Here is a 57,671-nt window from a genome sequence, read left to right as displayed (position 1 = left end):
ATGGCGAAAATGGAATTGGTGACACCTATACCCATGTTGCCATCGTATATTTCGATGGAGCCTAGATTCACGTCTAAACTAGGTTCTGCCTGCACATCTACCCAGCCTTTCGACACAAAATCCAAAAACCTCGGTACCCGATTTAGACCATGGGAATAGACTCCATCCCGACTGGTCTCGGTGTGCGTTCGGGCGCAAATCTCTGCTTTATCTGCTGGGATTCCTGCTAATAAGAAGGCTTTTTTGATGGTTTGGTACATCTTATCGAAAGTAATTCTGGTCATAGTAGATGGGTTTAGCGTATAAAGATATGGACTTATCTACAAAGAAATAGTTCCGGGGTGTTTGGCGGGGTTTTCTATGTAGAAATAAAATGCCAATTTTACGGTAGCCCAGAGTCAGTCAAAATGGCTTGTCGAATGGCTCAATTTAAATACCACCAACCATGTCACGTATCGAAGTTATAGTCAACATCATAGCCCCCTTAGAAAAGGTATGGGATTGTTGGACCCAAGCCGAGCACGTCAAGCATTGGAACTTTGCCAGCGACGATTGGCATTGTCCAGAGGCGCACAATACTCTAGAAGAAGGCAAAGAGTTTCATTATTTGATGGCTGCCAAAGATGGTTCCTTCAGTTTTGATTTTTGGGGAACATTTACGCAAATAGAACCTTTGAAAAACCTAGAAATCACCTTAGGCGACGGTCGTCAGGTCAGTATACATTTTATACCCGAGGGAGAGGGAGTGTTGATCAAAGAGTCCTTTGAGCCAGAGAATCAAAATCCAACAGAGATGCAGCATATGGGTTGGCAAATGATTTTGAATAATTTCAAAAAATACGTGGAGCAGTTATCGGCATAAAACAAGAAAGGCAACCGATGAGGTTGCCTTTTTGGGGAGTCAATAATTCGACTAAAATAATTTCTCTTGAGGAGGTTTAGCTCCGGCCAAACGGATGTACACGGTGGTTTGACCACGGTGATGCGCTTGGTGTTCCAGGCATTTAGCGAAAGCCGCTTCCTTGGTCATATCAAATCTACCGAACATTTTCACCGATTCAGTTAATTGCGCAGCTGTCATTTTTTTAAGTGAAGCGATCACAAAATCGTAGCCATCCATGACCAATTTAGTCACATTAGCCTTGGAGTTGTCGGTGGCTTTTTCCGAAGCACCCATGCCGACTGGACTTTTCTCCCCAGAAGCCGCCGAAGCAAAACTGTAATTGGCATCTGTCAAGTGCAGCATTTGTTCTGCAAAGGAGCGCATTTCAGGAGTGGGTTTTAGGGCATAACCAGATTCCGGCATGGCATCTAAGTATTCCTTGGTGTAAGCTTTAGATCTTTCCCAATCTTTTACCATAGCATCTACGGACGATTGAGCCACAGCCAATTGGCATAGGCCCAATACAAATAAAAGCGACAAAAATAAACGAGAACGTAGCATGATTTTTTTAGGTTGTTTGAAGCATCAATATTCCAACAAAGAAGTCAAATTTCAAAGGGATTGGGGGGAATATTGTGGGTGAGGTGGGTAAATCGTTTTTTAAATACAGAAATTTCAAAATTGATATTTTATTAAAAAAATTGAATACGATTAATTTTTAGACATCAGTTTTAATTTGATGCTGTATTCAACAATTTTTCTCTGAGTTCTGCAAGTGTTTGGCCACCAATGGTCCTCCAAGAAGTCCAACCGTTAACAGTTTTTCTATCACTTCCAGCATTTTGAATGCCAGCCAATGCTGCATAACTTGGAGCACTAAATGTTTGTCCTAATACTTCTAGGGAGCCGTCCTCTAATATTACTGCTTCGTATTTTTTTTGCTGCCCATTTCTTGGCTTATAAGTCATGTGTAATTTGTCTGAAATATTCAATAATTTCGCCGAAATTAGGTCTATTAGTTCGACTTCGTATTGAGCAATTTCTTTATTTGCTTTAGGAGGTTTACTTTCCTCTTCAGTGTCAAGGGCAGGTTTGAATTCTTCTGGGAATTCATAAATAACATTTGATATATTATTCAACTCAACAAACTTACTTACAATCCATAATTTAACTTTATGTCTTTGTTGTCTGGCCCAATCTTTGAGATCGTTTGGTATGTGATCAATAGGAATACCAATTATTGGATCTTCTTGTAAAATGTCTCTTACAACTTTTCGAACATTTACTGAAGATATATTGAGATTTGTAAACTTATCTTTTGTGTATTCATCATTTTCATACATTTCGGCTGAAATATCTTCGAGTTTCTGCTTAGTGGTTAATTGTAGAGAGGCGACTATTTGTTTTGAAACTTGCTTAGCAATATGATTCCAAACATCATGATGTCCCAATTCTGCTTCAACCACATACCATTTTTTTTGTCCTAAATCTATAGCAAACCCATCAGGAATAGTCCCTGCGCCATCAGAGGTCTTAATTAGAGTCTTTGGTAGGTAGAAAGAGTCGGGTCCGAATAAATATTCATAATTATCGATTACTACTTTTTCGAGTTCAGCTTCGTTGTCGAAAGGGGATTTGATAAATTTTATATCTTTGAATATTAACATATTTAGATTTAATAGTTTCTAAGTATTGATTTTCTAAGCAATAAACATTGCCTAAATAATCATTTCCTAATTCTACTCATATTTCCCCACATCATCAGACAAGGCTTGTCAACTGAAATTCAAAAACCTACCCATTTATCTCTAGAAACCCTTACATTTGACAAAATCCAATCCCATGAAAAAGATACTGTTCTTGATGGGGATCTCCATCCTAGGATTATTGCTGGGTTTTGTCTCTTGGCAAAAGCGGATGGCCGTGGATTGGCCTTCGTATCATGGGGGCAATAACCGAAATCATTTTTCGCCTTTACAACAGATTAATAAGTCCAACGTGGGACAATTATCCCTCGCTTGGGAATACGATGCGGGCGGAGCGGATACCCTCACAAACGGTACGCAAATGCAATGCAATCCCATCATCATCCAAGGGATTTTATACGGGGTTTCTGCCAATACTCAGGCATTTGCGCTGGATGCTAAATCAGGGGTGGAACTGTGGCGGACCGACATCCACATAAAAACCAATAGCACCACCAGTCGGGGACTGAGCTATTGGTCAAACGGTAAAAAATCACGCATCTTTTTTGGTTATGGCTCCTACCTATTTGCTCTAGACGCCAAAACCGGCAAAACCATTTCCAGTTTCGGACAAGGGGGCAAGGTCAATTTATTACAGGGCATCCAACGGGATGGGGCAGATGAATACGTCTCCCTCAATACCCCCGTGACCATTTTTAATAATTTAGTCATCGTGGGCACTCGGGTATCTGAATCGGCCACGGCGCTCTTGGGAGATATCCGTGCTTATGATGCTCTTTCCGGGAAATTGGTATGGACTTTTCAGACCATCCCTAAGCCCGGACAATTCGGATATACTACCTGGGAGAAGGACAATTACAAAAACCTAGGGGGTGCCAACAGCTGGATGGGCATGGCCTTGGATGAAAAGCGCGGAATCGTCTATGCTCCCACGGGCTCCGCTGCCTTTGATTTTTATGGGGGAAACCGAAAGGGAGATAACCTTTTTGCCAATTGCCTGTTGGCTTTAGATGCCAGAACGGGGAAAAGACTTTGGCATTTTCAGACGGTACATCACGACATTTGGGATCGGGATATTCCTGCGCCACCCAATTTGTTTACTATCACCGTGAATGGCGTGAAACGTGACGTAGTTTCTGTGTTGAGCAAACAAGGCTTCATGTTTGTCTTGGATCGAGTGACGGGAAAACCCATTTATCCCATCGTAGAAACACCTTTTCCTGCTTCCGATATTCCGGGTGAATTAGCCGCTAAAACTCAACCTATTCCCACTTGGCCTGAGCCTTTTACCCGACAAGGCTTTTTGGAAAAGGACATTAATCCTTGGGCTTCCCATGTTGAGGATATCAAAAAAGAATTGGCTTTATCTAAATCTGGCCATGCGTATATACCCGTTGGTAAGGAGAAAACCATTTTTTTCCCGGGTACTGACGGTGGTGCGCAGTGGGGCGGGGCCGCCGTAGATGAGCATCAAATCATGTACATCCCTGCCAAAGAGAATCCCGTTTATACTTCTTTGGTACCCAATACCAAGATACAAAAAACGACTAAGGCCAGCGTACTTTATGAACAATTTTGCATGAGTTGTCATGGTCCTAAAAGGCAAGGGAGTGAAGATGGTTCGGTACCATCCTTGCTGCAAGTGAACAAAAAATATAAGCTGAAAAGCTTCGTGCAATTGCTCAATCAAGGAAGAGGGAGAATGCCTTCCTTGCAGTCTATTTCTCAGGAACAAAAAGAAGCCATCTGGTCATTTTTGCAAGGGGATAATGTCGAAGTTAATTCGGCCAATCATTTATCGAGCTCGGACTATTTGATGACGGGCTATAACCGTTGGTATGACTCCAAAGGCTATCCGGTTAGTCGGCCGCCATGGGGCACGCTGACTGCGATGAATATGCAAACGGGGAAGAAAATTTGGCAAGTGCCTTTGGGAGAGTATCCCGAGTTAATGGCACAAGGAATACCTAGAACTGGGACCGATAATTATGGGGGCCCCGCCGTGACGGCCGGAGGATTGGTGTTTATTGCAGCGACCAAAGATGAATATTTCAGGGCTTTCGATCGAACTACGGGAGAGGAATTATGGCGGTATAAATTACCAGCTGCAGGTTATGCTTCTCCATCTGTCTATGCCGTGGATGGTAAACAATTTGTGGTCATCGCCTGTGGAGGAGGCAAGTTGAAAACGAAATCGGGCGACCATTATTTGGCATTCTCTTTAAATTAAATTCATGCAAATTCAAGAAATACCGATAGAGCAAGTTTGGGTGATTCGTCAGGAGGTCATGTGGCCAGATAAAGACCTGGATTTTGTTAAAGTTACTGGCGATGAATCCGCTATACATTTGGGTGTTTTGGATGCGGGGGAAATCAAGTCGGTTATTTCGTTATTTAAAGAAAATCAATCCATTCAATTTAGGAAATTTGCTACGCTCGTTTCGGAGCAAGGCAAAGGTTATGGTACTGTTTTATTGAAGCATGTATTGGAACATTATGCTGGACTAGGTACCGATAAAATTTGGTGTCATGCCAGGCTACAGAAAGCCCCATTTTATGAGAAATTTGGCATGAAAAAAGTAGGGGATACTTTTGTTAAAAATGGTTTGGAATATGTCAACATGGAGAAAAGAATTTCCTTCATTTCTCCAGAATCTTGACCTATTTTTGACTCAATACTTTATCCAATAACATACTAATTTCATGGTTCTCATGGGAATGCCCTAATTGGGATTGTAAGTCCTTCAAAGAAGCCATGGCCTCATCCGTTTTCAGGGCTGCCACTCGCTGGATGGTGTAGTGTAAAAACTTGGGCATTTTTGATTTTTGGCCCAATTGAATGGCTCTTTTTACATCTAAGGTAGCCAAAGGCTCGGCGGCATACCAAAGCATCAATGGTAAATTATGATCGGTTTTATCTTCTGTTTTTTGTACCAAAGCATCTAATACATTCCAACGTTTGATAGGATCTAAACGCAACAAAGCGGACACCAAATACAGTCGAACTTGTGCTGATTTATCCGTACGCGCCAGGCTCTCAAATTGACTTAACATATCAGCAGAAACTTGTTTCTTTTCTGCGGCTAACTGTATCGCCCAACTGCGGATATTTTCATCCGAATGATTTAATAATGCTAGTAAATATTTTTCTGTCAACCCTTCGGTCACATGCAAAGTCCAAAGCGCTCGTAGTTTTCTGGTCACATCCGGGTTTTTGTCGATGATGCTTTTAAGTGCTTCATGCACTTTTGGATTGGCACCTCTTTCTTGTAAAATGGTTCTCGCTTGTCGGACATACCATTCGTTGGCATGAAGTTGATAATTCACCAAGTCCATGTCGGAGGCTTTCGTCAAATCTACCTGAACCCATTGATCATTTTCATGGCTGATTTTAAAAATCCTTCCCATGGTTTTATCATGTACATCTGGATTAGAACTATGGCATTGGTTTTTGTCGTACCAGTCAATCGCGAAAACCGAGCCGCTCGGATCGTACTTAAAATTGAGCCATTGGGACCAGGAGTCGTTCATGACGATAAAGTCCTTTTTGTGGGAGGCGATATATCCTGAGCCTTCTCGGTTCAACTGATCCACATTCATTCTAGACCCATTGATATTATTCATGAAGATGTTATTTCGGAATTCCTTAGGCCACGAATTACCACCTAAATAAATCATGGCTCCTGCATGCGCGTGACCACCTCCGGCGGATGCAGAGCGGAAATTACCCGCATGTGGGCCACGGTCGCCTACATAATGCCGATGGTCAGCTATGGTTTTGATGTCCTCGTAGGTATAAGGGTTGAAATGCTTGCCTGCTTGGCGCTCATAGCGTGCCCCTTGAATGATATGGAACATGTGTGGAATGACACAAACTGTGATAAAGGGATGTCCATAATCGTTGAAATCTATTCCCCATGGGTTACTGGTTCCTTCGGCAAAAACCTCGAATTGATGCGTAGTTGGGTGAAATCTCCAGACTCCTGCATTGATTTTAGTTCTTTCTTGATCCGTAGCACCTGGTTTGCCGACATTGGAATGGGTAAATACTCCATGATTACCATATAGCCAGCCATCGGGTCCCCAACGTAAACTATTTAACACCTCGTGCGTGTCATGCACACCCCAGCCATCCAAGAGTTTTTGGACTGGTCCCGTAGGTTTATCCGTTTGAAAATCGGTAGGAATGAATAATAGGTAAGGGGCAGCCCCTAACCAAACTCCGCCCATACCCACTTCAATGCCACTTACTAAATTTAAGCCTTCCATAAAGACCTTGCGCTTATCCAAGGTGCCATTCCCGTCGGTATCTTCAAAAATGAGAATACGGTCCTTGCCTTGTCCTTCGGGGGCAGGAACAGGATAGGTATGGCCTTCAACCACCCATAAACGTCCTTTGGCATCAATCGTAAAGGCAATGGGACGAACCACATCGGGTTCTGCAGCGGCTAAGTTGATTTTGAAACCCTTAGGCAAAGTCATGGCCTCTGCCGCCTTGACTCCTGAAAGGCCTGCGTTGAGGACGGGGTCCAATGGTGGAAGAATGATGATGTCCTTTTGTTTGAGCTCATTCGGGTAATTGGGCCTTTGGGTATGAAATTGGAAGTTGTCAAAATTGATATGTGCCAATTTATCATGCGCTACATAAGGGATGGGTGTGATACCTGTCTCCTTATCAATGATGCGGATGAAAATATCTTGGTGCAAATAGGGTTTCAGATTGGCTACTACCGGTTGTAAAGTCGCTCGACCTTGTCCAGTAGAGCTAAAAATTACTTTCTTACTTTTGGCTAAGACCAATTCGACGCGGGTATCTTGCAGGGCACCACCAGAAACCCAGAAACTAGCGAAAGGCTGGCTTACTTTAAAGGGTACCGAGCTTAAAGTACCGGTGAAGGCATAGTTTTTAGTTCCGCCACTACTGATAAAATAAGTTCCTTCTTGACCTATTTTCATGGTCTTATCATGCAGGGGCGAAGGGTCTTGGTTGATGATCGGGCTGGCAAAAGCATCTCCTTCTGCTTTCCAATCTTCCAAGTTTCCTGTTTCAAAATTGAGATTTAAAGCTTTACCATTTTTACTAGGACGAACGCCCTTGACTAGCTCAGTCCTAATAGCTCCTTCCACCACTTCAAATTTTCCCACCATACCCGCTGCTCGGTGGCCTGGGATCGAACAGAAATAGGTATCGCTAGACTGAGCGATGAAGGTGATGCTGGTACTGGATCCTTTATCTAAAATGGTAGCGCTTTTGATACCCAATTTTTCCATAGAGATGTCGTGGGTCATTTGTTCCCCATTGACAATCGTAATCCTCACTTTTTTGCCTTTATTGGCCTTCAGCGTAGGATTTCTTGTACCATCTTTGGAAAAATAGCCAAGCATGGTGGCTTCCAAGGTGTAATCGAAGTCTATTTTGGTACTATCTAGATGTACTGAAATCGGGGTAAAAGAATAGCTGGGAATGCTAAGAAAAAGGCTTAGGACTAGACCCAAAAAATAACGGATAGATTTGTTCATAGGTTTATAGAGAATTGGTTACGGAAGTTCTTGCAGATAAATATCTTTTACGGCTACAAGCGCCTTCCCGCCACCATGAATTTGAATGCCAATTAATCCTGATTGCGGTATCGAGGTATCAGGTTCCTCATAATCCACACTCATCTTACCGTTGATGAATAGTTGGATACGTCGACCGACCGCCCTGATTTCATAATCATTCCAGTCGTTAAATTTAATCCAGGTCAACACCTCCCGGTCATCGGGTTTAGCTAAGGTTTTATTTCGTCGGGATTCATCATAGAGACTAGCCCAATAATCCTTACCAAAATCTGCTTGATAGCCAGTCATTTCATAGGCAGGATTTTGTAGTCGCTTGCTTCGAAATTGAATTCCCGAATTGATAAAACCTTGGTCGCCTGTTAGCTTAATTTTGAGCCTTAAAATAAAATTGGCGTAGGTTTTTTGGGTACATAAAAAGTCATTATGTGGGACGGTATTTTCCAAAGATCCACCCATGATCATACCATTTTCAATACGCCAAGTATGTTGCGTATCGCCTTCCCAACCTTGAAAGGTTTTTCCGTCGAACAAAGGTGTGCTTTTCTGTTTTTGGGCGAAAGCCATATGGAGGCAGAAGGTGGATAGGAGGGCTATCCCAATCAATGATTTCATGAGGTTGATGGAATCATCATGCTCCTAGAATTTCATCGAAGAAATGGAGACTCCTAGATTCGTTTTTTAGGTTTAGATTATTTCAATGCTCAATATAATTGAAAAACCATCAGCTTAAACCTGACGCGGCACAATATTGTGCTATTTTTTATTGAATCTGTTTTATTTCTGGATTATAAGATGTTAACCACCACCCTCCGATATCCTCTAAGAGAAGGGGATCCATGATCTTTTCCCTCGATGATTACATGGTAAGTCTCCCCTTTTTGCGCATTTGCTGGAATTTTGACCAAAGCCTTGTTTCCCGTGATTTGGATGTCAGCAGTGCCACTTCCCGCCTCGGTGTAGGGCCAGCCTGTTAGTGTTACCTCATTTTTATCTGGATCGATGGCCAGCAAATTCAAGGTTAGGCTTTGGCCAGGTTGGGCGTATACCTTCATACCTTCCCTCACAGTAATTTGCGGAGCATGATTGGCCTCTTTAAAACTTTTTACACACCAGTCGGCCCGCGCCGCGAAGTCCTCTTGTAGTGCGATCAACCACCGGGTTTGAGAGTAGTTGATATCCAGTTTCCCTACTTCAGGATTGAAGTCAGCAGCCTTCTCGTTGTCCTCATATCGATAGGGATTGTCTTTGGCCGGAGCAAATCGACCGCCCCAGCCACCGTAAGACGGATTGTTCAGATTGTTTAATCCTACATCCACGAGGTGTAAAAATGCGGGAGAATCGCCCTCTGAAATAAAATCATAAGGGACAAAACTACCCCATTGCGCATTTTTCAATTTGCTAGGATCTCCGTGAATATGTTCATCATCTCCTTCCTGCTTTTGGCCATCACCATAGGCATAATACATTTTTAATAATGGGCCATGGTTTAAAATGATGTTTTTGGACATGTAAGGACCCTCAAAATAGGGTTGAGCGACCTTCGGCATGACTCTTTTCCAAGGGTAGGCAAAACTGGCGAATTGACGAGCATTATAGAATACCCGAATCTTTGGCCAATGTTGACCAATGTATTTTTTGTAAGTAGCATCCTGGTCCATGACCGTATAAATGATGGCTTTTCTGGAGATTTTTTCTTGAATGATGGGCCAATCTTTTTGCTTGGAATATGCTTCTTCTATAGATTTTAAGGCACGCGCAATGGTATTGGTTCCTCCCCAAGCTTGTAGGTAAATGGCTTCTGGATTATTGTCCAATAATTTTGCTTTAATCCATTCAGATCCTGGAGTAATTTTTTCCATTTCTCCCTCAAAGTCGATGTTCCCCACTTTGACCAAACTATTCAAGTAGGCTGGGCTTGGGTAATTTTTGGCATGTTGAATCAGGTTGGGATAAACTTCTGCATAAGCTTTTAATAAATCCTGAATCCATTGAACTCCCGGCCAGCGAAGGTCGGTTTTTGCCCCATACATTTTCTTGGTCATTTCCATTTCAGAAGTGAACAAAGTCCCCTTGCCATCACCCTTATAATGCCACATGGAACTGGAGTAAACTAAACCTTCCAAATGAAATTCATTGGAATACAAGAGCATCCGAATGAAGGTATCCACATCATCAATTTCTCCATCAGTGGTAACGATGGTTCTAGGCAAGTTTTCTTTCGCGAAAATGGGGCTTAATAAGCCTACACTTAGGATGATAACAAGGATTTTTTTCATGCCTATAAATTTAATGGTTGGGAATGGGGTTCTGTGTTATGAGCAGGTGCAATTTAGAATTTATTAGGATAATCTACTAGGAAAAGAAAGATTACAATCCCTTTTAATCAATGTTTAGATTCTAAATAGTGCATCTTTAATAGGTCATCTCCAAAATCATTTCCTTTTTCTCGTAAGATAGCATGTATGTGGTTTCCATCATTGCTGAACCCAACATTGTCATATTCTATCAAAAAATCTGGGCCATTGATGATGTAATAATGGGATTTATTATTCTCTAAACTTCCCACCCAAGCAAAGTAGATTTTATCCATGCCAGTGGTTGCAATTTTGTCCATCATTTGGTGTGATTTTTCATGTTCAAAATTGTGGACATATTCTTGGATTAACATTTTCAGTACAGCTTTTTGAGCCTCATTAAATTCCTTTACCGCAATGCCATAATAGGAGTCAATACGCTGTCGGCTATTGGGGGAAGTAATGATGTCTTTTGGTACGGCTTGTGGCAAAATGGCTTTTGCTTTTTGAGCATCCGAAAGCATGTTGACCAACATAAATCCATAGTCTTCTTCTTTGCTAAGTACACGCAATCCTGCATATTTGGAAGACTTTACTTCGGCAGGATCTGTTCCAATGAAATAGGGTGACATACTCATTTTCTTTCCGTCGGAAGTCAAGCTGAGTGCCATGTGATGTCCTCCAAAATTGATACCCCAAGGTGCCGATTCACTTGGTTTACCATAGACGGAGATATAATAATTCCCGTGTGCCCAATTTAACTTTTGCATTTGAGTCAAAAATTCTTTTTTGATTTCCCCTTTATCGTAAGCCTCTTGGTATAAGGTGTTGAGTATATCATCCAACTGCATGATGCTGGTGGTTTTCAAGTAGCCTTGTGAACTTAACATGGAGCTTAATACTCGATGAAAAGCCAGCCTACTTTTATCAGACAATGAACCATATTGTATGCCTGGTCTGGCAACTAATCCTACCGGAAGATTGGTCCATTTTTTTCTGACACTATCCTGAAAAGAGTAGCTGACTTTTTTAATTTCCTCTTGGTTTAAAGTACTTAAAAAGTAGTTGACAGCTTGATGGGGCGATAGGTTATTTTGGGCCAAAAGGCTTAGGGGCAAAACCAATGTGATTAAAAGGTAGATAGAGCGTGTTTTCATAGGAAATAAATTTGCTAAATGTATTCATTTTTTATTAGGATACTCGCTTATTTTCATTGATTTTAGTGCTTGGAATGGATATTCCTATTGTTTTTAAACCTGATTAAACTTAACATGCTGACGGAAGACTTATTAAAATTGTTCTCTAGAGATTTGAATCGATTAAAAATTGAAATTGCTCAATACCAAGATGAAGCTAATTTGTGGAAAGTAGATGGCCGAATTTCTAATTCGGCAGGTAATTTATGTTTACACCTAATTGGTAATTTACAAACCTATTTTGGCTCGGTCTATGGTAACACGGGCTATGTTCGATTTCGAGACAAAGAATTTTCAGATAAGGAAGTGCCTAGGGAGAAATTACTGGAAATGATTGACCAAACCGAATTAATGATGCAACAAGTTTTACCTACCATTAGTCAGGAACAGCTCGAGGAGGATTACCCCATGGAGGTTTTCGATTATTCCATGAAAACAGCCTATTATTTCGTGCATTTGGCGGTACATTTTGGCTATCATCTAGGACAAATAAATTACCATCGAAGGTTGATGGATTGATTATGAGCCAAATTCATATTACTTATTTTGACCCCGCTCATCGTGATGCTATTCGTCGATTAAATTATGAATGGCTGGAGAAGTATTTCCATATTGAAGAAATTGATCGGGAGGTATTGTCCAAGCCAGAGGAGGTCATTTTAGCTCCTGGAGGGCAAATTTTCTATGCTTGGTGTGATGATCAAATCGTAGGGACGGTTTCCTTAATGAAAATTCAAGAAGGTGTTTTTGAATTGACCAAAATGGCGGTCAATGAAGCCTTTCAAGGATTGGGCATCGGTAAATTATTGATGGATCAATGTCTGGATTACGCAAAAAATACGGGGATAAAAGAAATCATTATTTATTCCAATCGGCGACTAGAAAGGGCGGTAGCGATGTACCGAAACTATGGGTTTAAGGAAATAGATCTAGGTCCAGTTTTGTACAGTCGGGCCGATATAAAAATGAAATTGGATGTAGGAGATAATTAACTCTTCTCTAGGGCAATTCTTAAGCTTATCAAGGCCAGCAAAAAAGTGATTGGAGTGAAGACGAACCTTTCTGTGGCATTCAGTGCCTGCATATTTCCTAAGGTATTTAAGAAAAAAAGAAGGGGAATGAGCCAAATCAGGTAGCCAGATAATCTCGCTATTTTAGGAAAAATCCAACGTGCTTTGAGCGTAATTATGAAGGCCATGATGATCAAGATGACCATGGAAACAGATTCCATCTTGATCAAATCATTCGGACTTTGTATTCGGCCACCCCAAACCATGTCAGGCGGAATTAACCCGGCTATCACCCCTATATGGAAAAGAATGGCGAGTAAAATGAATCCCAAAAAGAGCTGAACCGAAAGCTTAAAAGGTATCCATTTTTTCATGGGATTTTATTTGATTTTTTGTGCCTTTACTCCTTCAAAGCTAAGTTTTACCGGTAAAATATCACCTTTTTCATCAAAATACATGGGTTCAATGCAAGTCACTCGGTGATTGCGATCCGTTTCATTCAAGGGTCTACGGTGATAGACAATATACCACTGGTCGGTCTTAGGTACTTGAATAACCGAGTGATGTCCAGCCCCTGTAGCTACTTGTGGATCTTGTTTAAGTATTTTATCCTTTCTTTCAAAAGGCCCAAAAGGGCTATCTGCCACGGCATAGGCTACGGAATAATTAGGGCCAGTCCAGCCACCTTCACTCCACATAAAATAGTATTTATTGTTACGAATAAACATGAAGGGGCCTTCTACATAGCCATTGGGGGTGATTTCTTTGAACATTTTTCCATCCTCAAATGGGATGATGGATGTGAAATCAGTGCTTAGTTTGGCGATATTGCAATGCTTCCAACCTCCATAGATGATGTAGTATTGTCCATCTTTATCTTTAAATACAAATTGATCGATAGGTTGGGCTCCATTCTGAAATTGACCAATCAAAGGCTTCCCAATTAAATCCTTGAACGGTCCTTGTGGTTTATCTGCGACAGCTACTCCAATACCTCCTAGTTCTTGATTACTTTGGATGTCATTGGCCCCGAAAAACAGGTAGTATTTTTTGCCCTTTTGTACGATGGCGGGTGCCCACATGGCTTTTTTGGCCCATTTGACTGATGAGGTATCAATGATTTTAGGATGTTTTTTCCAATTCACCAGATCTTTGGATGAGAAGGCGTCTAAGTGAACCTGTTTCTGGTAGACATCAGAATAAGTGGGGTAAATCCAGTATTGCTTTTTGATAATGATGGCCTCTGGGTCGGCATACCAACCTGGAAATAGGGGATTTCCAGAGGTTTTTTGTTGGGCGTTCAGGCCGTGAGCTAGGATTAAAAATAAACAATAGTATAGTAATTTCATAGAGTTTTTTAATAACTTGTTCTACCAAAGTTAGAATACTCTTTTCATTTACCTAAACTTATTAATCAACCATGTCAAACAATACAGCAAGATTCAGCTTAACCGAAGACTGGACTGTCGTCGTTTTTGGATTTTTAATTATCGTACTCGCCTTAGTAGGAATCAAAATTCCCAGCCCGGTTTTTGCCTGGGAAAACTCAGCAGAATTAGCAGAAAAAGTGCTCAACACCACCAATTTAATCAACGTGGGGAAATTGTTTTTGTGGGTATATGTCATTGCTATTTTAGCGACCAAAGCATTGGGCAAGGAAGTAAATGCCACCATCAAAGGTTTTCCGATTGTCTTTATTTTAACCATCTTGGCGCTGGTCTTAGCAGGCAATTCCTTTTTGAAAAATTGGAATTTAGAAGCGGTTATTTTTAGCTTATCCATAGGATTAGTTATTAGTAATTTTTCGAATGTCCCAGATTGGTTAAAAGAGTCATTGTCCACTGAATTATTTGTGAAAATTGGATTAGTCTTATTAGGAACAAGCATCATTTTTGGAGATATTTTAAAGGCAGGATCACTAGGACTAATTCAGGCGCTGTTGGTCGTGGTTTCTGTGTGGTACTTTGCTTTTTGGATAGCAAAAAAATTGGGTATCGATGAGGAGATGGCCATCATGATTTCTAGTGCGGTTTCTATCTGTGGGGTATCGGCGGCCATTGCTACGGCTGGAGCTATTAAGGGAGATTCCAAGAAGCTTTCCTATGTTATATCCATCGTTCTCATTACCGCTATTCCTATGATCATTTTTATGCCCATTATCGCGAAAGCCTTGGGTTTATCTGAAGCGGTAACGGGTGCTTGGCTGGGGGGGACCATCGATACGACGGGTGCAGTTATTGCTTCTGGGTCACTCATTGGAGAGGAGGCCTTGAAAATAAGTACGATTGTCAAATTTTCACAAAATGTTCTGTTAGGTTTAGCAGCATTTGGGATTTCTATCTATTGGACTTATACCAATAATCAGTCGGAAGTAGCCAAAGAATCCAAGCCAACTTTAGGGATCATTTGGGAGCGTTTTCCCAAATTTGTCATCGGTTTTGTGGCGGCATCTTTGTTGTTTTCATTCTTCATTTCTGGGGATGTCATATCAGAAGTAAAAGGCGGTTTGAAATCCTTACAAGGTCTTTGGTTTGCTTTGGCATTTACAAGCATTGGTTTGGAAACTAAGTTTGCCGATTTGTTCAGTAGCGAAGGTAAAAAACCATTGTATGCCTTCTTGATTGCCCAAGGATTTAATGTGCTCATTACACTTGTAATTGCCTGTTTCTTATTTAATTAATCGAAATGTTTTAGCAAAAGTGTATTCATGAAGTTATTCATTTGCTTGTTCTTATTTGGCCTAGTTTCCCATACTGCTTTGGCACAAAAAAGTGAATCTAAGGCCTTGTATCAACAAATTGCACATCTGGATAGTGTCATGTTTCAGGCCTACAATCAACGAGATATGGCCACTTTTAAACAATTCTTTACATCGGATTTGGAATGGTTTCAAGATAATGGAGGACTTCTTCATTACGATACGGTGATCGCTAATTTTCAAAATATATTTAATAGAGAGTATGTATTAACCAGAAAATTGGTTCCAGGTACTTTGGAGGTTCATCCTATTCAAAATTATGGGGCAATTCACATCGGTCGACATACCTTTTCTCATGTGGAGAATGGGAAGTTGGAAGTGGGGGAATTTAAGTTTTTGATGATTTGGAGAGAGGAACAAGGGAAATGGAAAATATCTCGCGTAGTGAGTTATGATCATTGATGGTATTATTTATTTTAGGGGTTGAGTCATTATTTGGAGCATTTTGAAAATGGTTAGAATCCTAGTATCTATGTATTTCTTAAGATATTGACATCAATGTATTTGCTTGAGCTCATACTAACCAGAGAAATCATGAAAAATTACTACAAAATTTTTGCTTGTAGCCTGCTTCTTTTTGCGACAATTGTTAGTTTCAATCCAAGCAATGCTCTGGCTAAACCTAGTGTTAAATCTAAAGTCATTCGAACATTAATTGTAGACGGACAAAATAACCACGATCAATGGCCTAAAATCACCTTTATGATGAAGGATTTTTTAGAGCAATCGGGAAAATTTAAGGTGGATGTTCAGCGATCACATTATACCTGGAATGCCGCCGATTTGATTCCTAAATACATGTTGCCAGGGCTTGAAAATACCGTTGCCTTGGCTAAACCTAGGGCCGACTCAAGCTTTCATCCCCGTTTTTCAGATTATGATTTAGTGATTTGCAATTTCGGATGGAATGCAGCTCCTTGGCCGGCTGAAACGCAAGCGGATTTTGAGAAATTTATGAAAAAAGGAGGAGGCTTAGTGGTTATTCATGCGGCAGATAATTCATTTCCTCAGTGGCCTGCTTACAATGAAATGATCGGTTTAGGTGGATGGGGTGACCGTACAGAAAAAGACGGTCCTTATGTTTATTATGATTTGGAGGGCAAGTTAGTAAGAGATACACAAGCCGGAAGGGCAGGCTCTCACGGCCCACAAAAGGAATATCAAATTACGGTACGTAATTCGGAGCATCCTATTACCAAAGGCATGCCCTTGACTTGGATGCACACACAAGATGAAATGTATGATCGTCTGCGTGGGCCAGCAATCAATATGGAAATATTGGCCACTGCATTTTCAGCCAAAGAAAATAGAGGCACTGGTCGACATGAACCCATGTTGATTGTTACTCGATTCGGAAAAGGCAGAGTGTTTCATACACCCATGGGCCACGCGGATTATTCCGTTTCCTGCGTAGGATTCATTACTACTTTATTGAGGGGCTCTCAATGGGCAGCTACTGGGAAAGTAGATATACCAATTCCATCTGATTTTCCCAAGGCCGACATTTCCTCAAAGAGGGAATACACCCAATAAGCCTTCTTATGAAAGGATTTATTATTTTCAGTTTTTGTTATTTGCTCTTGGGAAACCTCGCATTTTCCCAAGAACGAATTGCCTTATATTCAGGGAAAGCGCCAGGTTCTGAATCTTGGAATTGGAATGAGGCGGAAAGTGCTTCCAATGGGTTTAATACCCGAGTGGTTTATAATGTGGTGGAACCTAGTATCACTGCTTATTTCCCTGAGAAATCTAAGGCCAATGGGACCTCGGTAATCGTAGCTCCAGGAGGGGCCTTTCATATATTATCCATTGATAGCGAAGGCATCGAGGTGGCTAAATGGTTGAATCAACGAGGTGTTGCCGCGTTTGTGTTAAAATACCGACTGGTGCGTATCATCTCTAATGATCCGGTGAAGGAATTGAGTGCCAAGATGCAGGATTTTAACAAATTGGATGAAATCAATGCTCCTGTGGTGGAATTGGCGACCAAGGACGGTCTAAAAGCCATGGAGTATGTACGTCAACATGCCAATGCATGGGGATTGAATCCTCAAAAAATTGGCTTTATGGGTTTTTCTGCAGGAGGAACCTTAACCATGTCAGTAGTACAAACCGCCACAGACGCAAATCGTCCGAATTTCGTGGCGCCCATTTACCTATACAAAAAAGCGGTATTGGGGAATCAAATACCTAGTCAAAGAATCCCCATTTTCATTGCGGCAGCTAGTGATGATAATTTAGGTTTAGCGCCTCATTCTGTGGAATTATACCAAGATTGGTTGAAGGCCAAACAGCCAGTAGAATTGCACATGTATACTCAGGGGGGACATGGTTTTGGTATGCGTAAAATGAATACGCCATCGGATTTTTGGACCGAGGATTTTGAACATTGGTTACGCTTCCACCAATTTATCCTTTAGGTTTTTTCAAGGAAGATTTCCGAATAATTAATTTCCCTTGGACGAGAATATCTTCCCGTTTGTAGTTTCCTTTTTCAGCAATCACTCGAAATAACATTTGAGCCGCTACCTCACCTACTTTTTGGGGAAATAGATGGAAAACCGTTAGAGCAGGATGCACAATTTCGGCTAGGTATTCATCCCCAAAGCCCACTATCCCCAGTTCATTTGGAATCTGAATTCCCAATTCTTTGGAGTATTGAATGATTTCAACTGCGTTCAAATAATGGATGGCAAATATGGCATCGGGCGGTTCTGGTAATTGTCGCCAGGAATCTAAACTAGCTAGCGCAAACTCTTTGCTAAAATCACCGTGATGTATGTATTCTGGACGAATTTCCAATCCATGTTTTTTTAAGGCGTGGAGGTAACCTTCTTTTCTTTTTTGGCTAATTAATAATTCAGTTGGGCCTGCCAAAATAGCAATTCGTTGATAACCCTGTTGGATCAAATGCTCCACCAATTGATATGCCCCACCAAAATCCTCTTGACGAATTTTTGGGGTATCCACCTCCGTACATATCCGATCAAAATGCACCATGGGCAAGCCTTTGTCGAATAGACTTTTAATTTGATTAAAGCGAGTCGTTTCCTTGGAATGAGAAATCAACAATCCATCCACATGACTGGCCAACAGTCCCTGAATATTGGTTACTTCCGTTTCAAAAGATTCATTCGATTGACAAATCATTACTCGATAACCATGCTCGTTGGCTACTTCTTGTATGCCCGATAATACACCAGCAAAAAAGGGTCTTTTAATATTGGGAATGACCACGCCAATGGTTTTAGTTTCTCCACGTTGAAAGCCCTTGGCAAACATATTGGGATTGTAATCCAATTCTAAAGCTATTTTTTGGATGGCTTCACGGGTTTTTGGACTTATATCCGACTTATTATTTAAAGCGCGTGAAACGGTCGCTATGGAAACTCCCATTACCTGGGCGATATCCTTGATGGTAGTATGTATTTGCTTGGTCGGGCGGGATTTTTCTGGGTGTTCTTTTGTAAAATGAAAATCACAGGACTTACAATGATAACGAACCTTGCCTCGGATCATTCCAGCCCGAATAATGGAGGTATTGGAGGAACATTTAGGACAGGTTTCCAAATTTCAGAGTAAGGGTTAAAGTGGGGTATGAAATTTCAAAGAATTTCTTCACCTATCGGGAACGTTTACGAAGAGATAAATAGAAATAAAACCCCTATATTAAGGTCAAATTAGCATATTTTCCTGATAAAAGTATATTTTATGTTTGAAAAAATATATTCCAAAGCCATCAGTATAATATGGCTATGATTGACTTTTTACAAGAAATAGCTTTTTAACGATATGTTACATACCATGCGATGGTTTGGTCCACATGACCCAGTTTCTCTGATGGATATTCGACAAGCGGGTTGCTCTGCTGTGGTGACTGCCTTGCATCAAATACCCGTAGGGGAAGTATGGTCAAAGGAGGCTATTCAAGAGCGTATAAATATCATTGAGAAAGGTAATGATCAATGGACGCCTTTGCACTGGGCCGTGGTAGAAAGTTTGCCTGTACATGAAGCCATTAAAAAAGCTTTACCTGAGCGGGAGCAATACATTGAAAATTATCGGACTTCATTAGAAAATCTAGCGTCCAAAGGAATAAAAACAGTTTGTTATAATTTCATGCCGGTATTGGATTGGTCAAGAACTAAGTTGGATTTTGAGATGCCTGATGGCGCTAAAGCTCTTCGATTTGTTTGGACTGATTTTGCCATTTTTGACTTATTCATATTGAAAAGACCTGGAGCTTCGGCAGATTATTCAGCGGATGTTCAAGGAGAAGCTCGATTGAAATTTGAGCGAATGACGACTGCCGAAAGAGATGAGTTACAACAAACGGTATTATTAGGTTTACCAGGGTCTGAAGAAGCATTTCATTTGGAAAGTTTTCAAGATTTATTAGATCAATATAGAGAGATTGGGGCGAAGGAACTCCGAGAAAATTTGCATTATTTTATTCAACAAGTAGCTCCGCTAGCGCAGGATTTGGGAATTAATTTGTGCATTCATCCTGATGATCCCCCATTCCCTTTGTTGGGATTACCTCGAGTGGTAAGTACAGAGTCTGATTTGGCGGCATTGATGGAGGCTGCTCCTGTACGAGCCAATGGGATAACTTTTTGTACAGGTTCATTGGGAGTAAGGCCTGATAATGATTTACCGGCTATGATTAGCAGGTTTGGAAGCCGTATACATTTTATCCACTTGCGGACAACCAAAAGAGAACAAGATGATCCATTAATCTTTCATGAAGCCCCCCATTTGGCAGGAGATGTACCCATGTTAGAGGTGATCAAAGCCATTCATGAAGAGGAGCAGAATAGAGGAGGAGAGCCTATTCCTATGCGGCCAGATCATGGACATCAAATGTTGGATGATTTACATAAAAAGACCTATCCAGGATATTCGGCCATCGGTCGATTACGCGGATTGGCAGAATTAAGGGGTATGGAATTGGCCGTTTCTCGAATGTATAAAAAATAACAAATGGAGAATAAATTTTCATTACAAGGTAAGGTAGCATTGATTACTGGCGGAGGCACGGGAATTGGTTTTGATATAGCCAAATGTATGCTGGCGAGTGGAGCACAAGTAATTATTACAGGAAGAAGGGAAATAGTACTTCAAGAGGCCGTCAATTTCTTGGGTGAGGGAGCATTTTATAGGGTACACGATGTAGCCAATGTGAAGGCTAGCCCGGAATTAGTATCAGAGATTATTCAGTCCTTTGGTCAAATTGATATACTGGTAAATAATGCAGGAATCAACATGAAACGGCCTGCCCTAGAAGTTTCCAACGATGATTTTGCGCAAATAATTCAAGTGAATTTAAATGCAGTTTTTGTGTTGAGCCGGGAGGTAGGTAAACATATGTTGGCAAGAAAATCAGGATCCATCATCATGATTTCTTCCATGGCAGCCTATTATGGCATTGACCGTGTAGCCGCTTATGCTTCTTCTAAATCAGGAGTTTATGGCTTGGTTCGTGTATTGGCATCGGAATGGTCTTCTCAGGGTGTTCGTGTGAATGCCATTGCTCCAGGTTTTATAGAAACGGCCATGAGTAAGACGGCCATGAATGCTGATCCAGACCGGAAGCATAAGGCTATGGATAGAACACCCATGGGCTATTTTGGTAAACCAGAGGATGTAGCATGGGCAGCGGTATTTTTAGCTTCCGATGCAGCCGGATATATTACAGGTGTTTCAATTCCCGTAGATGGGGGTAACTCTATTGGATTCTAATGAAAGAGAAAGTAGCTAATTTTCGCTGGGTTGTCGTGGCATTGTTATTTTTCGCTACCACGATTAATTATTTAGATAGGCAGGTAATTGGTTTGTTGAAGCCAACCCTAGAAAAAGAACTGAATTGGTCGGAGACGGATTACAGTTTTATAGTGATGTGCTTTACAGCATCTTATGCCGTGGGATTACTTTTTTTTGGTAAGATCATCGATCAAATAGGTTCAAAACTAGGCTATAGCATTTCCATTATTATTTGGTCTATTGCGGCTATGTTTCATGCTTTGGTCAAAACTTCTTTTGGCTTTGGTGCTGCCAGAGCTGTTTTGGGTTTAGGAGAAGCAGGGAATTTCCCTGCCGCTATTAAATCGGTAGCAGAATGGTTTCCTAAAAAAGAAAGGGCTTTTGCTACGGGAATATTTAATTCAGGAGCCAATATTGGTGCTATGGTGGCGCCTATTATGGTGCCCTGGTTATTGGGAGCTTATGGTTGGCAGGAGGCTTTTTTAATTACCGGTGCCATAGGTTTTATCTGGCTTATTTTTTGGTGGATTTTCTATGAAATTCCTAGTAAAAAGCAGGGGATTAATCAGGCGGATTTAGACTATATTCAAGAGGATGACCAAGCTGATAACACGCCAATCCCTTGGAAAAATTTGTTTACCATTCCCCAAACCTGGGTGTTTATCGTGGGTAAGTTTTTTACAGATCCTATTTGGTGGTTTTTTCTTTTTTGGTTACCCTCTTATTTTTCATCAACCTTTTCTTTGGACCTGAAAAAACCGAGTATACACTTAGCTGTATTATTCACCTGTACGTCTATTGGAAGTATCGGAGGAGGCTATATTCCTGGCTGGTTGATGCGTAAGGGATGGCCAGTCTACAAAGCCCGTAAGACAGCCATGTTGTTTTTTGCTTTTCTTGCATTGCCCATCATTTCGGCTCGTTGGGCAACTGACATTTGGCAGGCCGTCATTTTAATTAGTATTGCCGCTTCTGCGCATCAAGCATGGTCAGCCAACATTTTCACTTCGGTTTCGGATATGTTTCCTAAAAATGCCATTAGCTCTGTCGTGGGTATAGGAGGCTTGGCTGGATCTTTGGGGGGTGTCATTTTCCCGTATTTCATTGGCATTATTTTGGATGCCTATAAAATCAGTAATAATTTATCAGGTGGTTATAACTTAATTTTCCTGATTTGTGGATCCGCGTATTTATTTGCTTGGTTACTGATTCATTTTATTTCTCCTCAAATGAAGCCAGTTTCTCCGCCGAAGAAAGATTAACTAGGATTCTATGGCATCTTGAAGCACTTGCAGGTTGATTTTATCCATCCTCATGAATAAGTCCGTGACTTGCTTGTATTTGTCAGGATGGGCTAATAGTCGCCCTAAATTTTCAGGAACAATTTGCCAAGAAACACCGAATGAATCTTTCAGCCAACCGCATCTGCCTGGTTTACCGCCATCTTGAATGAAGCTATCCCAGTACCAATCAATTTCTTGCTGATTTTGGCAAGTTATGACAAATGAAATGGCATCATTGAAGATGAATTGATGCATGTGTGAACTTTCCAGAGCTACAAAATGCTGGCTATTCAACAGAAATTGGGCGTGTTGAATATTCCCAGGGGTATCTCCGCTACCTTCCACATATCGGTCTAATAAATCTATTCGAGAATTGGGAATAAGCGTGGTATAGTACCGAATGGCCTGTTCAGCTTTGCCATTATTATGTTGGGTAAATAAAAGAGCTGGAATGATTTTTTCCGGTAAACTGCTATGAATCATTAATTGCCAACTTATACCGTTTCGATCTTCACACCAACCGTACGAGCTACTCCAAGGATAGTTATTTAACTCCATTAGAACTTTACCATCCGCTGAAAGTGCCTTCCATTTTTTTTCTAATTCCTCCTGGGATGTAAATATGACAAAAAAGGAAATGGAAGGATTAAAATCAAGCTGTTTCGCCCCACCTAAAAAGATAAAGTCTGTCCCATTCATCCGAACTGAACAGGCCATGGGATTTTCAGATTTTACATCAAAATCTTCAAATATGGACTGATAAAATTCAAGAGCCTCTTTCGCCGTTTGTTTAAACCATAGACAGGTCTGAATGGAGTTTTGCATAAATCCCAATATTTGATTGAAATGGGAAAATAAGCATTTTTCCTTTAAAACCTTCGTTAAAAGGCAATTCCCACTTGGACGGATAAATTGATTGAAGCAGGTCGGTCATTTCCAAAACGAATCGGGACAGGTATTGCCAAGAAATAATTACTGTATTTATTTCTTTTCACTACTTTATTGAGAACTGGGGTTAACCCATATCTTCCTGATGTTTCAAAGGCAGCCCTACCCGCAAAGGTGTATCCCTTACCCAGGCGATACAAGATACCTGGATGCAATGTCAGATTATTCATTTTGTGGCTGCCATTCTCACTGCGAATGGCAGGTATGATTTCAAATGAAAATCCTACTTTCTCCGTTTTCCAAATGTTGATCGATAAAGGAAAACCGACGGAATAGGAATTTCCAAAATTACCGGTGGTGTTTCCGTCGGAAATGGTAAGTAAAGGATGTACTATGCCCACATGCCCGGCTAATTTGGGGAAATGCTCTTGCGCTGAAACGGAAAATGTACTTACTACTAGTAATATATATAAGAGTTGCTTCATGATATATAAAATCTATGGTTTAAATAGGGTTTAAATTTAGTGAAACAAACAAATTAAACAAAGAGCGTATTAATTTTTACATTTTATTTATTGGATATCATAAAAGAGGAATGAATTAACTCGACAGATAAATATTATAATTTACGTCTCTATTGGCACTATAACTTGATTCTAGCAATTTAGTATAAACAAAAATAGCCGACCGATTCATGTCAGTCGACTATTAAAAATTACCCCTTAATTATATTTTTTAGGCGGATTGTTAAAATTTAAAGGGCTCCGTCTTGTTGAGCTCTTTTCACGGCATACTGCCCGATGGTTTTTCCATGTTTTAGGCCCATGATACAATCGATTCTCCAGTGTATTAATCCATAAACCCTTGAATCAGAAGCTTGCTGGGCATAAGAATTAAATGTGCTTGCTTTTTCCGGGAAGAAGGCAGATAATACCTCGGCTCCTGCTGCTGAAAAGGTAGAGTGGCCTGAGGTGTAACTGGGAAAATTGGGCAGACCCACGGAAGTTTTAAGACCGTATTGTTGTGGACGAGGACTGTAATAGTAAAATTTGGTCTCCCAGCAGGCGATACCAGCGTCCATTTCAGCGGTTCCCAAATAGGCAAGCATTCTAGCCATTCTGACTTCACTATATTTAGCTTCAAAGCCAGCATTGGCGCCATAGCGGTGCCAATGACCCGGCGGAGTGTAAGTTCCAGGACCATCTGCCCAGAAATTGGCAATGGCGGCCTGTTCCCGGGTTTGATTTTTGTCAATGGCTTGAAGTTCTTCTAAATCTTTGTTAAACTCAGCTGAGCCTTCGATGTACGGAATCGCTGGTCGGATGGCTTCTAAAGTAGCACGATCAAAATTCCAGGTTTTAACATTTCCAAAAGTAGGAAGCATGGGTGGTCTAGCAGGACTTTCTTGGCTAGCCCAAACAGTCTTAAAGCCTAAGGATTTGGAACGAGTGATCATATCGGCAGTAGCCGCTTGGTTATTGGCAGCACCCATGCCATCGGCTCTAGCTTTCACCATCACTTTGGCAGCCACCGCTCCACCCAAGCTTACACCCGCATTAAGGTCTGAGCTAACATTCATGCCTGCCCATAAACGAGCGTTTTTACATTCCTCCAATTTAGCCTTTAAAAATGGGCCTTCACCCGGGAACATGGCCAACAAAATGACATAGCTTGCTTGAGCCACCACGGCATCTTCTGAAGGATATGAGGGTAAATTGGAGATTGGTAAAAGTACCTTTACTGACTTGTCCACCACACTTGGAGCTGGTCGGTTGTACTGATACTTATACTTCCAAGCGCTTACCAAGGCATCAAATTGAGCCACACTTAAATAGGCTAAAGCTCTGGAAACATAAGGTGGATTGGCGAATGGAAACTTAGGGTCAGCTAAAGGGTTATTGGCATCCGGTACAGGATATTTTCCTTCGGCATTGGCTGCTGGAGCAGAATTGTAGCGAGCAGCTAATTCCCTAGCTATTTCATTCCAACGATATACGGCTCCTGCTCCCCAGTAACCCACTATTTGTCTTTGTTCATTCGTTAGGTTGGGATATACGACGTTTTTCAGAGAATCGATTTCCTTTAGGTAGGCAGGATCGGTAGTAGCAAGAGGGGCATTAATGCTAACCTCCGTAGGAGAACTCAATACAAATGTTTTCCAATTGCCTGCGTTTTCATCTACTGAGGCAGGCGTATAGGGTGAAAGTATAGCTTCACTTTCAGCCTTATCACAAGATTGTAATAGGCCAAAACAAATGAAAGCTAACAAGTAGTATATATATTTTTTCATCATTATGTTAATGTTATTTAGTCTTGAATAGGTATAATAATCCCACCGTCACATTGGTGCTTTGTCCAGCGTTTTGGCCGTCTACTACGTAGGAAACTCGAGCGCTGATACCTAAAGATTTAAGTTGGTATTTGGCATATGCCCCAATGGCAGTCATTGTCATGTCATTGGTCAGAAATGGCATGGAGTTACGACGGATATTATCCCCTCCGATGCAGGAAAAATGCTCGGCAAATAATTCAAACTGGTTTTCCTTTTTGAGATAACCTATTCTCAACTGGGCATCCATGGCATTTGGGACAGGCACAGAGTTGGAGTTAATAAGCCTTTCGCCATGTAAAAAAGCGTCTCTGTCGACATTGACAGGCCCTCTTATGATGTAGGATCCAGTGGCACTAACAAATAAGTTGGAGGGTAAGTTATAATGGACAATAGCTCTTCCACTAAGCGTTTTGGCTCCTAGACCGATGGACATTGGCATAAATTCCGTGACATAATTCTTCAAAGGAGTACTAACTCCCACGGTGGCATGTCCATGGAGATTTTTGTAATTAAATACCTGGGTTTTTATCCAAAGACTTAGGTCCTGAAAGCCTTGTTGACCCATTAAATTCCCCTGACTGGCTTGGGTTTTAATATAGGGCACCATAACTAGGGCATTCACTTTTTTGGTAATCCCATAAGCAATCATGGCACTAAGGGACTCGGTACTTAATTTGCCAATATTCGGATTATCTCTTTTCAGGGTATTCTCCCAATAATTGGTCCAGGAAGAATTACCATATAAAAGAGCACCGCATGCAATATTTTTATTCATGTAAATTTGATCATGGGGCATCTGCGCCATGATGGTATTCATACTCCATAATGAGATGAATACACACAGGAAAGTATGTTTCATTTGGGCTTAATTAAATTGAAATACGATAAACAGGAGGATACGCGGTTCCCACCTGTTGATTAATTTTCAAAAAATAATTAAGCTTGCCGGGGAGGGAAAAATAAGGAATCCTGAAACGAAGAAGTTTCTAAGACAGGATGTACAATTGCCTTGTTTGAAACAGGCCATTCTAGAATATAAAACACCCAAGGAGTATTAGATTGACAATATTCCTTAATGAGTGTTTGAATCAATTTGCTTTTTGCTGGAGCTTTTTCGGGTTGATCGCTCAAATGTTCATGTACTAAATCAGCCAAATCCAAAAATTGATCACGCGCATTTTTGTCTTGATTTACACGGGTATACAAGGTGTCATTTTCAATTTTTTGATCCATCATTTGATAGAAATCGTCTCCTTGACGCAAGGTTCCTTCCACATCTTGAGGGATCTCTCGGTTGGTGGGATAAGGAAGAGAAATCGGTATTTTTACTATATATGAGTCATCTTCTTGCTCATAGGAAGGAGCATTTGAAATGGCATCACTGGCATAGCGCAGTGCAAACCCTCCAGCTTGATACAAGAGGACAAACAACAACAATATGGAGACCAGTTTTCTCATTGGTGCGCAAATTAGCAGGAATTGGTACATTTCCAATGATTTAATGGTGATTTTATCCAATTGCGTGTCAAATAAATTCTATTTATCTAGATTAACTGTCAGGAATTTGGTTTTAAATTTATTTAATCGTAATATTACGATTGACATGGGAGCAAGTAAAATAATCGATTATTCAGAGGAACAAATTTTGGTGTCAAAGTACATGAAAGCACTTTCTCATCCTGCACGCATGGCCATTTTGCAGTTGCTATTAACTAAACAATCTTGTATCTGTGGCGAAATTGTAGATGAGTTGCCTATTTCCCAGTCGACCGTTTCTCAACATTTAAAGGAATTGAAGGAAGCAGGATTAATAAGAGGTCAGATTGATGGCGTATCTATTTGTTATTGTATCAATGAACCTGAATGGAACAAATTGACGGATGCTTTAGGCCATTTCTTTGAAAAAAGACATCTAAAAACGAGTACTTGTTGTTAAATTTTTTTATCCTATTTTATCGTAAAATTACGATTAATTAAACATCAAAAATCATGCAAACGGAAGCGGAATTAAGGGAAATAGTTAAGCAAAAATATGGTGAAATAGCCATGCAGGGGAAAGAAGAAAATATGGCCTCTTGCTGTGGAGCAGGTGGCTGCTCTACTGAGGTCTACAACATCATGTCGGAAGATTACAGCAATTTAGCTGGATATCATGCAGAGGCAGATCTTGGTTTGGGTTGTGGATTGCCTACGCAATTTGCTCAAATAAAGCCTGGAGATGTGGTAGTGGACTTAGGCAGTGGAGCGGGTAACGATTGTTTTATCGCACGCCATGAGGTAGGCGAAACAGGAAAGGTGATTGGTATCGATTTTACTCCGCAAATGATTGATAGGGCAAGAACCAATGCTGAAATTAGAGGATTTAATAATGTGGAATTTCGTCTGGGAGATATTGAAAATATGCCCATTTCATCCAATGTAGCAGATGTTATTGTGAGTAATTGTGTGCTTAATTTAGTGCCTAACAAAGCGGCCGTTTTCAAGGATATTTTTAGGGTTTTGAAGCCAGGAGGACATTTTAGTATTTCGGATATAGTTTTAGTAGGGGAATTGCCTATGGGATTGCAGAAAGAGGCAGAAATGTATGCAGGATGTGTTTCTGGAGCCATTCAAAAAGCAGATTATTTAGGTTTAATTCAGGCGAATGGTTTTGTAGATATGCAAATACAGAAAGAAAAAGCCATCGTCATTCCAAAAGATATTTTGAGTCAATATTTGAGTGAAAGTGAAATTCAAGAATTTCAATCTGGGGAAACAGGGATTTACTCTATTTCGGTGTATGCGAAAAAGCCAGCAGAAGCAAATTCTTGTCAGCCAGGTTCAGGATGTTGTTAATTGATGCAATATGAAAACTAAAACAGATTTGTTTCTTGAGCTATGGATAGAGTCGAGAACACGATTTACGAAATTACTCGATGGAATAAGCGAACCCGATTTGAAAAAGAAATTGGGATATTCGCCGAATTCGGTGGGTTTTTTGATCCGGCATATCGGGGATGTGGAGCTATTATTTGCCAAAAATGTATTTGGAGACTTGACCGTAAAAGTAGTAGCTAAAACGGTAATTGATCAGAAAGATACTGGAGAATGGATTCACTTGCAGGAATTAACGGATTATGTGAAGGAATCATTTGAAAAATTGCAACATATTGTTTCCATACAAAGTGAAGAAGATTGGGAGCAAACTATCGTAACCAAGGAGTTTGGTTCAAAAACTAAATCAGAGGCTTTTGGGCGTATTGTTTCTCACACGGCTTACCATGCAGGACAATTAGCCTTGGCTTTGAAATACGGACAAGCATAAAAACTACATTATGGAACAAGTGAAACTGGGTTTAAGGGAAAATTGGAAACAGTTTAGCCTACTGGTTTTGATCAATGCATTTGTTGGAGGTATGGTGGGTTTGGAACGCTCCGTCTTACCGCAATTGGCTGAAAAAGAATTTGCGTTGGCTGCTAAGACAGCCATACTTTCATTCATCGTTGTTTTTGGTATAGTGAAAGCAGTAGCCAATTTTTTTGCAGGTACTTGGGCGAATCGTGTAGGAAGGAAAAATTTATTGGTAATAGGTTGGATTTTTGCCTTGCCCATTCCCTTCCTGTTCATTTTTGCTAGCAACTGGTATTGGATAATTCTGGCCAATGTTTTTTTGGGAGTCAATCAGGGTCTTGCTTGGAGCTCCACGGTGGTGATGAAAATTGATTTGGTGGGAGAGAAACAGCGGGGCTTGGCTATGGGAATCAATGAATCAGCGGGCTATTTGGCTGTGGCAATATTTGCTTTCATGTCGGGCTATTTGGCCAATCAATATGGTTTAAGGCCTTATCCTTTCTATTTGGGTTTTGTCCTTGTTATTCTTGGCTTATTAGGAAGTATTTTTTGGGTCAAAGACACTAGGCATCATGTGGCTTCAGAAGAGAAGCAAAGTCGAATACCTCGCTTAAGGAATATTTTCAAAGAGACGACCTGGACAAATAGAAATTTAGGCTCTATCACTCAAGCGGGGTTAATTAATAATTTGAACGATGGTATGGTTTGGGGGATATTTCCGATGCTTTTGGCAACGAAAGACTTCAGTATTCAGCAGATTGGTTTCATCACAGCAATTTATCCTGCGGTTTGGGGCTTGGGACAATTGCTTACAGGCAAGTTGTCGGATACTTTTTGTAAAAAAGACATGTTGTTTGTTGGCATGCTTTTGCAGGGAATAGCTTTATTGGGGTTAATTTGGGCGGATTCCATTCTTCAATTTATTCTTATTGCCGCTATATTAGGCTGGGGAACAGCTATGGTATATCCTACTTTCTTGTCCACTTTGGCAGAAAATACTCATCCGTTAGACCGTGCTAAGAGTATGGGGGTATTTAGACTTTGGAGAGATTTAGGTTATGCTATTGGGGCTTTAATTACAGGGATTTTGGCCGATTTGTTTGGGATAATGAGTTCGATACTGTTTATCGGTCTGTTAACTTGCTTTTCTTCGGTTATTATCCAAGTAAGGATGCGTTGCGGGGAAGGGAATTCAGTTAAAATACTAGATTGGATCTTAGGGAAATCGAAAAAATCAATTTGCAAAAATGCGCATGTAATGGTTCAAGCATAACTATTTTTTCAGAAAATGTTGTTTGATATACTTGGTTGTGTATCCCACCCGTTGACTAATTTTTTCCAAAGGGACTTGTTTCTTTTTAAGGTCCCAGACAATTTCTTTTTTTATTTCTTTGATTAAGTCTAAGGTATTTTTATTGTATTTCTTCAAGATTCTATTTAGGTGTACCCTAGAAATTTGATAATGCTCGGCAATACTCTCTACACTAATTAAGCGCTCATTTTTCAGCATATCTTCCCTAATTTTTTCAGGGGTAATTTCGATTTTAGGCGTTTTGTAGTTTTCAGATATTCCTTTATTTCTATTCCGAACTAATAAAATACTAGTTAGAACGAGGATACTTGTAAATCCCAGAGCAATAATAATTGATACATTCATTTTGTTTTCTTCCTGTATTTCAGGAGTTAAACTTGGCAGCACTTCATTCATTAATTGTGGGAGGTCAATAACATATAGACCTTCAGTAGAGCCTGCATAAATCTTATCATTCCAAGTACTTAGTGCCCTTTTATTAAATTCTACCTTTTCTATGATTTCATAAACCTCCTTGTCTTTGTTGTAAAGAAACAGACCTTCAAAACTCGTAAACAAGATATGATCCTCTAAAATGATGGACTGAATAATGTGTTTGTGCTTAAAAAGTAATTTACTTTTTTTGGTTCGGAAATTATAGTCATACAAACCATCATGGCAGGAGAGAATGATTTCTTCCCCTTTAATTGTAATGTCATAAATGGCTGAACCGATGGGGATGGATTCTAGTTTTTTTTGGAAGGTATCGAATACATATAAATTCCCATTGGCGCTAGCCAATAATAGTAGCTTACCTAAACTTTCCATATCGTTAAATTGGGAAGCATTGGTAATGATTTTATGTAGCTGATAGGTATTTAAATTTATTGTCCCCACCACAGTCGAAGATTGAAAGTATGTTTGCGAACCCACTTTAATCATTTTTTTAAAGTCTGATATATCAGTGTTTAGAGGTAGTCGCGTCCATTGTTTATCTTCTAATCGGTAAATAGGATCAGCATTTAGATAATATTGATGATTGATTTGACTGATTTCCCCACTGGAATAATTGATTCCTAGAATGGGGATTTGAGTAAATTTTTGACGGACGGAATCAACAAAAATACCGGAATAGGTGGCGATAATTCGAATACCCTCATCATTGTAAATATGTCGGATGGATTTACCTCGGTGTTGAATGGTATAGAAGTGGTGGATTCGATATTCTAATAATAATCCATTGTAGGCTAAGTAGTAAAAATCCCCGATTCGGGCATCGGTCATATAGTGCTGGTCATAACCTGGAATAAACCTATCGACCATGAGATGATTAACTTGATGGCTTTCCGGAAATTGTAATGTACTAAAAGTGCCGAACTCATTGGACTTTTCATTTTTGCTAATCCATGTAAAGCGATCATTTTCCTTAGGGCTGAACTTTAATTCCTCAAAGCGCCCCGCCATGAATTTATACAAATGATTATCAGTTCTGGCGATTAAATTCCTTCCATCCCCATCAATGTTTACTATTTTTTCCGGTAATGAGTATGTTTTTACTAAAACCGTATCTTGCCCAAGACATATTTGGCTTAGAAATAGGTTTAAGCTAACGGCTAAGAAAGCAATAAATTTTGTTTTATGTGATGGGCTCATAAAAAGGCCTAATTCGTCATTTGATGCATATTTTTCTTTAAAAGTAACATTATTTTACTTTTTAGTAACAATTGTTCCTGATTTAATACGTCATTTCTAATGAATGATCTAGCCAATCTAGGTAAATTTGTGTTCAATTTTTTCCATAAGGTTTCTGACCAGGTATAATTAAATAATTTGTAAAAATAGGTTGACCTGATTGAGGGGCATAAACTTTCCAGTCTTATAGAAAGAGTTTGATTGATTATTAGAGAAATAAGTAGAACACGGATTAGTTAAAGCTTAGACTTCCTCAAGTCTAGGCTTTTTTGTTTTTGAAAAAGCATGTTTTACTTAGATTGATATACATGAACCTGGGCGTGCATGGTATACATTCTGAATTTATTCCCGAAAGGCACAATGATATTACTAGATTGGTTATTGCCTACCAAGGGATTATCTGGGTATTTAGTCCAATGGATTAAATCTTTGGAGACAGCAACGTTACTGGACCATTCTCTCCAGTCTTGGTAGGCAGTAGCATGATAATATCCATAATAAAGTCCTTTGTATTGGATAACATGGTTCATTGCCACGCCAAATTTGTCATAAGTTTCAGGTCCCATTTTTAGCACAGGATTATCTTGCACATTGACCCAATCTTTGAGGTTTTTGGATTTAGCCAGCCAGATTCCTTGATCATCCCTTTCATAAAATAAATAGTAGTTACCTTTTGTATAAATTACACATGGAGTGCCAAATGCTCCTGGTTTTATGGGTTTTCCATTCGTTTGATAAATCTTTAAATTGCCCAATTCTTTCCATTTGATTTTATTCTGAGATACAAGTAAATGGGTAGTGTCTCCCTTGCCCTCTGCAAACATGAAATACTGCTTTCCTTTTTTTATGACAAATACATCTTCAATCCAGCTTTCAGATTGAATTGGATTCGCGGCATGTCTATTCCAATGAATTCCATCTTTGGAAGTGGCGTATCCCAGGTTCATAATGTTTCTATTTTTAGAATAACCGGTAAACCAAAGGTGGTAAGTGTTTTTTTCTTTTAAAATAAATCCTCTCTCTCGAATTTGCTCATCCCAGGTATTCATTTGAGTTCCTGAAAATATCGGTCCATTTACCAGAGGAGTAAATTTTACTAAAACCTCAGGAAATAGCCCTTGGCTATACAGATCATTTGTGCCAAGAAGCGAGCTGATAAATAAAAATCTGGCAAGGAAGGATTTCATCTTTTACGCTATTTAGGAGAAAAAGTCAGGCAATCGAGCTAAGCTTAGAAATTAAAAAAAGTCACATGAACATCAGGTGACTTTTCTGCATTACACTTCATCAACAAACTAAATTCTTACTAATTTATCTGCATAAATTATATAGATTTTATTAAATACACAATATAAAATTAGACAACGGTAAGATTGAATTGATTTTTATTCATAAAAATTGTTAAAATGTGTGTATCATTAAGTTAAGACCAACTTCTGCCCTGATTTCCTTAATTCAAATTAAAAATTTTGATTCTGTGATTTGAACTAAATTATTTTATTCATCTAGATTAAGATTTATCCCTAATGAAATACATAATTTCGAATCAATAAATGAGAACTTATGTTTACGATTCAAATGATTATTGAGGAAAGAGCCACTCAAATCGGCAATTTCATGGTTGGAAGGTTATTACCCTTTCGCCAAAAGAGAATGATAGGGCCATTTGCTTTCATCGATCACATGGGGCCGACCAAGTTGAGTGAACGTGACAATCTAGATGTATTGGCTCATCCACATATTGGTTTGTCTACATTGACTTATTTGTTTGAAGGGAGCATCATGCATCGAGATTCTATTGGCTCTGCTTTGGAGATTAAACCTGGGGAAGTTAATTGGATGACTGCGGGTAAAGGTATAGTTCATTCAGAGAAAACACCCGAGTATTTGCGTCAGTCTGCCAAGGTACTGCATGGATTACAGATTTGGGTGGCGCTTCCTAAGCATTTGGAACAAATGGAGCCTTCTTTTGTGCATGTGAAAAAAGAGGATTTGCCTACTTGGCAAGAGGGGAAGGCTATGTTTACCTTGATAGCAGGAAAGGCATTTCAAAGGGAGTCGGCAGTACCCGTTTACAGTCCCTTGTATATGATTGAAATAAAAAGTTCAGAAAGAACGGTGGTTTCTCTGGAGGATGAATTATTAGGAGAGTCTGGATTGTATATTTTGGAGGGTGGTGTAGAGGCAGAAGGAAATCAATATGGGGCCAAGCAATTATTAGTATCCCAAGAAAACCGTATTTGTCAATTCACGCTGGAAGCCAATTCAAGCGTTTATGTGTTTGGTGGAGAGCCTTTGGAAGAAGAAAGATTCATCGATTGGAATTTTGTTTCTAGCGATAAATCTCTCATTGATAAAGCTAAAGAGGATTGGATACAGCAACGATTCGCGAAAATTCCGGGAGAGGAAAATGAGTATGTTCCTTATCCAAGTTTACATAAAAAATAAGTCATGGGGAAAATAATATCTAGTGTAGGACCTGAAAAATACCAGGTGAATATTCAAAGTTCTTCCGGGAATCAATTAATTGCCGATGAACCAGAGGAATTAGGAGGAAAGAACTTAGGCTTTTCTCCCGATGAGTTATTAAGAGCAGCCTTGGCGGCCTGTACTACGGCCACTTTGCAGATGTATGCGGAGCGCAAGGCTTGGGATTTGAAGGGGATTCATTTGGAATTGGATTTTGTTTGGGACAAGGAATCTTCAAAAACCATCATTCAACGCAAAATTGAATTGCAAGGAAATCTAGATGAGCTACAAAAAGATCGTCTTTTGGCCATCGCTAATCTTTGCCCTATTCACAAGGTTTTGAGCAATCCGGTAGATATTATCACCATTTTGGTTTAGATCATTTGCCCGAAAATTTTACCTTGGTTTTCCCAAATGATGTAGGCTTGTTTTGAGTTGATTGCTTTGATTATTGGAAATCTTCCAGGACCTAAGGATTTACTACTTTCACTAGTTGCTGCCCTAAGCCATATTAGGCCCTGATTTGCCCAAACAATCCATTGGCCAGAATCCAATACCGTAGTGGACGCATTTTTACCTGCCCCTATCATTTTTTCTTCACCAGAAACTCCAGATACGTATAAATTTTCTGCTCTGCGCCAAACTGTTTCAACCTTCCCCTTTAGGTTAAAGGATAGGCTTCCTCCGTCCATAGGACAAGCGTTTAAGGGCCAAGTTCCAAAGCCTAGTTTTCTAGCTTCTTGGTACGTTTTTCCACCATCAAAAGATTCGATCACATACATATCTCTAGAACCCTGTAGCCAATTTCTAAACATGATGGCAATATGTTGTTTTTGAATGATGATGTTGGGCTGACAACATTCACAAATATGCGATTCTGGTGAGCGATATACCCACTGATTTTTTTGCCAAGTTTTACCTCCATCCTTAGAGGTGCTAGACATTAATTGGTTTTTATTTTCCATGCGTAAATCCAGCCAAATGATTGTGAATTGCTTATTGTCATTTGCTGCTATAGCATTGAATCCTTCTTTGGCAATTTCAGGCATGTCATTTACTCGGCTTTTTATCCATGTGTTTTTATCTGACTTTTTGTAAGCATAGACATTGCCCATTTTATCTATGGCACTGATAATTGTGATTTGTTGAGAATGTGCAATTCTTGGACCCCGAGAGGCACCTAGATGTAAACCCACCAATGAATCTACAAGGCTGGGTTCTGAAAAATGTTGACCTTGGTCCGTAGAATAGGCATAAAATATCTTGTTCTTTTGTCCAAATACCACTTCAATTTTTCCAGATGAACTGATAGTGAAATCAGGTTGATTTCCATTAATTGAAAATAGAGCTTGTTGCGCATGAATCATCCATGGGAAAATTAGGTAACCCATAAAACTAAAAAACGCCATTACTAGACTTTTACCGGGAGGCATCATTTGAAACATAAAATATTTATCCATTCTCGTAGCTTGTGTTTGAAATAATTCATTTAATCCAAATTAACAATGTTAAATTAGAACAAATTTCCCCCAATATGAGAAAATTAAATGTAATTATTGTTGGTCTACTATGTGCATTCACCTCGATAGGTCAATCTATCCACAAAATCATCACAGTTAAAGAAGTGGAGCGCATTGAGCGTTATTTGGCCTCCGACGAATTGGCAGGTAGAAAGCCATTTACACCTGGTATAGAGCTAGCGGCTAAATTCATTTCGGAAGAATTTGCGAAAAATAAATTGAAAACATGGGCTGATTCGAAGACCTATTTGCAAACGTTCCAAGTATATAAACCAAGTTTGAAGTCGATCAAAGCTACTTTAAATGGGGAAGTGGTAGACTCTAAAAAGGTGGTATTGATAGGGAAAGAACCTAAAACTACCATTGATGAACATTCAGCCTATGCACAAGCATCCATTAAAAAGGGAGAAAATTTCTTTCAATCAGCATATAAATATATTGCTGGAAAGACTCCAAGCGTAGTTTGGGTTGATCAAGATTTTGCAGCACTTTTTGCCCGTTTAAGTAATCGAAATGTGTTGAGAGAAAGCCAAGTCAATGTCTTATTTATTTTGTCTGAAAAATTAGATTCCTATCAAATTGAAGTAGAACAGGACATCACCCCTTTGCCATTAAGCAATGTAGTAGCCCTTATCCCAGGAAAATCATTGGCCAACGAATATGTTATTTTCTCTGGTCATTATGATCATTTGGGCATTATGCCCAATAGGGCTGTTCAAGGGGATTCTATTTACAACGGAGCCAATGACGATGCCGCTGGAACTACGGGTATGATGATGTTGGCCAAGTATTTTAAGAAATGGAATAAAAACGAACGCACTTTGGTTTTTGCGGCATTTACGGCAGAGGAAAGTGGAGGTTTTGGAGCTAGCTATTTTTCTGAACAATTTGATCCGCAGTCGGTAAAAGCTATGTTTAATTTAGAAATGATTGGTACAGAAAGTAAATGGGGTAAAAATAGTGCTTATATCACAGGATTTGATAAAACTGACATGGGGGCTATTTTACAAAAGAACCTGGCTGGAACTGCTTTTTCCTTTCATCCAGATCCCTATCCAGATCAAAATTTATTCTACCGATCAGATAATGCTACTTTAGCTAGGTTGGGTGTTCCGGCTCACACCATTTCTACTTCAAAAATGGATAGTGAACCTAATTACCACAAGCCCAGTGATCAGATTGAAACCTTGGATTTAGAAAATATGACTGAAATTATAAAATCCATTGCTTTAAGTGCTCAAAGCATTATTTCTGGCAAAGACACACCTAGTCGGGTTGATACCTCACAATTGAAATAATTCGTAAACCAATTAATGATGAAAATAATACCAGTAAAAAATTATGCCGACTTAAGTGCCAAAGCAAGTGCCAGCATTATACAGTCAGTCAAAGAAAAACCTAATCTTTTATTTTGCGCAGCCACAGGAGGTTCGCCTACCGGAATGTATGCCCAGATGCAAAGCGCACATGCAGAGAATCCATCCCTATTTTCATCAATGCGTGTGATTAAAATGGACGAATGGGGAATTATACCCCTTAGCCATCCAGATTCTTGTGAAAGTTATTTACAAAAGCATTTGCTGGGGCCATTGGAGATATCGACAGATCGTTACTTTACTTATGATACCCAAGTGGCTGATTATCCATCTGAATGTCAGCGTGTTCAGAATTATATAGAACAAGCTGGGCCTATGGATGTATGTATTTTGGGCCTAGGTAAAAATGGGCATATCGCTTTCAATGAACCTGCAGCCTATTTACAGGCGCCATTTCACAAGGCTTTATTAGCGGAGTCAACCATACAGCATGATCCTGCCCTATCTCAAGGGCCAGAGCCTGCTTTTGGTTTTTGTGTGGGGATGGAAGGAATTATGCAATCGCGAAAAATCATCTTTTTGATTACCGGAAAAGGTAAAAAGGAAGCTTATCAGAGGATTATGGAGAAAAAAATCTTGACGGATTGTCCAGCCTCATTCCTTTGGATGCATCCTAATGTGGAATGCTACGTAGATGAGGAGGCAATGTAAGTTAGAATAAAATGAAAATCAATTCATCATTAGTGATGAATCAACCTATTTAAAAATTATACCCTATGGAAATTTTTCAAGCTGCCTGGAATTGGCTCTTAGGTTTTTTTGGATTTGACCAACTGCATGAATTCCTACAAACCCAATCCTTTGCCGATTTTTTGTCTTATGATGGTATCAAGGTATTAGTTCGACCATTATTTCCCATCACTTTAGTTTTGGAATTAGTCCGAGGATTGGTGTTTAGAAGTGCTGGCTTAAAGGAGTATAAAATTTCATTTTTTAGCTATGTATTCAATGCCTTTATTGGGAAATATTTGTCTTTGGGTATGACGGTCATTTGCATTGGATTTTTTGAACCCAAAGCCCCCTTTCATGTACCCTTCACCTGGTATTGGTTTGTTTACGGATACATTGTGTGGGAATTTGCACACTTTATATATCATTTTTTAGCACATAAAGTTCGCTTATTCTGGTGTTTACATTCTACGCACCATGCCCCAGAAAACATGAATTTAGCTGTTTCCTACGCCCACTTTTTTTTAGAAGGGCCATACGCGGATATCATACGCGCCAGCATTTGTATCTTGGCAGGTTTACCTCCGGCCATGCTTTTTGTCATCATGTTCATCGATGGAACTTGGGGAGCATTTATTCATATTGGGGATCATTTAGTGAAGGATGCCCGTATGGGTAAACTGGGAAATTTCATGTTGACTCCTGCACATCACAGAGTACATCATGCTCGAAATGTACAGTACATGGATACCAACTTTTGTAATTTATTAAACATATGGGATCGAGTATTTAAAACCTATCAGCCAGAGTTAGATGAAGTCAAAGTGGAATATGGTATTACTCGAGAAATGAAGTCAAATGATTTTTTGGATGCCTATTTTGGGGAAATAATAGCCTTAGCAAAGGATGTGTATCATGCACCAGGGCTAAAGAATAAGATACTTTATGTTTTTATGCCACCTGGCTGGAGTCATACGGGACAACATAAAACCGCAACGGCAATAAAGAAAGAGGCAGGAATATTATAATTCCGATTTAGGGCTCTTGCTTTGCTGAAAGAAAAGCAGCAGGAATGGAGACGATGATATAGATTAGGCAGGTGCTTAAAATCAGGAATTTAATGCCTGCCATCCAAGAGGTCAATGTATAAATCCAGGTTGCAGAGTGGAGATATAGGGATGTCAACATCCCAATATTTTCAAAAACGTCGCAAATAAAGGCGAATATCATGACTTGGATTAATAATAAACCCAGGTTTTGTACCAATCTACTCCGATGCATTTTGGCCAATAAGCGAAGTGTATACTGAAAAAAATAGGTGTAAATAGGAATGTATAAAAAGTCTAAAATGATATTCCATTTTAAAGTATTAAGATCCCATTTTTTTATGATGGATTGAAATATTTCTCGAGAAGGAGCAAATTCCAAATGAACGATTCCCATGGGAGTCCAAGGATTTTTTAATGCTGCCCCTTGCCATTGCATGAGGTAGCTAAATGCCAGAAGACTAGCTAAACTGTAAATCCAATTTCGATTAATTTTCATGGGTATTAGATCAAAGAGCCTTTGGCGTTAAAACCAAAGGCTCTTAAAAACTTGTTATTTCAGGCTTTCTATGATTTCCTGATTTGCTTTCCGAATTTTTTCCTCGAGTAGTTTTACAACCTTTCTGTCGTAGGTCATTAATCCATTTACTTCAATTTCCACGTCCGTGGTTTGGGTATATACAGCTGCCGAATATCCAAATGGAATGAGCTTTTTCAATTTATCTGCCAAGTCAACATAAGCTTTGGTCGCCTCTTCACTAGTTTTGTATTGAACATAACCCCAATTGCGGTTATTCTCCCATAAGTGTTGATCTAGGGCTAATCCAATTCCTCCGTATTCACCTAATACATTCACTCTTTTTGAATCAAAAATTCCCATTTTGGGGTCAGGATAATTATGCATATCTATCATGTCGCCTACATCATAATGATTACCACCACTGGCAGGGTTTACTAATCTAGATGGGTCGTAGTTTTTGGTCCATTCTACCACTTCGGGTGTTTTAAATTGCCCCCATGCCTCGTTGAAAGGTACCCAAACTACCACACTAGGATTAGAGTAGGTTAAGTCCATGATTTCCTTCCATTCTCTCATGAAATTTTCTTCTGAGGTTTTGGACCGTACTAATTCCTTATCATTGAAATAATTGCGGGTTACCCATTTTGGATCTTTATCCCCGCTAGGCATATCTTGCCAAACTAATATACCTTCCCGGTCGCAGTGAGTATACCACCTAGCAGGCTCTACCTTCACATGTTTGCGGATCATGTTATAGCCAAAATCTTTAGTCTTTTTGATGTCGTATAATAAGGCCTCGTCTGTTGGTGCCGTGTACAATCCATCCGGCCACCACCCTTGATCTAAGGGACCTAGCTGGAACATATTTTTATTATTTAATTGAATACGATGGATACCATTAGCATCAATTTTGGTAGAGATTTTTCGCATTCCCACATAGCTTTTTATTTTGTCTTTAATAAGGCCGTTGCGAAGTATTGAGATTTCTAAATCGTACAAAAAGGGAGATTCGGGACTCCAGAGTTTAGCTTGAGGAATAGCCACAAGGACATCTTGACCAACGGCCGCTTTACCAGAGGAAATAACGTTTCCATTGTCTAGGACTTTTACTTCAGTAATATCTGAACTTTGAGTTCCTTCTGTTTTTACCTGTACACTTATGTTGCCTCCATCAATGTTGGGGATGGATTTCAGCTGACTGATGTAGGCAGATTCTACGGGTTCTAACCAAACTGTTTGCCAAATTCCGGTAACGGGAGTATACCAAATTCCTCGAGGGTTATTTACTTGTTTTCCTCGAGGTTGATACCCTAAGTCACTGGGATCCCAAACCTTAACCACGATTTTTTGGGTTTTATCTTTTAGTAAAAAAGGTGTGATGTCAAAACCGAATGGACTATATCCGCCTTGGTGAGAGCCTACTTTAATGTCGTTTACCCAAACATCTGTTTTCCAATCCACGGCGCCAAAATGCAATAAAACATTTTTGTTTTTCCAGTTACTAGGTAGCATGAAGGTTCGGTGGTACCATAATTCCTTCTGGTCACCTACCGTTTTCTGTACGCCAGACAAACTTGATTCTACGGCGAATGGCACTAATATTTTACCATCAAATTGATGTGGGATATTACTTCCTTTTTCGACTATGGAATAATCCCAAAGGCCATTTAAATTTTGCCATTGTTCGCGGACCATTTGTGGTCTTGGATATTCCGGAAGGGGATTGTTAGGATCTACTTTTTCAGCCCAAGGACTTTTAATTTTATTGCTAGCAGCTTTCCAGGTTTGTGCTTGTAAAGATGGAAGCTGCACAGCCATAAAGACAATAAAAATGAGGTTTTTCATGGTTTAGTTTAGTTTTGAAAAACCTAAGATATCAAAAAGATAGAAATGTACTTTGCCTATCTACCAGTATCCTTGTAGATTATGGGATTTTTTGTTGCTCTGCCCAGACTTTCGGAGTGCAGCCTTCTATCTCTTTAAATGCCTGGAAAAAACTATTTTTTGAGGTGAATCCGGCCTCCTTCATTAAGCCTTCCAAAGAGTATCGTTTCTCTGTATCCTGTAAAATTAGCCCTTTCACATATTCTATTCGGTATTTGTTTTTAACACTCGGGAAGGGGTTGTTTAAAATTTTATTGAAACAATAGGATACATGATGTTGGGGGATATTCAGTGTTACCACGATATCTCGAATGGAAAATCTGGGATTCAGGTATGGCTTTTCTGTTTCTATATATTGTAAAATGACTTGAGAAAGTTCGTAAAATGAATCATCCACATATGGTTCCACTCGGTCTACCTGGTTTTTTTTCTTTTTGGATTGAATTAATTCGATTTCCTCTAAAGTCACCTTAGGTATCCCATATAATACTCGAGGAAAAAGTAATATGAGTAGGGGCATTACAAAGGCAAACATCACTAGGATCCTGTAATAGGGTAAATAGTCATGTAAATTGCTCAAGTCTTGCTTAGGGCTGAACAAAACGATGAAATTAGAAGATAGCAATATGCTGGCTATAAATGTGTTAAACGAAACAAAAATGATCAGCCATTTGAAGGTAATCTGTTTTTGTTGGGTATGTGGATCGGAAGATTCCGATTCATCCATATCCCACCTGGCTTTAATTAGTAAAGTAATCATTAACCAAGCATAATATACGTATAGAAAATTTCGAAGAAACTCATTGATTAAGCTGGGGCTAAGTACGTGAATTTGGTTGATGTACAACTCACCAGGTTGGTTAAGTATTTTGTTTACCAAAGATAATTTTTCTTCAAATGGTTTAAGGAAATAGGGAAACAATCCTATCAGCATGTAAATGCTAGGAATAAGATGCCATAAATCTTTTTTACTAATCCCCTCATGGTCATTAAGGGTGTTACGGACATATATATATGAAGTTGGACCGATCAGAAAAAATAATGGGGAGAAATGCCCATACAGTATTGCTAAAAGCCATGACATTTGGCTATCGTAGGTAAATAAGTAATATTTCAAACTTATTAATCCTATCAATAAATAGAATATAGACAAGAAAATGATACTTCTATTCTTCTTATAGTTGAAATAAGCGATGATGATCGAGAATAGAATGGATAGAAATGGTAGAGATAGGAACATCGATTCATGTACTTTGCTATACCGATATATTAATTGGCCATGTTTTGGTAGCCACTAAGAATACATGTACATCAACTGAATAAATAGCAAAATTTATCGGCCCTGACAGTTTTCTTATTTAATTAATATACCAATACGAAGCTTGGTAATATAGTTTAGAACAGTAATAAATTCTTGTTTTTTTAAAGTTAAAAATGCTTAGATTCAGCAGGATTTATTTAAAATATACCTTTGTCCTACTATTGAAAATCCGTACCTAATCGATTTGTAAACAAGTAAAAAGAAAAAATTGTTTTTTGAAATTATGAAATTTTATGACATTAATGAGAATTAGTAAAATAATTCTTAAAAAAAGATATAAAATGCCTAGCCATTAACTCAATTTGCTTTGTGGATTTCTTACGAAACAAAAGAATAATTAGTATAGAATTCTAAAACGATACTAACTAATTCGGCTCGATTACAATTTTTGTAATTTTTAGTATAGTTTTAAGCTAGTGTTTCAATAAATGAATTTGATTGATTCAAATTTTTTAAAGAAGCTAGTTTTATTGAAGAGTATTTATGGTGTATAAATACTGTTAGATACGACAAACATAGTATACAATTATAGAACACAGGAATGCAAAAAGCCTATCGTTACTAGCGATAGGCTTTTTTATCTTAAAAGTAAGTTAATTATTCTTTGCTCAAAATTTCTAAAGCCTCTTTGTCATCATATTGAATCATCTTTTGTTTCAATATTTTTTTCAAATCGGCAATAATTTGCGCATTTTCTTTTTTGTTGTAGATATTATGTAAATTTTTGGGATCTTTTTTGATATCATACAATTCCCAAAAATCTTTTGGTCCATAGAATCTTACTAGGGTATATTGTGAAGTTCGTAATCCAAAATGTGGATATACATGGTGAGGCTGAGGGTATTCATAGTAATGGTAATAAGATTCGTTTTTCCAATCTTTCCCTTTACCTGTAAGAATGGGTAAAAATGATTTTCCTTGAATTTCTGCTGGAACTTTCGTTTTAGCAATATCTAATAAAGTTGGCGCCCAATCTACATTGGAAACTACCTGACTCACTTTGGTTCCAGGCTTGATGGTCCCAGGGTATCTAATAACGAATGGAGTCTTTAGGGATTCTTCATATATAAATCGCTTATCAAACCATCCATGTTCTCCTAAATAGAATCCTTGGTCAGAAGTATATACCACCACGGTGTTTTTAACAAGATTATTTTTGTCCAGATAATCTAGTAATTCCCCGATATTTCTATCCAATGAATTAGCCGTGGAAAGATAGTCTCTCATATAGCGCTGGTATTTCCACTCAGCCAAGGCATTACCGCTGAGTTTTTTCTCCTCAAACTCCTTCGTTATTTTATTTTCATAGTAATCATAGAAAGGTGGACGCTGCTCAGGGGTAAATCGATTGAAATTTCCACCATCTCCATTTCCATCATATTTGGCATGAACTTTTAAGTCCTGTCCAAGAATCATAGTTTTGTCGATGGTCATATCCTGATCTGCCGCTGCTAACCTTCCTTCGTACTTATCATAGAAGGTATCAGGTATGGGGAAGGTCACGTTGTCATAGGCCCCTAAATCAGGAATATCGGGTAACCAAGAACGGTGAGTGGCCTTGTGCCCTACGACCATAAAAAATGGTTTGTTAGGATCTCTTTGGTTTAACCATTCTTTGGAAAGTTGTGTAATCACGTTGGTCACATAACCTTCTCGGCGCGTGGTTTTATTTTGACTATCCACAAAATCTGAATTATAATAGCTCCCGTGTCCTGGCAAAATATTCAAATAGTCAAATCCATGAGGTAAGGTCCCCAAGTGCATTTTTCCTACCCAAGCAGTTTGGTAGCCATTTTTTTGTAATTCTTCAGGGAAAACGGCTTGGTTGATATCAAATTTCTTTTCGTTGAATTTGTAACCATTTTTATGGCTGAATTTTCCAGTTAATAGGGTTGCTCTACTAGGTCCACAAATGGAGTTTGTCACCACATTATTATATAGAATGGCTCCCTCGCGGGCAATTCGATCAATGTGGGGAGTTTTCGCCAATTTACTTCCATACGCACTGATCGCTTGAGAAGTATGATCATCCGAGATGATAAATATAATATTGGGTTTTTGAGCTGTTTGACCTAAGCAATATATGCTCAAGAGAAGTAAAATGAAGGTTTTGGATAGATTTTTCACGTGCATAACTAAGAGAGTAAATGTATTTAATGGTCAATTATTCTTGGGGATATCCGTTTATTTTACAAAATTATGTGCTTAAAGTACAGAATTTTTCATTAATTCATAGGACTCAAGACATAAAAGACTTTATTTAAATTAACATTGATATATATGAAAAAAATTGTTGCCCTATCCTGGATGGTTTTGGCCTTTTGCCTACCCACACTCATTTTGGCTAAACAGCCGAATAAATTTGTCCATAAAAAATCAAATTCAGCAAGTAATGCCCCCAAGGATTGGAAGTTGGGAGTGGCACTTTATTCCTTTAATGCCTTCTCATTTCCTGACCAGTTGGCCAAAGCCGATAGTGCGGGTTTGCATTATATAGAGGGATATACCTTTGGCAAAGCGGGGGTGACTTTAAAGGATTCTTCCATCATGAATTTGTCTAATTCAGGCGTGAAGCAATTAAAACAAATGATTCAGCAAAAAGGTCTTAAAATGGAATCCATTTATTTAGTTGGAGGGAAAACCATTGATCGCTGGAAAAAGGAATTTGATATTGCGAAAGAATTGCAAGTCTCTTACGTTACCGCAGAACCTCCTGTACATTTATGGGATGGAGTGGATAGCTTGGCAGCTTTATATAAAATTAAGGTAGCTATACATAACCATTGGAAAGGTACTAGTGTCTATTGGACGCCAGATTCCTTATTGATTGCCATGAAGAATCATCCTAATTTTTATGCTTGTCCGGATCTAGGGCACTATCCTAAATCTGGAATTAATCCAGTAGATGCCATCAAAAAATTACAGGGTCGAATCATCGCTATTCATTTAAAGGATATTGCGGAATATAATAATCCCAAGCTTAGGGATGTACCCGTTGGAACTGGAGTAATCGATTTTCCAGCGGTTTTTGCCGAGTTAAAGCGTCAAGGATTTCAAGGTAATATCAATCTAGAAAGAGATACCCAAGAAAAGCCTAGTAATCTAGCCTCCATCATTCGTTCGGTGCAGTATTATCGAGAGCAAATAGATAAATTGAAATAGTAGCCATACATTTTATTCAGGCATCAGGGTAGTAACAGGTAAAAATCTGTGCTAATTCTTACAATTTAAATTTTCAAATAAAGCTATGAAAAGGAGAAAGGTTTTACAATCACTGGCAGTTTCTGCTGGAGCCATGTTGGCACTTCGTTCTTGGGCGACTGCCTGGAATAAGGAGATTCGTGTGGCATCGACAGTATTCTCCCCACCAGAAAAGGAAATGCTGGGACATATTGCTAGCACATTTATTCCTGAAGGAAAAGCCAAAGGGGCCAAGGGTGTTGGAGTGGAGATTTTCCTAGATAAGTTATTTAGTGATTGTTATGAGCCAACTGACCAAGCCAAGATTAAAGCAGCCATTCAGTTCTTACTTGTTCAGGCCGAATTAAATCATCATCAATCATTCGCGCTCTGTCAAGCCTCCCAAAGAGAAGCTCTTTTGTTGGACTTAGAGAAGATGGCGGAACATCTTTGGGCCTATACGACCCTTCGTAGGGAAACAATTCGAGGATATATTACTTCTGAATATGTCATGACGGAACATTATCACTATGTAATGGCCCCAGGTTTTTATCATGGATGCGTAAACGTATAATCATGGCTAATTTGAATATTGATCTAGTCAAGAAAAACACCTACGATGTGATTGTCATCGGTTCAGGAGCCAGTGGTGGGTGGGCGGCCAAAGAGTTTTGCGACAAAGGTTTACAGACTTTGGTACTAGAAAGAGGGAGACAGGTTAGGCATGTGGAAGATTATCCTACGGCCTCTAAAGCACCTTGGGAATTTGAGCATCGGGGAACGGTGAGTTTAGCAGATAAAAAAGGATTTTCCTCCGGCAGTTTTATGCGGGAGGAGACCAAGCATTGGGCCTTACCTGATGACGAGCAACCAGTAGTTTATGAAAAACCCTTTCGGTGGACGAGAGGATATCATGTTGGGGGCAAGTCATTGCTTTGGGCGCGACAAACTCAACGCTGGTCAGATTATGATTTTGAAGGTCCTGCCAGAGATGGTTTTGCTGTCGACTGGCCTATTCGTTACAAGGATATCGAACCTTGGTATGATCATGTGGAGAAATTTGCAGGAATAGCAGGTTTCAATGATAATTTGGCAGAACTGCCCAACAGCTTAGTACAGCCAGGATTTGAGTTGAATTGCTTAGAGCAACATTTAAGGGAAACTTTAAAGAAGGAATATGGAAATCGTTGGGTGATATCAGGACGTTGTGCTCATTTAACGGATCCTCAAGAAATACATTTTCAACAGGGAAGAGGCCGTTGCTTAAGTCAAAGGCAGTGTGAACGAGGATGTAATTATGGGGCTTATTTTAGTTCCAATTCCTCTACCTTACCCTGGGCAGCTAAAACGGGCAAATTAACCCTTAGACCTCATTCGGTGGTTCATTCCATTATATATGATGCAAAAAAGAAAAAGGCCATCGGGGTAAATGTAATCGATGCTATCAGCAGAGATATGATTCCTTTTTATGCCAAAGTGATTTTTGTGAATGCCTCGACTATTAATACGAATGCCATCTTATTGAACTCTAAATCGAGTCGTTTTCCTCAAGGTTTGGGTAATGATACTGGCTTATTGGGCAAGTATATTGCATGGCATAATTACCGTGGTACAGCCAATGCTAGTTTTGATGGATTTAAAGATAAAAAGACGGCTGGAGGTAATCCTAGCAATGCCTATATTCCTAGATTTAGAAATGTGTTTAGACAGGAAACAGATTTTTTAAGGGGCTATGCCGTGGGAGTAGGTGGAGGAAGGGGACAATTTGCCCAGCAAGGGGGGATAGGGGATACTTTACGAGAGAATTTATTGAATAGGCAGTGGGGGAATTGGAATATATCAGCTTGGATGATGGGGGAAACGGTACCCACCGAACAAAATCATATTCGATTACATGAAAGTTTGCAGGATAAATATGGTATTCCGCAAATTGTTTTCTCTTGTGATTGGACAGAGAATGATGTGAAAATGGTGAAGGATTTTAGGGAGCAAATGCAAGAAATGTTTGAGAAAGCAGGCTTTCAACAGATTAGAACGGCAGATTCAAAGTCGGCCCCTGGTGCTGATATTCATTAGATGGGCGGGGTAAGAATGGGTAAAAATCCTAGTACTTCCTTGTTGAATGAATGGAATCAGTTGCATGCTTGTAAGAATGTATTTGTAACCGATGGGGCTTGCATGACTTCAACCGGCACACAAAATCCAACCTTAACTTTTATGGCCTTGACAGCTAGGGCAGCTAATCATGCCATGGATGAATGGAAAAAATTAAACTTATAAAACAAAATACACATGAAAACGAATCGATTAATTATTGCTATGGTGGGATTATGTATGAGCTGGACAACCTATGCTCAAAAAGTATATACCTATCCACTGGGTGTTCAAGCCTATACTTTTAGAAAACAATTCCCTCAAGACCCACTTAAAACCTTAGATATCATTAAGAATATGGGCTTCACAGAGTTAGAAGGCGGCGGAGCGAAAGGAATGACATTACAAGAATTTAAACAGCAATGTGATGCTAGAGGGATTTCTATTCCATCTACAGGAGCGGATTTTGGGGAATTGGAAAAGGACCCCATGGCGGTGGTTCAAAAAGCAAAAATCTTGGGAGCAAAATTTGTTATGTGTGCCTGGATTCCTCATAAAGGGAATGATTTTACCTTAGAAAATTCCCAGCATGCAGTTCGGGTATTTAATGCAGCCGGAAAGGTATTAAAGGAAAATGGAATTACTCTTTGCTACCATGACCATGGCTATGAATTTCATCCATTTGAGAAAGGGACCTTATTAGATTATATCATTCAAAATACGGACCCTGCATATGTTTCTTTTGAAATGGATGTGTTGTGGACTCTACATGGGGGCGGGCAAAAAATGCCAGTTAAACTTTTGAAGAAATACCCTGGAAGATGGAAATTAATGCACGTGAAAGATTTGCGTAAAGGGGTGGTTGGTGATTTGACTGGGCATACTCCTGCCATCAATGATGTGCCGGTAGGAACGGGTCAAGGTAATTGGAAAAAGATTATTCAGCTAGGTAAAAAAGCTGGGGTGGAGCATTGTTTTATTGAAGATGAAAGCGACAATGAATTGGTCAATGTTCCACTGAGTATAAGCTTCTTAAAATCATTATAAACCAGAGCCCCTTTAAATGGGGCTTTTTTTATACTTGACTTGTCAGGAAAAAAATATTGTCTTGCCAACACTCATTTTAACATTAATTTCGTTAAAGTCAGTAAAAAAATATACACTACATAAGGGATGAAATGGACAAATGAATTTGATTTTCTTAGGGGCCCTCGAGCTCGATGGAAAGAGTTGATTTTCTCAGCGGAAGTACTTTTTCAATATGTAAAGGGATTTCGAAATCTCCACTTTATTGGACCATGTATTACGATTTTCGGTTCAGCACGTTTTGATTCCAAACATGCTTATTATCAGACAACGGAGAAGATAGCTGCAGAGTTATCCAAGTTGGGTTATGCCATCATGACAGGCGGTGGTCCTGGGATTATGGAGGCGGCCAATAAAGGGGCTTATGAGGCAGGAGGAATTTCCTTAGGATGTAATATTGAACTTCCTTTTGAGCAAAAGGCAAATCCTTATTTAGATCGATTTGTGACCATTCGGTATTTTTCTGTTAGGAAGGAATTACTTCGTAAATATTCATCTGGCTTTGTGGTCATGCCTGGTGGTTTAGGTACTTTGGACGAGTTTTTTGAGGTTATAACCCTTATTCAAACGGGGAAAATTAATCACTTCCCAGTGGTGGTTATGGGTCTAGAATACCATGAAAAATTGATGGAATACCTCGAATCATTAGTCAAGGAGCAAACGGTTGGCCCAAATGATTTTGATCATATCTTGTTTACAGATGACATCGATTTAGCCATTGAGCATATTAAAACAAAATCTAAGAAGCGTACATTACCTCGGGATAATTCAAATAGGCCTCTGTGGATTTTGGGAGAGAGAAAAATTTTCAAGAAGCATTAATCGGATTCATAAATACGGGGAAAGATGGTTAATTTCCCCGTATTTGCTATTTAAGATCTTGGTTTACCTGACAAAGGTCATATTTATTTGGATGCTTTGGGCTGAACTTTGCGGCAATTAATATTAGAAAATGTCTAAAAAGCTCGCACATTCCTTCCATATCCCAGTCATGGGATTAGGATTTACCATTGATACCCCTCTTAAAGTAGCGCATTTAGGTATTTCCTCTGTCATATCCATCATGGATGATTATTTGATAGAGGAAATGAGGGAAGTTCATGCTAAGTCAAATGGTTTGGTTTATGACCCTATTTTGAAAACAGAAACGGATTATCGGGCCAAAAGAATTCAGGCATATTTGAATTTGGTCAATGACCTTGTTCAGCAGAAAGTGGAGGCAATGCGCCAACAGTCTTGGGAGAAAGGAACTGACTTATATACATATTTTGAACTCTTACCTGATTATTCGCCTTTAAAACAAACCTATTTTCAGTGGTTACAAACGCAGGATGAGAGCTTGGAAAAGTATCTAAGAGAGAGTCTAATTCCCGGTTCCATTGATGTGAATATCATGTCTAAGGTAAACAAAACGAATTATTCACCCGATGGGGAAGCTTTGGACAAGGAGTTCGCAGATGCTTTGTCGGCATTAAGGGCTTATGCGCAAAGTGACCTTAGTTCTTCCGTCATTTTTTCAGCAGGCTATAATCCACTACTTTACAGTTATTTGGAGCAATTTGAAGATTTTTTCCCTAATGAGCGAGGGGAATTAAAGAAGCAAATCATCCTAAAAGTAAGTGATTTCAGAAGTGCCTTTACGCAAGGAAAATTATTGGCCAAAAAGGGAATATGGGTGTCTGAGTACAGGATTGAGTCGGGTTTGAACTGTGGAGGGCATGCTTTTGCCACTGAAGGTTTATTATTGGGGCCTATTTTGGAAGAATTTAAGAAAAATAGGGAGGAGCTCACAAGGGAGTTATTTGATATGTGCCAAAAAAGCTTGAAGGATAAAGGAATAAAAGGATTTGAGAAATTACCAGAATTACGAATTACGGTTCAAGGCGGTATCGGAACGAGCGAGGAAAATGAGTTTTTATTGGAGCATTATCAAACACAAGGAACGGGGTGGGGAAGTCCTTTTTTATTAGTTCCTGAGGCGACCAATGTCGACGAGACTACTTTGGCCGCATTAGCTACCGCCGAAGAATCAGACTACTACATGAGTCATGCCTCTCCTTTGGGAGTACCTTTTAATAATTTTAGGAAGAGTAGCTCGGAGAAACAGCGTTTGGAGAGAATAGAAAAGGGTAGGCCGGGGAGTCCATGTAATTTGGAGTATTTGTCTACCAACACTGAATTTACGGAAAAACCAATTTGCACGGCTTCGAGACAGTACCAACATGCTAAAATAAAGGAGCTGGAGGCTCAACAATTACCTAGTCATGAATTTAAAAAGCTATTTGATAAGATAACCGAAAAGGCTTGTCTCTGTACGGGATTGGGGACTGCTGCTCTCAAAAATTATGGTATTAAGCCTAGACATCACTTACAATCCATCGCCATTTGTCCAGGACCCAATTTAGCCTATTTTTCAGGTGTGTATTCTTTGAAAGAGATGGTTGACCATATTTATGGTAGAATAAATATATTGAACACGAAGAATCGGCCTAACCTATTTGTCAAGGAGTTAGGTTTGTATGTGGATTACCTCAAGAAGGAGCTTTCTGAAAGCATGGAAAGTATGAATAGTAAGCAGGAACGCTATTTAAAGAGCTTCAAGCAAAATTTGTTGGCAGGTGTAGACTATTATAAAACACTTTCGGTGCCTACTTGGAGATCGATGTTAGCAGATTTAAATGAATTAGAAAGGAAGATTCAAGAACTGATTATTCCTAGTTTGGAGAAAGCTTAAGCTGTATTTTACTTTAAGGACAGACTTCGATATATAATTTTTTGTTTGGAGTTGGGCTATAGGCAAGGCATTGGGCGCAGTTATTGTCTTTAGGAGGCGTATTTAGTACTTTAAAATAAAAAGTATCTCCCTCTTTGATGTTAGCTGGGAAGGTACAGACACTCGCCAAAGTAAATACATTGGAATAAACTTTGCCCGACATGGGGTTTTGCCAAATAGGCTCCACTTTGTTAGTATCTAGGTCTTTATTGACTGCCTCTATTACATAATTCATGCAGATTCCTTGCAATACCAATTTGCCTTGATAGCAGGAAGGATTCAATTTTTCAGCACTTTTGCACTGTAGCAAGAATGGAATTAAGAGTAATAATCCGTACTTTCTCATCGTTTTTTATATTATCAAATTACGCCCTCAAGACTGATTTATTGTTTAGGATGTCGATTTTATGATATCAAAATGGCTTGAGGTTTGATCATTCGGCTATATTATTGATTTTTTAGATGCTTGTTTCTCATGAATGAAAAGAAAAAAGTGCATTTGGTTTTAGGAAGTGGTGGGGCTAGGGGTTTTGCTCATATGGGAGTGATTGACGTGTTGGAGGAACATGGTTATGAAATCATCAGTGTGACGGGCTGTTCCATGGGGGCAGTAGTTGGCGGAATATATGCCGCTGGTTTTCATGAGGCTTATAAAAATTGGGCTTTAGAATTGACCAAGTCAAAGGTCTTTAGTCTATTAGATTTCACCTTGGGCAAACATGGATTTGTTAAAGGAGAGCGGATATTTGAAGTATTATCTCAATTTATTGATGTGCCAAAAATCCAGGATTTCAAGATTCCATTTACGGCTGTTGCCGCTGATATGCATACCAAGAAAGAGGTCTGGTTTCAGGAGGGGGATTTGTACCGCGCCTTGAGAGCGTCTATCGCTATCCCAGGTATTTTTACGCCAGTCATTGATGGGGAGCATGTTTTAGTAGATGGGGGTGTTCTAAATCCTTTGCCTTTGAATGTGGTTAAAAAGCAAGAAGGGGAAATGGTGATTGCGGTGGATTTAAATGGAGATTCACCCTTTTTTGTAGCACCAGAAAAAAATAACACAGAAGATTCCGTTTTATTAAAAGGCATTAAAGATTGGTTAGCTTTAAATTGGTTGAGCCCTGTTTCTGAAGACTTAACTACTTTAGCAAGTACTAAGTCATTGACCGATATTTTGTTTTATTCCTATGAAATGACTCAAGATAAGGTAACAGAAATGATGATAGAAAAATACCGTCCCGATGTGTTAATTGAAATTCCAAAATCTATATCTTCCATTTTTGAATTTGACCGGGCCAAGGAATTAATAGAATTTGGGAGGGAGGCCTGTTTAAAGGCGATAGGACAAAAAAAATAAAATAAAAGATGCTAAAGCCTGTTTCTTTACTTGTTTTAATTTGCCTTTTTCTTGGGCTATTGGGGTCTTGTAAAAGAGAAGAGCTTCCCCAATCTACCTGTTTAAAGGGAAGGTTGGCTCTAAAAGGTATTTGTATGAATTATGTGATTGAGGTGCTAGAAGGCCAAGTGGATACTAGTCAAGTGGAGATGATGTGGAAAAATCAGAATACGGGTAAAGTTTATCAGAAGGCTTTTGCACTTAGAAGTATATGCTCATTTCCAGAAAATATAAAGGAACGAGATGAGTTTTATTTTAGTATTTCACCATTGCCAGAAGATAAAATGTGTGCCCAATGCAAGGCTTACAGTCCAACGCCCAACAAGGGTCTTTCCATAGAAATTTGTGATTAAGCATTCTAGGATTAACTACCCTAAGGGAATGCCCAATGCTTGATTTAATTCAGATAATAATAATCCGCTACCCCCACCAAAATGTTCAATGGTTTTCAGGTTAGGATTCAACTGAGTCATGGTATTCGAGATCTGATTTTCTTGATCCAAGCTTAAGCCACTGCTAAGTAATAATACATCAATAGTATTTGAATGACATAAACTAGGAATTTCCTCTAGTAGACAAGTACCCTGAGCCATCAGCTCTGGGTACTTATTTACTAGCCTCGTAAGCAACTCTACGATTGCTTCATTTTTCCCTACCACTAAAACATGGATTTTTTTCATCTGAAAATCAAAGGGAAGAATGGCTATTATGCTTTTACTAATTGTATTTCACCAGCGATTTTAATTTCTTCGCTCACTAATACACCTCCTGTTTCTAATGCTGCATTCCAATTTAATCCAAAGTCAGTGCGGTTGATTTTTGTATTGATGGTAAAACCAGCTTTTAAATTTCCCCAAGGATCCTTAGCCACTCCACCGAATTCTACATGAACCTTGACGGGTTTTGTCACATCCTTAATGGTTAAGTCTCCTAATAAAGTAAACTCGTCAGAGCTAGATTTTTCTACTCCTGTAGAAGAGAAACTGATATTTTCATATTTGTCTGCCTCGAAGAAATCAGCACTCACTAAGTGTGCGTCACGCTGCTCATTTCCAGTGGTGATACTTGCAGCTTTAGCCGTGAAGTTGATTTTTGCGTCAGCGAAAGATTCATCCGAACTTTCTGCATTTACGTTGAAGTCTGAGAAGCCACCAGTAACGTTGGTGATCATTAAGTGCTTTACTTTAAATTGAATTTCTGAGTGTGTCGGGTCTAAAGCCCAAGTTAAGTTTGCCATGGTAATTGTTTGTTTAATAATTTATTAATTATGAGAAATATGCATGGGTACTTCCATTAAAAGTATCCTTGAGTTGTTACTTGTTGCCTTTAAGTCGAAACTATCTATATCCCAAATGCCTAAACCGTCCCTTCTGCCTAAGTCGTATCCATTTATTTGGAATCCACCTTCTAATACGAAAGCATAGACACCATTTCCAGATTTTTTGATGGCATAGTGATTCGTTTTACCCTCATCAAAATTGCCCAGGTGGAACCAGGCATCTTGATGTATCCAAACACCCTCATCTTCAGGATTGGGCGAAAGGATTTGTTGTAGTTGATTGTGGCTATCGTTTTTCTGTAAAGTAATTTGGTCGTAGCGAGGGCTCACATTTTTCTTATTAGGGAATACCCAAATTTGTAGAAATTTGACTGCCTCTTCAGGATGGTGATTGTACTCACTATGATAGATACCTGTTCCTGCACTCATCACTTGAATGTCACCTTCTCGGATAACAGCCACATTTCCCATGCTATCCTTATGTTCTAAGTCTCCCTCCAGTGGGATGCTAATGATTTCCATGTTGTCATGAGGGTGCTGTCCGAAACCCATCCCACCTTTGACCATATCATCATTCAAAACCCGTAATGCTCCGAAGTGGATTCTCTCTGGGTTATAATAATTGGCGAAACTAAATGTATGTGAACTGACCAACCATCCGTGATTGGCCTGTCCTCGCGAATCTGCTTGATGAAAGATGCTCTGTGCCATATTGCTGTGATTTAACAATACAAATTTCCGAGAAAATAGTTCCTTAAAACATAATCTAGATTAAGAAATCAATTGGATTTTGAATAAAATAAAAAAGCCCATTCAGGGAGAATGGGCTTTAAATGGAAGTTTTAATAGTGGATTATTCACCTACAATCTTGCCTCGTATCATTTGTCCTGATTGTTCAAAAAGATAAAGGTAAGTTTGCAAACCATTGCCACTAGGCACAAAGAATTCAATTTGTTTTTCCTGGTTTTCTGTCATTTCACCATCAAATAAGTCGGCAATTTTTAGACCAGTCAAATTGTACAAACCCAATGTGGCACGGCCGTTTAATTTAGCTTTGATTAAGAAAGATACTTTACCCACAAATGGATTAGGATATGCGACAACAGTAGAAACGATATTCGTATTTTCGCTTACCGTGCGGAACATGGCTTCTTCCTTAGATGAAGCAGTTTTGTAGGAGTTAGGAGCCTCTTGGCTAACCAAATAACGACATTGATCAAAGGCATTATTGATTTGATCCACTGTATTGAATATGTCATTTAAAGAAGGATCATTCGCATTTAATGTGCCACCTAAAGCTCTATTAGCAAGCACCATTAAGTCATTTACAGAATAGCCAACTAAACTTGGAGTAACAACTGTATTAGTTGGAGTTAATCCATCAATTTTAGTGGTACCACATTCTGGCTTAACTGTTTTGAAGGATTTTGGCAGTGTCCACGAACCTAATCTGGCTGAAGTTTTGATATTTAACCAAAGGGTAATGGTTTGAGATAATAAATTATTGACAATTTTACCCTTATTGTTCACAGGACTTTTAGTATCACTAGATGCTGTTGAGTTCCATCCATTCGCATTCGTATTTAAGCTGGTAGGAGTACCACCACCTGGAAGCATTTTGAAAATATTGCTTGAGGTGCTGGCTACATCGCTTGATCTTAGGATAAAGAATTTTCCTTTTGATTTATCGCCAAAGACAATTTCAGCAACACCCGCAGTATTAAAGGCAGACTTTAAGCGTTCCAAGGTAGTACTTTGACCTAATGAATTTCCTGTTTCAGGATCGATTCCATTACAACTCATTCCGCCTGTATTACCGTAGTATCCCTGCGTGTAGGTACATAAAACTTGGCAGTTGGAAACGCTAATACTCATAGTGGTGACATTGGAACATGTTCCATTCGAATATTCATAACGCAAAACCACGTTACCTGAGTTATTGGAAGCCATAAAGGTATTTTGATTAATGCTTCCTCCACCGCTACTAATGGACCAAGTTCCATTAGATGGAGATCCTCCAGCTAGATTTAAATCAATAGAATTATTCGTACAAACAGTTAAAGAGGATTTGGATACAGAAACAGATGGAATTGGATTAACTGTCACTGTGGCAATAGCTGAACCAGTACAACCATTAGAAGTACCTATTACCGTATAGTTGGTTGTTGAACTTGGAGAAACGGTTATGCTATTTCCAACTCCTACATTTGACCAAGAATAGCTATTTGCACCAGAGGCAGTTAAGGTAGTAGAATTTCCTGCACAAATGTTAGGGCTATTCACCGTGATAGTTGGTAAAGCATTTACAGTGACGATGGAAGTGGCCGTATTGGTACAACCATTGGCATCCGTACCTGTGACTGTATAGGTTTTAGTTTCGGTAGCGGTAAACTCTGTACCGTTGGTGATGCCATTGTTCCAAGCGTAGGAAGAAGCACCTGAACCTGATAAAGTTACTTTAGCGCCTGCACAAACGGTTTGATTTTGAGTGGCGGTAACGGTAGGTAAAGCATTTACAGTGACGATGGAAGTGGCCGTATTGGTACAACCATTGGCATCCGTACCCGTCACGGTATAAGTTTTAGTTTCAGTGGCATTGAACTCCGTTCCATTGGTGATTCCATTGTTCCATGCGTAAGAAGAAGCTCCAGCACCTGTTAATGTCACCTTGCTGCCTGCGCAAACGGTTTGGTTTTGAGTAGCAGTAACGGTAGGTAAAGCATTTACGGTAACAATGGAAGTGGCCGTGTTGGTACAACCATTGGCATCCGTACCTGTCACGGTGTAGGTTTTAGTTTCAGTGGCAGTAAACTCCGTTCCATTGGTGATACCATTGTTCCATGCGTAAGAGGAAGCTCCAGCCCCTGACAAGGTTACCTTACTGCCTGCACAAACGGTTTGGTTTTGAGTAGCAGTAACGGTAGGTAAAGCATTTACGGTAACAATGGAAGTGGCCGTATTGGTACAACCATTGGCATCCGTACCCGTTACGGTATAGGTTTTAGTTTCGGTAGCGGTAAATTCTGTACCATTGGTGATGCCATTGTTCCAAGCGTAGGAAGAAGCAC

General features: G+C 39.4%; 54 protein-coding genes and 2 pseudogenes (1 of these 56 running past the window's edge). 29 read left to right on the top strand and 27 right to left on the bottom strand.

Annotation, left to right across the window (positions count from 1 at the left end; translation table 11 throughout):
* Window positions 1–284, bottom strand: partial view of a 3-dehydro-L-gulonate 2-dehydrogenase gene (gene yiaK, locus ESB04_RS07385; protein ID WP_129027098.1) — the beginning only. It extends 736 nt beyond the left edge of the window; 284 of the gene's 1,020 nt are visible here — the first part of the coding sequence; the start codon lies at window positions 282–284; the stop codon falls past the left edge of the window.
* Between the two features lie 161 nt (window positions 285–445).
* On the opposite strand from yiaK, the gene ESB04_RS07380 reads away from it, so the two are divergent.
* Complete coding sequence (locus tag ESB04_RS07380) at window positions 446–862, top strand: SRPBCC domain-containing protein (RefSeq protein WP_129027097.1); 417 nt, start codon at window positions 446–448, stop codon at window positions 860–862.
* 51 nt (window positions 863–913) lie between these two features.
* Here ESB04_RS07380 and ESB04_RS07375 read toward each other — a convergent pair whose 3' ends face one another.
* A complete protein-coding gene (locus ESB04_RS07375; RefSeq protein ID WP_129027096.1) occupies window positions 914–1,444 on the bottom strand; it encodes a DinB family protein in 531 nt (176 codons plus the stop codon).
* 170 nt (window positions 1,445–1,614) lie between these two features.
* Complete coding sequence (locus tag ESB04_RS07370; RefSeq protein ID WP_129027095.1) at window positions 1,615–2,550, bottom strand: restriction system modified-DNA reader domain-containing protein; 936 nt, start codon at window positions 2,548–2,550, stop codon at window positions 1,615–1,617.
* A gap of 175 nt (window positions 2,551–2,725) precedes the next feature.
* Here ESB04_RS07370 and ESB04_RS07365 point away from each other — a divergent pair, with 175 nt between their 5' ends.
* Both ESB04_RS07365 and ESB04_RS07360 read left to right on the top strand, forming a co-directional pair.
* On the top strand, window positions 2,726–4,819 hold the full coding sequence (locus tag ESB04_RS07365) for a pyrroloquinoline quinone-dependent dehydrogenase (protein WP_129027094.1): 2,094 nt from the start codon (window positions 2,726–2,728) through the stop codon (window positions 4,817–4,819).
* A 4-nt stretch (window positions 4,820–4,823) separates the two neighbouring features.
* The gene (locus ESB04_RS07360) at window positions 4,824–5,249 is read left to right on the top strand and encodes a GNAT family N-acetyltransferase (protein WP_129027093.1); all 426 of its coding nucleotides are present in this window, start codon (window positions 4,824–4,826) and stop codon (window positions 5,247–5,249) included.
* Between the two features lies 1 nt (window position 5,250).
* Here the strand turns inward: ESB04_RS07360 and ESB04_RS07355 are convergent, their stop codons facing one another.
* The 4 genes from ESB04_RS07355 to ESB04_RS07340 form a co-directional block, all read right to left on the bottom strand.
* Window positions 5,251–8,109, bottom strand: a complete 2,859-nt coding sequence (locus tag ESB04_RS07355) for a PVC-type heme-binding CxxCH protein (protein WP_129027092.1) — start codon at window positions 8,107–8,109, stop codon at window positions 5,251–5,253.
* 18 nt (window positions 8,110–8,127) lie between these two features.
* Window positions 8,128–8,763: a 3-keto-disaccharide hydrolase gene (locus tag ESB04_RS07350; RefSeq protein WP_129027091.1), complete on the bottom strand. Its 636-nt coding sequence runs from the start codon at window positions 8,761–8,763 to the stop codon at window positions 8,128–8,130.
* A 173-nt stretch (window positions 8,764–8,936) separates the two neighbouring features.
* On the bottom strand, window positions 8,937–10,427 hold the full coding sequence (locus tag ESB04_RS07345; protein WP_129027090.1) for a nucleoside hydrolase-like domain-containing protein: 1,491 nt from the start codon (window positions 10,425–10,427) through the stop codon (window positions 8,937–8,939).
* 107 nt (window positions 10,428–10,534) lie between these two features.
* Window positions 10,535–11,602 (bottom strand): DUF3500 domain-containing protein, encoded by a 1,068-nt coding sequence (locus ESB04_RS07340; protein WP_129027089.1) that lies wholly within the window; start codon window positions 11,600–11,602, stop codon window positions 10,535–10,537.
* 114 nt (window positions 11,603–11,716) lie between these two features.
* Between ESB04_RS07340 and ESB04_RS07335 the strand changes: the two genes are divergently transcribed.
* Together ESB04_RS07335 and ESB04_RS07330 are read left to right on the top strand one after the other, a co-directional pair.
* Complete coding sequence (locus tag ESB04_RS07335; RefSeq protein WP_129027088.1) at window positions 11,717–12,160, top strand: DinB family protein; 444 nt, start codon at window positions 11,717–11,719, stop codon at window positions 12,158–12,160.
* Between the two features lie 2 nt (window positions 12,161–12,162).
* The gene (locus ESB04_RS07330; protein WP_129027087.1) at window positions 12,163–12,633 is read left to right on the top strand and encodes a GNAT family N-acetyltransferase; all 471 of its coding nucleotides are present in this window, start codon (window positions 12,163–12,165) and stop codon (window positions 12,631–12,633) included.
* Here the strand turns inward: ESB04_RS07330 and ESB04_RS07325 are convergent.
* Window positions 12,630–13,025, bottom strand: coding sequence for a hypothetical protein (locus ESB04_RS07325; protein WP_129027086.1), 396 nt, complete (start codon window positions 13,023–13,025; stop codon window positions 12,630–12,632). The genes ESB04_RS07330 and ESB04_RS07325 overlap by 4 nt on opposite strands.
* Window positions 13,026–13,031: 6 nt before the next feature.
* A complete protein-coding gene (locus ESB04_RS07320) occupies window positions 13,032–14,000 on the bottom strand; it encodes a glycoside hydrolase family 43 protein (protein ID WP_129027085.1) in 969 nt (322 codons plus the stop codon).
* 71 nt (window positions 14,001–14,071) lie between these two features.
* On the opposite strand from ESB04_RS07320, the gene ESB04_RS07315 reads away from it, so the two are divergent.
* The 4 genes from ESB04_RS07315 to ESB04_RS07300 all read left to right on the top strand — a co-directional run bounded on the left by ESB04_RS07315 (window position 14,072) and on the right by ESB04_RS07300 (window position 17,829).
* On the top strand, window positions 14,072–15,331 hold the full coding sequence (locus ESB04_RS07315) for a YeiH family protein (RefSeq protein ID WP_129027084.1): 1,260 nt from the start codon (window positions 14,072–14,074) through the stop codon (window positions 15,329–15,331).
* A 27-nt stretch (window positions 15,332–15,358) separates the two neighbouring features.
* Window positions 15,359–15,811, top strand: a complete 453-nt coding sequence (locus tag ESB04_RS07310; protein ID WP_129027083.1) for a nuclear transport factor 2 family protein — start codon at window positions 15,359–15,361, stop codon at window positions 15,809–15,811.
* Between the two features lie 132 nt (window positions 15,812–15,943).
* Entirely contained in the window at window positions 15,944–16,942 is a 999-nt protein-coding gene (locus ESB04_RS07305; protein ID WP_129027082.1) for a ThuA domain-containing protein, read from the top strand.
* An 8-nt stretch (window positions 16,943–16,950) separates the two neighbouring features.
* A complete protein-coding gene (locus tag ESB04_RS07300) occupies window positions 16,951–17,829 on the top strand; it encodes an alpha/beta hydrolase (protein ID WP_129027081.1) in 879 nt (292 codons plus the stop codon).
* On the opposite strand, the gene ESB04_RS07295 is transcribed toward ESB04_RS07300, so the two are convergent.
* Window positions 17,819–18,979, bottom strand: coding sequence for a substrate-binding domain-containing protein (locus ESB04_RS07295; RefSeq protein WP_129027080.1), 1,161 nt, complete (start codon window positions 18,977–18,979; stop codon window positions 17,819–17,821). The genes ESB04_RS07300 and ESB04_RS07295 overlap by 11 nt on opposite strands.
* A 222-nt stretch (window positions 18,980–19,201) precedes the next feature.
* On the opposite strand from ESB04_RS07295, the gene uxuA reads away from it, so the two are divergent.
* Genes uxuA through ESB04_RS07280 form a run of 3 tightly spaced genes read left to right on the top strand, consistent with a single transcriptional unit; the run spans window position 19,202 to window position 22,434 of the window.
* Window positions 19,202–20,389 (top strand): mannonate dehydratase, encoded by a 1,188-nt coding sequence (gene uxuA / locus ESB04_RS07290; protein ID WP_129027079.1) that lies wholly within the window; start codon window positions 19,202–19,204, stop codon window positions 20,387–20,389.
* A 3-nt stretch (window positions 20,390–20,392) separates the two neighbouring features.
* Window positions 20,393–21,151: an SDR family NAD(P)-dependent oxidoreductase gene (locus tag ESB04_RS07285; RefSeq protein ID WP_129027078.1), complete on the top strand. Its 759-nt coding sequence runs from the start codon at window positions 20,393–20,395 to the stop codon at window positions 21,149–21,151.
* Window positions 21,151–22,434: an MFS transporter gene (locus tag ESB04_RS07280; protein ID WP_129027077.1), complete on the top strand. Its 1,284-nt coding sequence runs from the start codon at window positions 21,151–21,153 to the stop codon at window positions 22,432–22,434. Before ESB04_RS07285 ends, ESB04_RS07280 begins: the two co-directional genes overlap by 1 nt.
* Here ESB04_RS07280 and ESB04_RS07275 read toward each other — a convergent pair whose 3' ends face one another.
* The 5 genes from ESB04_RS07275 to ESB04_RS07255 form a co-directional block, all read right to left on the bottom strand.
* Window positions 22,435–23,280 carry a VOC family protein gene (locus ESB04_RS07275; RefSeq protein WP_129027076.1) on the bottom strand — a complete coding sequence of 282 codons (846 nt, stop codon included), beginning with the start codon at window positions 23,278–23,280 and terminating at the stop codon, window positions 22,435–22,437.
* Window positions 23,281–23,336: 56 nt separating this feature from the next.
* Entirely contained in the window at window positions 23,337–23,828 is a 492-nt protein-coding gene (locus tag ESB04_RS07270) for a hypothetical protein (RefSeq protein WP_129027075.1), read from the bottom strand.
* Between the two features lie 269 nt (window positions 23,829–24,097).
* A complete protein-coding gene (locus ESB04_RS07265) occupies window positions 24,098–25,633 on the bottom strand; it encodes a phosphatase PAP2 family protein (protein WP_129027305.1) in 1,536 nt (511 codons plus the stop codon).
* A 13-nt stretch (window positions 25,634–25,646) separates the two neighbouring features.
* Window positions 25,647–26,534, bottom strand: coding sequence for a hypothetical protein (locus ESB04_RS07260; protein ID WP_129027074.1), 888 nt, complete (start codon window positions 26,532–26,534; stop codon window positions 25,647–25,649).
* A 77-nt stretch (window positions 26,535–26,611) separates the two neighbouring features.
* Window positions 26,612–27,133 carry a hypothetical protein gene (locus ESB04_RS07255; protein WP_129027073.1) on the bottom strand — a complete coding sequence of 174 codons (522 nt, stop codon included), beginning with the start codon at window positions 27,131–27,133 and terminating at the stop codon, window positions 26,612–26,614.
* Between ESB04_RS07255 and ESB04_RS07250 the strand changes: the two genes are divergently transcribed.
* The 4 genes from ESB04_RS07250 to ESB04_RS07235 are packed head-to-tail and all read left to right on the top strand — an operon-like array spanning window position 27,114 to window position 30,279.
* Window positions 27,114–27,611, top strand: coding sequence for an ArsR/SmtB family transcription factor (locus ESB04_RS07250; protein ID WP_317127027.1), 498 nt, complete (start codon window positions 27,114–27,116; stop codon window positions 27,609–27,611). The genes ESB04_RS07255 and ESB04_RS07250 overlap by 20 nt on opposite strands.
* Before the next feature lie 53 nt (window positions 27,612–27,664).
* Window positions 27,665–28,510 (top strand): arsenite methyltransferase, encoded by an 846-nt coding sequence (locus ESB04_RS07245; protein ID WP_129027072.1) that lies wholly within the window; start codon window positions 27,665–27,667, stop codon window positions 28,508–28,510.
* Between the two features lie 10 nt (window positions 28,511–28,520).
* Window positions 28,521–28,979, top strand: a complete 459-nt coding sequence (locus ESB04_RS07240; RefSeq protein ID WP_129027071.1) for a DinB family protein — start codon at window positions 28,521–28,523, stop codon at window positions 28,977–28,979.
* A 10-nt stretch (window positions 28,980–28,989) separates the two neighbouring features.
* Window positions 28,990–30,279: an MFS transporter gene (locus tag ESB04_RS07235; protein ID WP_129027070.1), complete on the top strand. Its 1,290-nt coding sequence runs from the start codon at window positions 28,990–28,992 to the stop codon at window positions 30,277–30,279.
* Here the strand turns inward: ESB04_RS07235 and ESB04_RS07230 are convergent, their stop codons facing one another.
* Both ESB04_RS07230 and ESB04_RS07225 read right to left on the bottom strand, forming a co-directional pair.
* Window positions 30,280–31,761 carry a helix-turn-helix transcriptional regulator gene (locus ESB04_RS07230; protein WP_164969615.1) on the bottom strand — a complete coding sequence of 494 codons (1,482 nt, stop codon included), beginning with the start codon at window positions 31,759–31,761 and terminating at the stop codon, window positions 30,280–30,282.
* Between the two features lie 518 nt (window positions 31,762–32,279).
* Complete coding sequence (locus ESB04_RS07225) at window positions 32,280–33,176, bottom strand: glycoside hydrolase family protein (RefSeq protein WP_129027068.1); 897 nt, start codon at window positions 33,174–33,176, stop codon at window positions 32,280–32,282.
* Between the two features lie 376 nt (window positions 33,177–33,552).
* On the opposite strand from ESB04_RS07225, the gene ESB04_RS07220 reads away from it, so the two are divergent.
* Window positions 33,553–34,437, top strand: coding sequence for a pirin family protein (locus ESB04_RS07220; RefSeq protein ID WP_129027067.1), 885 nt, complete (start codon window positions 33,553–33,555; stop codon window positions 34,435–34,437).
* Between the two features lie 3 nt (window positions 34,438–34,440).
* On the top strand, window positions 34,441–34,836 hold the full coding sequence (locus ESB04_RS07215) for an OsmC family protein (protein ID WP_129027066.1): 396 nt from the start codon (window positions 34,441–34,443) through the stop codon (window positions 34,834–34,836).
* Here ESB04_RS07215 and ESB04_RS07210 read toward each other — a convergent pair.
* Window positions 34,833–35,918 (bottom strand): exo-alpha-sialidase, encoded by a 1,086-nt coding sequence (locus ESB04_RS07210; protein WP_129027065.1) that lies wholly within the window; start codon window positions 35,916–35,918, stop codon window positions 34,833–34,835. The genes ESB04_RS07215 and ESB04_RS07210 overlap by 4 nt on opposite strands.
* Before the next feature lie 74 nt (window positions 35,919–35,992).
* On the opposite strand from ESB04_RS07210, the gene ESB04_RS07205 reads away from it, so the two are divergent.
* The 3 genes from ESB04_RS07205 (at window position 35,993) to ESB04_RS07195 (ending at window position 39,051) form a co-directional block, all read left to right on the top strand.
* Window positions 35,993–37,276 carry a M20/M25/M40 family metallo-hydrolase gene (locus ESB04_RS07205; protein WP_129027064.1) on the top strand — a complete coding sequence of 428 codons (1,284 nt, stop codon included), beginning with the start codon at window positions 35,993–35,995 and terminating at the stop codon, window positions 37,274–37,276.
* 15 nt (window positions 37,277–37,291) lie between these two features.
* Window positions 37,292–38,005 (top strand): 6-phosphogluconolactonase, encoded by a 714-nt coding sequence (locus ESB04_RS07200; protein WP_235832194.1) that lies wholly within the window; start codon window positions 37,292–37,294, stop codon window positions 38,003–38,005.
* Between the two features lie 65 nt (window positions 38,006–38,070).
* Window positions 38,071–39,051 (top strand): sterol desaturase family protein, encoded by a 981-nt coding sequence (locus ESB04_RS07195; protein WP_129027063.1) that lies wholly within the window; start codon window positions 38,071–38,073, stop codon window positions 39,049–39,051.
* 7 nt (window positions 39,052–39,058) lie between these two features.
* Here the strand turns inward: ESB04_RS07195 and ESB04_RS07190 are convergent, their stop codons facing one another.
* From ESB04_RS07190 to ESB04_RS07175, 4 genes are all read right to left on the bottom strand, one after another.
* Window positions 39,059–39,568, bottom strand: a complete 510-nt coding sequence (locus tag ESB04_RS07190; RefSeq protein ID WP_129027062.1) for a hypothetical protein — start codon at window positions 39,566–39,568, stop codon at window positions 39,059–39,061.
* Between the two features lie 54 nt (window positions 39,569–39,622).
* Window positions 39,623–41,434 (bottom strand): glycoside hydrolase family 2 protein, encoded by a 1,812-nt coding sequence (locus tag ESB04_RS07185; protein WP_129027061.1) that lies wholly within the window; start codon window positions 41,432–41,434, stop codon window positions 39,623–39,625.
* A gap of 79 nt (window positions 41,435–41,513) precedes the next feature.
* On the bottom strand, window positions 41,514–42,557 hold the full coding sequence (locus ESB04_RS07180) for a helix-turn-helix domain-containing protein (protein ID WP_205749487.1): 1,044 nt from the start codon (window positions 42,555–42,557) through the stop codon (window positions 41,514–41,516).
* Window positions 42,558–43,391: 834 nt separating this feature from the next.
* On the bottom strand, window positions 43,392–44,927 hold the full coding sequence (locus ESB04_RS07175) for a sulfatase family protein (protein ID WP_129027059.1): 1,536 nt from the start codon (window positions 44,925–44,927) through the stop codon (window positions 43,392–43,394).
* Window positions 44,928–45,074: 147 nt separating this feature from the next.
* Here ESB04_RS07175 and ESB04_RS07170 point away from each other — a divergent pair, with 147 nt between their 5' ends.
* The 6 genes and pseudogenes from ESB04_RS07170 to ESB04_RS07145 all read left to right on the top strand — a co-directional run bounded on the left by ESB04_RS07170 (window position 45,075) and on the right by ESB04_RS07145 (window position 51,888).
* Window positions 45,075–45,956, top strand: coding sequence for a sugar phosphate isomerase/epimerase family protein (locus tag ESB04_RS07170; protein ID WP_235832193.1), 882 nt, complete (start codon window positions 45,075–45,077; stop codon window positions 45,954–45,956).
* An 85-nt stretch (window positions 45,957–46,041) separates the two neighbouring features.
* Window positions 46,042–46,548, top strand: a complete 507-nt coding sequence (locus ESB04_RS07165; protein ID WP_129027058.1) for a gluconate 2-dehydrogenase subunit 3 family protein — start codon at window positions 46,042–46,044, stop codon at window positions 46,546–46,548.
* 2 nt (window positions 46,549–46,550) lie between these two features.
* Window positions 46,551–48,254: pseudogene (locus tag ESB04_RS07160) on the top strand (GMC oxidoreductase).
* A 12-nt stretch (window positions 48,255–48,266) separates the two neighbouring features.
* Window positions 48,267–49,115, top strand: a complete 849-nt coding sequence (locus tag ESB04_RS07155; protein WP_129027057.1) for a sugar phosphate isomerase/epimerase family protein — start codon at window positions 48,267–48,269, stop codon at window positions 49,113–49,115.
* 126 nt (window positions 49,116–49,241) lie between these two features.
* Window positions 49,242–49,976 (top strand): LOG family protein, encoded by a 735-nt coding sequence (locus tag ESB04_RS07150; RefSeq protein WP_129027056.1) that lies wholly within the window; start codon window positions 49,242–49,244, stop codon window positions 49,974–49,976.
* 130 nt (window positions 49,977–50,106) lie between these two features.
* The gene (locus ESB04_RS07145; protein WP_129027055.1) at window positions 50,107–51,888 is read left to right on the top strand and encodes a hypothetical protein; all 1,782 of its coding nucleotides are present in this window, start codon (window positions 50,107–50,109) and stop codon (window positions 51,886–51,888) included.
* 13 nt (window positions 51,889–51,901) lie between these two features.
* Here the strand turns inward: ESB04_RS07145 and ESB04_RS07140 are convergent, their stop codons facing one another.
* Window positions 51,902–52,273, bottom strand: coding sequence for a hypothetical protein (locus tag ESB04_RS07140; RefSeq protein ID WP_129027054.1), 372 nt, complete (start codon window positions 52,271–52,273; stop codon window positions 51,902–51,904).
* Between the two features lie 129 nt (window positions 52,274–52,402).
* Here ESB04_RS07140 and ESB04_RS07135 point away from each other — a divergent pair, with 129 nt between their 5' ends.
* Both ESB04_RS07135 and ESB04_RS07130 read left to right on the top strand, forming a co-directional pair.
* The gene (locus ESB04_RS07135) at window positions 52,403–53,284 is read left to right on the top strand and encodes a patatin-like phospholipase family protein (protein ID WP_129027053.1); all 882 of its coding nucleotides are present in this window, start codon (window positions 52,403–52,405) and stop codon (window positions 53,282–53,284) included.
* A 134-nt stretch (window positions 53,285–53,418) separates the two neighbouring features.
* Window positions 53,419–53,676 (top strand): hypothetical protein, encoded by a 258-nt coding sequence (locus ESB04_RS07130; protein ID WP_129027052.1) that lies wholly within the window; start codon window positions 53,419–53,421, stop codon window positions 53,674–53,676.
* 15 nt (window positions 53,677–53,691) lie between these two features.
* Here the strand turns inward: ESB04_RS07130 and ESB04_RS07125 are convergent, their stop codons facing one another.
* The 4 genes and pseudogenes from ESB04_RS07125 to ESB04_RS12405 all read right to left on the bottom strand — a co-directional run.
* Entirely contained in the window at window positions 53,692–54,003 is a 312-nt protein-coding gene (locus ESB04_RS07125; protein ID WP_129027051.1) for a hypothetical protein, read from the bottom strand.
* A gap of 26 nt (window positions 54,004–54,029) precedes the next feature.
* The gene (locus tag ESB04_RS07120) at window positions 54,030–54,560 is read right to left on the bottom strand and encodes a YceI family protein (RefSeq protein WP_129027050.1); all 531 of its coding nucleotides are present in this window, start codon (window positions 54,558–54,560) and stop codon (window positions 54,030–54,032) included.
* 24 nt (window positions 54,561–54,584) lie between these two features.
* On the bottom strand, window positions 54,585–55,313 hold the full coding sequence (locus ESB04_RS07115) for a pirin family protein (protein WP_129027049.1): 729 nt from the start codon (window positions 55,311–55,313) through the stop codon (window positions 54,585–54,587).
* A 142-nt stretch (window positions 55,314–55,455) separates the two neighbouring features.
* Window positions 55,456–57,671 (bottom strand): annotated as a pseudogene (locus ESB04_RS12405) (hypothetical protein); the annotation flags it as partial.

The organism is Aquirufa rosea (genome assembly GCF_004118285.1).
Classification (GTDB): Bacteria; Bacteroidota; Bacteroidia; order Cytophagales; family Spirosomataceae; genus Aquirufa; species Aquirufa rosea.
The sequence above is the reverse complement of the archived record's forward strand: the minus strand, read 5'-3'. Positions and strand labels throughout refer to the sequence as shown.

Coding starts and splice junctions, on each gene's coding strand:
- ESB04_RS07285 (WP_129027078.1), top strand. CDS start 20,393: ATGGAGAATAAATTTTCATTACAAGGTAAGGTAGCATTGATTACTGGC.
- ESB04_RS07350 (WP_129027091.1), bottom strand. CDS start 8,763: ATGAAATCATTGATTGGGATAGCCCTCCTATCCACCTTCTGCCTCCAT.
- ESB04_RS07310 (WP_129027083.1), top strand. CDS start 15,359: ATGAAGTTATTCATTTGCTTGTTCTTATTTGGCCTAGTTTCCCATACT.
- ESB04_RS07130 (WP_129027052.1), top strand. CDS start 53,419: ATGAATTATGTGATTGAGGTGCTAGAAGGCCAAGTGGATACTAGTCAA.
- ESB04_RS07135 (WP_129027053.1), top strand. CDS start 52,403: ATGAATGAAAAGAAAAAAGTGCATTTGGTTTTAGGAAGTGGTGGGGCT.
- ESB04_RS07215 (WP_129027066.1), top strand. CDS start 34,441: ATGGGGAAAATAATATCTAGTGTAGGACCTGAAAAATACCAGGTGAAT.
- ESB04_RS07140 (WP_129027054.1), bottom strand. CDS start 52,273: ATGAGAAAGTACGGATTATTACTCTTAATTCCATTCTTGCTACAGTGC.
- ESB04_RS07170 (WP_235832193.1), top strand. CDS start 45,075: ATGAAAAAAATTGTTGCCCTATCCTGGATGGTTTTGGCCTTTTGCCTA.
- ESB04_RS07265 (WP_129027305.1), bottom strand. CDS start 25,633: ATGAAAAAATATATATACTACTTGTTAGCTTTCATTTGTTTTGGCCTA.
- ESB04_RS07330 (WP_129027087.1), top strand. CDS start 12,163: ATGAGCCAAATTCATATTACTTATTTTGACCCCGCTCATCGTGATGCT.
- ESB04_RS07235 (WP_129027070.1), top strand. CDS start 28,990: ATGGAACAAGTGAAACTGGGTTTAAGGGAAAATTGGAAACAGTTTAGC.
- ESB04_RS07275 (WP_129027076.1), bottom strand. CDS start 23,280: ATGCAAAACTCCATTCAGACCTGTCTATGGTTTAAACAAACGGCGAAA.
- ESB04_RS07345 (WP_129027090.1), bottom strand. CDS start 10,427: ATGAAAAAAATCCTTGTTATCATCCTAAGTGTAGGCTTATTAAGCCCC.
- ESB04_RS07200 (WP_235832194.1), top strand. CDS start 37,292: ATGATGAAAATAATACCAGTAAAAAATTATGCCGACTTAAGTGCCAAA.
- ESB04_RS07300 (WP_129027081.1), top strand. CDS start 16,951: ATGAAAGGATTTATTATTTTCAGTTTTTGTTATTTGCTCTTGGGAAAC.
- ESB04_RS07245 (WP_129027072.1), top strand. CDS start 27,665: ATGCAAACGGAAGCGGAATTAAGGGAAATAGTTAAGCAAAAATATGGT.
- ESB04_RS07305 (WP_129027082.1), top strand. CDS start 15,944: ATGAAAAATTACTACAAAATTTTTGCTTGTAGCCTGCTTCTTTTTGCG.
- ESB04_RS07115 (WP_129027049.1), bottom strand. CDS start 55,313: ATGGCACAGAGCATCTTTCATCAAGCAGATTCGCGAGGACAGGCCAAT.
- ESB04_RS07380 (WP_129027097.1), top strand. CDS start 446: ATGTCACGTATCGAAGTTATAGTCAACATCATAGCCCCCTTAGAAAAG.
- ESB04_RS07190 (WP_129027062.1), bottom strand. CDS start 39,568: ATGAAAATTAATCGAAATTGGATTTACAGTTTAGCTAGTCTTCTGGCA.
- ESB04_RS07125 (WP_129027051.1), bottom strand. CDS start 54,003: ATGAAAAAAATCCATGTTTTAGTGGTAGGGAAAAATGAAGCAATCGTA.
- ESB04_RS07370 (WP_129027095.1), bottom strand. CDS start 2,550: ATGTTAATATTCAAAGATATAAAATTTATCAAATCCCCTTTCGACAAC.
- ESB04_RS07120 (WP_129027050.1), bottom strand. CDS start 54,560: ATGGCAAACTTAACTTGGGCTTTAGACCCGACACACTCAGAAATTCAA.
- ESB04_RS07255 (WP_129027073.1), bottom strand. CDS start 27,133: ATGAGAAAACTGGTCTCCATATTGTTGTTGTTTGTCCTCTTGTATCAA.
- ESB04_RS07360 (WP_129027093.1), top strand. CDS start 4,824: ATGCAAATTCAAGAAATACCGATAGAGCAAGTTTGGGTGATTCGTCAG.
- ESB04_RS07335 (WP_129027088.1), top strand. CDS start 11,717: ATGCTGACGGAAGACTTATTAAAATTGTTCTCTAGAGATTTGAATCGA.
- ESB04_RS07320 (WP_129027085.1), bottom strand. CDS start 14,000: ATGAAATTACTATACTATTGTTTATTTTTAATCCTAGCTCACGGCCTG.
- ESB04_RS07340 (WP_129027089.1), bottom strand. CDS start 11,602: ATGAAAACACGCTCTATCTACCTTTTAATCACATTGGTTTTGCCCCTA.
- ESB04_RS07225 (WP_129027068.1), bottom strand. CDS start 33,176: ATGAAATCCTTCCTTGCCAGATTTTTATTTATCAGCTCGCTTCTTGGC.
- ESB04_RS07315 (WP_129027084.1), top strand. CDS start 14,072: ATGTCAAACAATACAGCAAGATTCAGCTTAACCGAAGACTGGACTGTC.
- ESB04_RS07210 (WP_129027065.1), bottom strand. CDS start 35,918: ATGGATAAATATTTTATGTTTCAAATGATGCCTCCCGGTAAAAGTCTA.
- ESB04_RS07155 (WP_129027057.1), top strand. CDS start 48,267: ATGAAAACGAATCGATTAATTATTGCTATGGTGGGATTATGTATGAGC.
- ESB04_RS07240 (WP_129027071.1), top strand. CDS start 28,521: ATGAAAACTAAAACAGATTTGTTTCTTGAGCTATGGATAGAGTCGAGA.
- uxuA (WP_129027079.1), top strand. CDS start 19,202: ATGTTACATACCATGCGATGGTTTGGTCCACATGACCCAGTTTCTCTG.
- ESB04_RS07205 (WP_129027064.1), top strand. CDS start 35,993: ATGAGAAAATTAAATGTAATTATTGTTGGTCTACTATGTGCATTCACC.
- ESB04_RS07375 (WP_129027096.1), bottom strand. CDS start 1,444: ATGCTACGTTCTCGTTTATTTTTGTCGCTTTTATTTGTATTGGGCCTA.
- ESB04_RS07180 (WP_205749487.1), bottom strand. CDS start 42,557: ATGTCATGGCTTTTAGCAATACTGTATGGGCATTTCTCCCCATTATTT.
- ESB04_RS07185 (WP_129027061.1), bottom strand. CDS start 41,434: ATGAAAAACCTCATTTTTATTGTCTTTATGGCTGTGCAGCTTCCATCT.
- ESB04_RS07365 (WP_129027094.1), top strand. CDS start 2,726: ATGAAAAAGATACTGTTCTTGATGGGGATCTCCATCCTAGGATTATTG.
- ESB04_RS07355 (WP_129027092.1), bottom strand. CDS start 8,109: ATGAACAAATCTATCCGTTATTTTTTGGGTCTAGTCCTAAGCCTTTTT.
- ESB04_RS07220 (WP_129027067.1), top strand. CDS start 33,553: ATGTTTACGATTCAAATGATTATTGAGGAAAGAGCCACTCAAATCGGC.
- ESB04_RS07250 (WP_317127027.1), top strand. CDS start 27,114: ATGGAGACCAGTTTTCTCATTGGTGCGCAAATTAGCAGGAATTGGTAC.
- ESB04_RS07150 (WP_129027056.1), top strand. CDS start 49,242: ATGAAATGGACAAATGAATTTGATTTTCTTAGGGGCCCTCGAGCTCGA.
- ESB04_RS07280 (WP_129027077.1), top strand. CDS start 21,151: ATGAAAGAGAAAGTAGCTAATTTTCGCTGGGTTGTCGTGGCATTGTTA.
- ESB04_RS07145 (WP_129027055.1), top strand. CDS start 50,107: ATGTCTAAAAAGCTCGCACATTCCTTCCATATCCCAGTCATGGGATTA.
- ESB04_RS07195 (WP_129027063.1), top strand. CDS start 38,071: ATGGAAATTTTTCAAGCTGCCTGGAATTGGCTCTTAGGTTTTTTTGGA.
- ESB04_RS07270 (WP_129027075.1), bottom strand. CDS start 23,828: ATGAAGCAACTCTTATATATATTACTAGTAGTAAGTACATTTTCCGTT.
- ESB04_RS07230 (WP_164969615.1), bottom strand. CDS start 31,761: ATGGCGGGGCGCTTTGAGGAATTAAAGTTCAGCCCTAAGGAAAATGAT.
- ESB04_RS07175 (WP_129027059.1), bottom strand. CDS start 44,927: ATGCACGTGAAAAATCTATCCAAAACCTTCATTTTACTTCTCTTGAGC.
- ESB04_RS07260 (WP_129027074.1), bottom strand. CDS start 26,534: ATGAAACATACTTTCCTGTGTGTATTCATCTCATTATGGAGTATGAAT.
- ESB04_RS07325 (WP_129027086.1), bottom strand. CDS start 13,025: ATGAAAAAATGGATACCTTTTAAGCTTTCGGTTCAGCTCTTTTTGGGA.
- ESB04_RS07165 (WP_129027058.1), top strand. CDS start 46,042: ATGAAAAGGAGAAAGGTTTTACAATCACTGGCAGTTTCTGCTGGAGCC.